This is a genomic window from Pseudomonas sp. AM4(2022) (assembly GCF_036346515.1).
Lineage (GTDB): Bacteria > Pseudomonadota > Gammaproteobacteria > Pseudomonadales > Pseudomonadaceae > Aquipseudomonas > Aquipseudomonas paracarnis.
In genome coordinates, this window is the sequence record NZ_JAOTNW010000003.1 from 1 (window position 1) to 57,168 (window position 57,168).

At 60.0% G+C, this 57,168-nt stretch carries 49 protein-coding genes (1 of these 49 only partly in view); 32 read left to right on the forward strand and 17 right to left on the reverse strand.

What is annotated here, in order from left to right; translation table 11 throughout:
• Positions 1-306: 306 nt before the first annotated feature.
• Entirely contained in the window at positions 307-963 is a 657-nt protein-coding gene (locus ODQ19_RS04700) for a TetR/AcrR family transcriptional regulator (RefSeq protein WP_330209441.1), read from the reverse strand.
• 93 nt (positions 964-1,056) lie between these two features.
• Between ODQ19_RS04700 and ODQ19_RS04705 the strand changes: the two genes are divergently transcribed.
• From ODQ19_RS04705 to ODQ19_RS04715, 3 genes are all read left to right on the forward strand, one after another.
• Entirely contained in the window at positions 1,057-2,157 is a 1,101-nt protein-coding gene (locus ODQ19_RS04705) for an efflux RND transporter periplasmic adaptor subunit (protein WP_330209442.1), read from the forward strand.
• Positions 2,158-2,162: 5 nt separating this feature from the next.
• A complete protein-coding gene (locus ODQ19_RS04710; protein WP_330209443.1) occupies positions 2,163-5,228 on the forward strand; it encodes an efflux RND transporter permease subunit in 3,066 nt (1,021 codons plus the stop codon).
• A 142-nt stretch (positions 5,229-5,370) separates the two neighbouring features.
• Positions 5,371-5,610, forward strand: coding sequence for a type III secretion protein (locus ODQ19_RS04715; protein WP_116666261.1), 240 nt, complete (start codon positions 5,371-5,373; stop codon positions 5,608-5,610).
• Positions 5,611-5,702: 92 nt separating this feature from the next.
• Here the strand turns inward: ODQ19_RS04715 and ODQ19_RS04720 are convergent, their stop codons facing one another.
• From ODQ19_RS04720 to plsB, 3 genes are read right to left on the reverse strand one after another with little or no spacing between them, the layout of a single operon-like run.
• The gene (locus ODQ19_RS04720; RefSeq protein ID WP_003189124.1) at positions 5,703-6,392 is read right to left on the reverse strand and encodes a DUF4197 domain-containing protein; all 690 of its coding nucleotides are present in this window, start codon (positions 6,390-6,392) and stop codon (positions 5,703-5,705) included.
• Positions 6,393-6,419: 27 nt separating this feature from the next.
• Complete coding sequence (locus ODQ19_RS04725) at positions 6,420-6,821, reverse strand: YbaY family lipoprotein (protein ID WP_014717218.1); 402 nt, start codon at positions 6,819-6,821, stop codon at positions 6,420-6,422.
• Between the two features lie 51 nt (positions 6,822-6,872).
• The gene (plsB, locus tag ODQ19_RS04730) at positions 6,873-9,392 is read right to left on the reverse strand and encodes a glycerol-3-phosphate 1-O-acyltransferase PlsB (RefSeq protein WP_116666262.1); all 2,520 of its coding nucleotides are present in this window, start codon (positions 9,390-9,392) and stop codon (positions 6,873-6,875) included.
• A gap of 181 nt (positions 9,393-9,573) precedes the next feature.
• On the opposite strand from plsB, the gene ODQ19_RS04735 reads away from it, so the two are divergent.
• Complete coding sequence (locus tag ODQ19_RS04735; protein WP_003189131.1) at positions 9,574-9,783, forward strand: cold-shock protein; 210 nt, start codon at positions 9,574-9,576, stop codon at positions 9,781-9,783.
• Between the two features lie 144 nt (positions 9,784-9,927).
• Here ODQ19_RS04735 and ODQ19_RS04740 read toward each other — a convergent pair whose 3' ends face one another.
• The 4 genes from ODQ19_RS04740 to ODQ19_RS04760 all read right to left on the reverse strand — a co-directional run bounded on the left by ODQ19_RS04740 (position 9,928) and on the right by ODQ19_RS04760 (position 15,135).
• Complete coding sequence (locus ODQ19_RS04740; protein ID WP_330209444.1) at positions 9,928-10,305, reverse strand: hypothetical protein; 378 nt, start codon at positions 10,303-10,305, stop codon at positions 9,928-9,930.
• 54 nt (positions 10,306-10,359) lie between these two features.
• Positions 10,360-11,169: a putative RNA methyltransferase gene (locus ODQ19_RS04745; RefSeq protein ID WP_330209445.1), complete on the reverse strand. Its 810-nt coding sequence runs from the start codon at positions 11,167-11,169 to the stop codon at positions 10,360-10,362.
• Entirely contained in the window at positions 11,169-12,320 is a 1,152-nt protein-coding gene (dapE, locus tag ODQ19_RS04750) for a succinyl-diaminopimelate desuccinylase (protein WP_330209446.1), read from the reverse strand. The genes ODQ19_RS04745 and dapE overlap by 1 nt, the downstream gene beginning before the upstream one ends.
• Positions 12,321-12,543: 223 nt before the next feature.
• Entirely contained in the window at positions 12,544-15,135 is a 2,592-nt protein-coding gene (locus ODQ19_RS04760) for a glycosyltransferase (protein ID WP_330209447.1), read from the reverse strand.
• A 217-nt stretch (positions 15,136-15,352) separates the two neighbouring features.
• Here ODQ19_RS04760 and tcdA point away from each other — a divergent pair, with 217 nt between their 5' ends.
• On the forward strand, positions 15,353-16,162 hold the full coding sequence (gene tcdA / locus ODQ19_RS04765; protein WP_442962723.1) for a tRNA cyclic N6-threonylcarbamoyladenosine(37) synthase TcdA: 810 nt from the start codon (positions 15,353-15,355) through the stop codon (positions 16,160-16,162).
• A 116-nt stretch (positions 16,163-16,278) separates the two neighbouring features.
• Here tcdA and ODQ19_RS04770 read toward each other — a convergent pair whose 3' ends face one another.
• The 4 genes from ODQ19_RS04770 to ODQ19_RS04785 all read right to left on the reverse strand — a co-directional run bounded on the left by ODQ19_RS04770 (position 16,279) and on the right by ODQ19_RS04785 (position 19,336).
• Entirely contained in the window at positions 16,279-16,692 is a 414-nt protein-coding gene (locus ODQ19_RS04770) for a SufE family protein (RefSeq protein WP_330209449.1), read from the reverse strand.
• The gene (locus ODQ19_RS04775; RefSeq protein WP_330209450.1) at positions 16,689-17,894 is read right to left on the reverse strand and encodes an aminotransferase class V-fold PLP-dependent enzyme; all 1,206 of its coding nucleotides are present in this window, start codon (positions 17,892-17,894) and stop codon (positions 16,689-16,691) included. The genes ODQ19_RS04770 and ODQ19_RS04775 overlap by 4 nt, the downstream gene beginning before the upstream one ends.
• Positions 17,895-17,961: 67 nt before the next feature.
• Positions 17,962-18,996 (reverse strand): 2,3,4,5-tetrahydropyridine-2,6-dicarboxylate N-succinyltransferase, encoded by a 1,035-nt coding sequence (dapD, locus tag ODQ19_RS04780; protein ID WP_330209451.1) that lies wholly within the window; start codon positions 18,994-18,996, stop codon positions 17,962-17,964.
• Between the two features lie 31 nt (positions 18,997-19,027).
• A complete protein-coding gene (locus tag ODQ19_RS04785) occupies positions 19,028-19,336 on the reverse strand; it encodes an arsenate reductase (RefSeq protein ID WP_229999207.1) in 309 nt (102 codons plus the stop codon).
• A 278-nt stretch (positions 19,337-19,614) separates the two neighbouring features.
• Between ODQ19_RS04785 and ODQ19_RS04790 the strand changes: the two genes are divergently transcribed.
• Complete coding sequence (locus ODQ19_RS04790; protein ID WP_330209452.1) at positions 19,615-21,264, forward strand: Na+/H+ antiporter; 1,650 nt, start codon at positions 19,615-19,617, stop codon at positions 21,262-21,264.
• Between the two features lie 37 nt (positions 21,265-21,301).
• On the opposite strand, the gene ODQ19_RS04795 is transcribed toward ODQ19_RS04790, so the two are convergent.
• The 4 genes from ODQ19_RS04795 to map all read right to left on the reverse strand — a co-directional run bounded on the left by ODQ19_RS04795 (position 21,302) and on the right by map (position 27,018).
• Positions 21,302-21,871, reverse strand: a complete 570-nt coding sequence (locus tag ODQ19_RS04795) for a M12 family metallopeptidase (protein ID WP_442962724.1) — start codon at positions 21,869-21,871, stop codon at positions 21,302-21,304.
• 254 nt (positions 21,872-22,125) lie between these two features.
• Entirely contained in the window at positions 22,126-23,325 is a 1,200-nt protein-coding gene (gene dapC / locus ODQ19_RS04800; protein ID WP_330209454.1) for a succinyldiaminopimelate transaminase, read from the reverse strand.
• Between the two features lie 143 nt (positions 23,326-23,468).
• A complete protein-coding gene (locus ODQ19_RS04805; RefSeq protein WP_330209455.1) occupies positions 23,469-26,171 on the reverse strand; it encodes a [protein-PII] uridylyltransferase in 2,703 nt (900 codons plus the stop codon).
• A gap of 64 nt (positions 26,172-26,235) precedes the next feature.
• A complete protein-coding gene (map, locus tag ODQ19_RS04810) occupies positions 26,236-27,018 on the reverse strand; it encodes a type I methionyl aminopeptidase (protein WP_003189156.1) in 783 nt (260 codons plus the stop codon).
• A gap of 387 nt (positions 27,019-27,405) precedes the next feature.
• On the opposite strand from map, the gene rpsB reads away from it, so the two are divergent.
• The 23 genes from rpsB (at position 27,406) to ispD (ending at position 53,559) form a co-directional block, all read left to right on the forward strand.
• Positions 27,406-28,143 (forward strand): 30S ribosomal protein S2, encoded by a 738-nt coding sequence (gene rpsB, locus ODQ19_RS04815; RefSeq protein WP_003189158.1) that lies wholly within the window; start codon positions 27,406-27,408, stop codon positions 28,141-28,143.
• 191 nt (positions 28,144-28,334) lie between these two features.
• Entirely contained in the window at positions 28,335-29,198 is an 864-nt protein-coding gene (tsf, locus tag ODQ19_RS04820; protein WP_003189160.1) for a translation elongation factor Ts, read from the forward strand.
• Between the two features lie 211 nt (positions 29,199-29,409).
• Entirely contained in the window at positions 29,410-30,153 is a 744-nt protein-coding gene (gene pyrH, locus ODQ19_RS04825) for a UMP kinase (protein WP_003189161.1), read from the forward strand.
• Entirely contained in the window at positions 30,150-30,707 is a 558-nt protein-coding gene (gene frr / locus ODQ19_RS04830; protein ID WP_116628371.1) for a ribosome recycling factor, read from the forward strand. Before pyrH ends, frr begins: the two co-directional genes overlap by 4 nt.
• Before the next feature lie 17 nt (positions 30,708-30,724).
• The gene (gene uppS / locus ODQ19_RS04835) at positions 30,725-31,480 is read left to right on the forward strand and encodes a polyprenyl diphosphate synthase (RefSeq protein ID WP_003189167.1); all 756 of its coding nucleotides are present in this window, start codon (positions 30,725-30,727) and stop codon (positions 31,478-31,480) included.
• Positions 31,481-32,287, forward strand: coding sequence for a phosphatidate cytidylyltransferase (locus tag ODQ19_RS04840; RefSeq protein ID WP_003189168.1), 807 nt, complete (start codon positions 31,481-31,483; stop codon positions 32,285-32,287).
• Positions 32,284-33,474: a 1-deoxy-D-xylulose-5-phosphate reductoisomerase gene (gene ispC / locus ODQ19_RS04845; RefSeq protein ID WP_330209456.1), complete on the forward strand. Its 1,191-nt coding sequence runs from the start codon at positions 32,284-32,286 to the stop codon at positions 33,472-33,474. Before ODQ19_RS04840 ends, ispC begins: the two co-directional genes overlap by 4 nt.
• Positions 33,475-33,527: 53 nt before the next feature.
• Entirely contained in the window at positions 33,528-34,880 is a 1,353-nt protein-coding gene (rseP, locus tag ODQ19_RS04850) for a sigma E protease regulator RseP (RefSeq protein ID WP_014717233.1), read from the forward strand.
• Between the two features lie 74 nt (positions 34,881-34,954).
• Positions 34,955-37,342, forward strand: a complete 2,388-nt coding sequence (gene bamA / locus ODQ19_RS04855; RefSeq protein ID WP_014717234.1) for an outer membrane protein assembly factor BamA — start codon at positions 34,955-34,957, stop codon at positions 37,340-37,342.
• A gap of 45 nt (positions 37,343-37,387) precedes the next feature.
• Positions 37,388-37,891 carry an OmpH family outer membrane protein gene (locus tag ODQ19_RS04860; RefSeq protein WP_003189173.1) on the forward strand — a complete coding sequence of 168 codons (504 nt, stop codon included), beginning with the start codon at positions 37,388-37,390 and terminating at the stop codon, positions 37,889-37,891.
• 3 nt (positions 37,892-37,894) lie between these two features.
• A complete protein-coding gene (gene lpxD, locus ODQ19_RS04865) occupies positions 37,895-38,950 on the forward strand; it encodes a UDP-3-O-(3-hydroxymyristoyl)glucosamine N-acyltransferase (protein ID WP_073522652.1) in 1,056 nt (351 codons plus the stop codon).
• A gap of 111 nt (positions 38,951-39,061) precedes the next feature.
• A complete protein-coding gene (gene fabZ, locus ODQ19_RS04870; RefSeq protein ID WP_003172281.1) occupies positions 39,062-39,502 on the forward strand; it encodes a 3-hydroxyacyl-ACP dehydratase FabZ in 441 nt (146 codons plus the stop codon).
• A complete protein-coding gene (gene lpxA / locus ODQ19_RS04875) occupies positions 39,499-40,275 on the forward strand; it encodes an acyl-ACP--UDP-N-acetylglucosamine O-acyltransferase (RefSeq protein ID WP_032893181.1) in 777 nt (258 codons plus the stop codon). Before fabZ ends, lpxA begins: the two co-directional genes overlap by 4 nt.
• A gap of 2 nt (positions 40,276-40,277) precedes the next feature.
• Positions 40,278-41,417, forward strand: coding sequence for a lipid-A-disaccharide synthase (gene lpxB / locus ODQ19_RS04880; protein ID WP_330209457.1), 1,140 nt, complete (start codon positions 40,278-40,280; stop codon positions 41,415-41,417).
• A gap of 2 nt (positions 41,418-41,419) precedes the next feature.
• Complete coding sequence (gene rnhB, locus ODQ19_RS04885) at positions 41,420-42,046, forward strand: ribonuclease HII (protein ID WP_330209630.1); 627 nt, start codon at positions 41,420-41,422, stop codon at positions 42,044-42,046.
• 76 nt (positions 42,047-42,122) lie between these two features.
• Positions 42,123-45,644 (forward strand): DNA polymerase III subunit alpha, encoded by a 3,522-nt coding sequence (gene dnaE, locus ODQ19_RS04890; RefSeq protein WP_330209458.1) that lies wholly within the window; start codon positions 42,123-42,125, stop codon positions 45,642-45,644.
• 129 nt (positions 45,645-45,773) lie between these two features.
• Positions 45,774-46,721: an acetyl-CoA carboxylase carboxyltransferase subunit alpha gene (locus ODQ19_RS04895; RefSeq protein ID WP_330209459.1), complete on the forward strand. Its 948-nt coding sequence runs from the start codon at positions 45,774-45,776 to the stop codon at positions 46,719-46,721.
• A gap of 161 nt (positions 46,722-46,882) precedes the next feature.
• On the forward strand, positions 46,883-48,202 hold the full coding sequence (gene tilS, locus ODQ19_RS04900) for a tRNA lysidine(34) synthetase TilS (protein WP_330209460.1): 1,320 nt from the start codon (positions 46,883-46,885) through the stop codon (positions 48,200-48,202).
• Positions 48,203-48,475: 273 nt separating this feature from the next.
• Positions 48,476-50,107, forward strand: a complete 1,632-nt coding sequence (locus ODQ19_RS04905; RefSeq protein ID WP_003189189.1) for a CTP synthase — start codon at positions 48,476-48,478, stop codon at positions 50,105-50,107.
• Between the two features lie 5 nt (positions 50,108-50,112).
• Complete coding sequence (gene kdsA / locus ODQ19_RS04910) at positions 50,113-50,958, forward strand: 3-deoxy-8-phosphooctulonate synthase (RefSeq protein ID WP_003189190.1); 846 nt, start codon at positions 50,113-50,115, stop codon at positions 50,956-50,958.
• A 157-nt stretch (positions 50,959-51,115) separates the two neighbouring features.
• Entirely contained in the window at positions 51,116-52,405 is a 1,290-nt protein-coding gene (gene eno / locus ODQ19_RS04915) for a phosphopyruvate hydratase (protein WP_003189193.1), read from the forward strand.
• Between the two features lie 171 nt (positions 52,406-52,576).
• Positions 52,577-52,855 carry a cell division protein FtsB gene (gene ftsB, locus ODQ19_RS04920; RefSeq protein ID WP_003189195.1) on the forward strand — a complete coding sequence of 93 codons (279 nt, stop codon included), beginning with the start codon at positions 52,577-52,579 and terminating at the stop codon, positions 52,853-52,855.
• Complete coding sequence (ispD, locus tag ODQ19_RS04925; RefSeq protein ID WP_330209461.1) at positions 52,852-53,559, forward strand: 2-C-methyl-D-erythritol 4-phosphate cytidylyltransferase; 708 nt, start codon at positions 52,852-52,854, stop codon at positions 53,557-53,559. Before ftsB ends, ispD begins: the two co-directional genes overlap by 4 nt.
• A gap of 110 nt (positions 53,560-53,669) precedes the next feature.
• Here the strand turns inward: ispD and ODQ19_RS04930 are convergent, their stop codons facing one another.
• On the reverse strand, positions 53,670-54,569 hold the full coding sequence (locus ODQ19_RS04930) for a LysR substrate-binding domain-containing protein (protein ID WP_330209462.1): 900 nt from the start codon (positions 54,567-54,569) through the stop codon (positions 53,670-53,672).
• Positions 54,570-54,678: 109 nt separating this feature from the next.
• On the opposite strand from ODQ19_RS04930, the gene ODQ19_RS04935 reads away from it, so the two are divergent.
• The 3 genes in view from ODQ19_RS04935 to ispF are tightly spaced (at most 54 nt apart) and all read left to right on the forward strand, a layout consistent with a single transcriptional unit that may run on beyond the window.
• Positions 54,679-55,791, forward strand: coding sequence for an S-(hydroxymethyl)glutathione dehydrogenase/class III alcohol dehydrogenase (locus ODQ19_RS04935; protein ID WP_014717243.1), 1,113 nt, complete (start codon positions 54,679-54,681; stop codon positions 55,789-55,791).
• A gap of 8 nt (positions 55,792-55,799) precedes the next feature.
• On the forward strand, positions 55,800-56,645 hold the full coding sequence (gene fghA, locus ODQ19_RS04940; protein ID WP_116666284.1) for an S-formylglutathione hydrolase: 846 nt from the start codon (positions 55,800-55,802) through the stop codon (positions 56,643-56,645).
• 54 nt (positions 56,646-56,699) lie between these two features.
• Positions 56,700-57,168: the 5' portion of a 2-C-methyl-D-erythritol 2,4-cyclodiphosphate synthase gene (ispF, locus tag ODQ19_RS04945; RefSeq protein ID WP_003189207.1), read on the forward strand. It continues 5 nt past the right edge of the window; the window shows 469 of its 474 coding nt (coding positions 1-469); its start codon is at positions 56,700-56,702; its stop codon lies off the right edge, out of view.

The window sequence follows — 57,168 nt, forward strand, 5'->3', positions numbered from 1 at the left end:
GTCACTTTTGGAAAAGAGCCCCAAAAGTAACCAAAAAGGCTCTTGCCCCACCACTCGGCACCTCGCCTAGGCTCGGTGTGCCCGTAATCCGCCAGTGATTTGGGGGGGCCGCCGCCACGCGCCATCCATGGCGCGGGGCGGCTAAACCGGCATCCCTGCCGGTTTACCCCCCAAATCCCTGTCGAATTCCGGCCAGCGTGGTTTGACGGGGCGCTTAAGAACAAAATCAAAAGCAGATCAAAAGCAGATCAAGAGCAGATCAAGAGCGACTCGCTTCGCATCGTGGTTACCGTCGGTTGCTACCGCCTACGCAGTGGTGTCGAGCCCCGTGCTGCGATAGGCCCGCATAAACAACTTCACCACGTCCTGCACATGCTCTTCGGCCTCTTGCGCGCTCAATTGTCCGCCGCAGCCATACAACAAGCGGAAGTTCGCCGTGCCCTTGAGCAAGCAAAAGAAGTGCTCCGCGGCCTTGAACGGTGTGTCGATGCTCAAGGCACCGCTCTGGTGAATCTTGCCGAGCAGGCGCTCCATGCCTTGCAGCATGCGCATGGGGCCGGCGTTGAAGAAGATCTGGGAGAGTTTCACGTCCTGATTGCCGGTGGTCATCATCAGGCGATGCAAATTTACCGACTCCTCGCTGTTGATCAACCGATGAAAGCCTCGAGCGATGTTAAGCAGCACCGTCTCGACGGGCATGCCTTCGGGAAGCTCGAAGTACATCACCGGTAATTGCTCTTCGCATTTGGCCACCACCGCTGCGGTGAACAGCGTCTCCTTGTCGGTGAAGTGGCTGTAGACCGTGAGTTTCGATACGCCGGCCGCCAGGGCGACGGCGTCCATGCTGGTGTTCGCATAACCGTTGCTCAAGAACAGCGATTTCGCCGATTCGAGGATTGCCTGGCGTTTTGCCATGTCCTTGGGGCGCCCGGGGCTTGCGGTGTTCAGAGGATTGTCGGACATTTTCACCTTTAATACTGGACTGGTGAGTTTGGTATTAATAACATACCGGCCAGTATAATTATTCCAAGCTCTATTTGCGAAAGGTCCTTCAGCATGCGCAGCGCTTTCCTGCCCCTTGCTTTGCCTGTCAGCCTGGTCTTCCTGTTGGCCGCTTGCGGCCATGAAGAAGCGGCCCAGACCACCGTACGCCCGGCCATGGTGGTGCAACCCCAGCCTTCGGCACAGGCAATGGACAGCTACCCCGGTGAGGTGCGTGCCCGTTATGAGCCCGACCTGGCCTTTCGCATCGGCGGTAAAGTCAGCAAGCGCCTGCTGGAGGAGGGCGAGCGGGTCAAGGCCAACCAGCCGCTGGCCGAACTCGACCCCCAGGACGTGCGCCTGCAACTGGAAGCGACCCGTGCCCAAGTAGCCGCCGCAGAGGCCAATCTGAGCCTGGTGCGTGCGGAGCGAGATCGCTACAAGACCTTGATGGACCGTCAGATGGTCAGTCGGTCGCAGTACGACAATTCCGAAAATCTCTACCGAGCCGGTGAAGCGCGCCTTAAGCAGATCAAGGCCGAGTTCGATGTATCGAGCAACCAGGCCAGCTATGCCGTGCTGCGTGCGCCTCAGGACGGTGTGGTCGCCAAGCGGGCCGTAGAGGTGGGGCAAGTGGTTTCTGCTGGCCAGACCGTGTTCACCCTGGCCACCGATGGCGAGCGTGAAGTATTGATCAGCCTGCCTGAACAGGGCTTTGGCCGCTTCAAGATCGGCCAGCCAGTGTCGGTGGAGTTATGGAGCCAGCCAGAGCAACGTTTCGCCGGGCGCATTCGTGAACTGTCTCCTGCCGCCGACCCCAAATCCCGCACCTTCGCCGCGCGCGTCGCCTTCACGGGCGGCAAGGTTCCCGCCGAACTGGGTCAGAGTGCACGGGTTTTCATCCAGGCCGACGGTGTCATTCCCCTGTCAGTACCTTTGTCTGCCCTGAGTGCCGAAAACGGTGCGTCCTATGTTTGGCGCGTACAACCGGACAACACCCTTAAACGCACTCCCGTGCGCATTGGTGCCTTTGGCGAAAACACCGTGCCGGTCCTCGAAGGCTTGGCCGCCACCGATTGGGTGGTTGCCGCAGGTGTGCATGTACTCCATGAGGGCCAACCAGTGCGCCCGGTGGATCGCTCCAACCGTGTGGTTAATCTGGCGGCCAAGGAGTAGTCCCCATGGGTTTCAATCTTTCCGAATGGGCGTTGCGTAATCGCCAGATCGTACTGTTCCTGATGATCCTGCTGGCCGTGGTTGGCACCTTGTCCTACACCAAGTTGGGGCAAAGCGAAGACCCGCCCTTTACCTTCAAGGCCATGGTGATCAAGACCAACTGGCCTGGAGCCACGGCCCAGGAGGTTTCGCGCCAGGTCACTGAGCGAATCGAGAAAAAACTCATGGAGACCGGTGAGTACGAACGCATCGTGTCGTTCTCCCGCCCCGGTGAATCCCAGGTCACCTTTATTGCCCGTGATTCGATGCGTTCGGCGCAGATTCCTGAGTTGTGGTACCAGGTGCGCAAGAAAATCAGCGACATCCGCCACACCTTGCCGCCGGATATCCAGGGGCCGTTTTTCAACGACGAGTTCGGCACGACCTTCGGCAATATCTACGCCCTGACCGGCGATGGCTTTGACTATGCCGTGCTCAAGGACTACGCCGACCGCATCCAGATCCAGCTGCAACGCGTCCCGGATGTGGGCAAGGTCGAGCTGCTCGGCCTGCAGGACGAGAAGATCTGGATCGAGCTGTCCAACCTCAAGCTCGCCACCCTCGGTTTGCCTCTGGCTGCGGTACAACAGGCGTTGCAGGAACAAAATGCGGTGTCCACCGCCGGCTTCTTTGAAACCCCCACTGAGCGCGTGCAACTGCGCGTTTCTGGCAACTTCAAGACGGTGGAAGAGATCCGCAGCTTTCCGATACGCGTGGGGGATCGCACCTTGCGCATCGGTGACGTGGCTGACATCCATCGAGGCTTCAACGACCCACCGGCACCGCGCATGCGCTACATGGGCGCAGATGCCATCGGCCTGGCCGTGGCCATGCGCGACGGTGGCGACATCCTCGTATTGGGCAAGGCCCTTGAAGCGCAATTCGCACGCCTGCAAAAGAACCTTCCGGCAGGGATGGAGCTGCGCAAAGTGTCGGACCAGCCGGCCGCCGTGAAGACCAGCGTCGGCGAATTCGTCCAGGTATTGGCTGAAGCGCTGGCGATTGTTTTGCTGGTGAGCTTTTTCTCCCTCGGCGTGCGTACCGGCATGGTCGTCGCCCTGGCGATTCCGCTGGTACTGGCGATGACCTTTGCCACCATGTATTACCTGGGCATCGGCCTGCACAAGATTTCCCTGGGCGCCTTGGTCCTGGCCCTCGGCTTGCTGGTGGATGACGCGATCATCGCCGTGGAAATGATGGCGATCAAAATGGAGCAGGGCTACGACCGCCTAAAAGCCGCGAGTTTCGCCTGGACCAGCACCGCATTCCCCATGCTCACCGGCACCCTGATCACGGCGGCGGGCTTTTTGCCGATTGCCACCGCGCAATCGAGCACCGGCGAATACACCCGGTCGATCTTCCAGGTGGTGACCATCGCACTGCTAGCCTCCTGGGTGGCGGCCGTGGTGTTTGTGCCCTACCTGGGGGAAAAACTCCTGCCCGACCTGGCGAAGATTCATGTGGCCAAACACGGCACCGATGGCCCGGACCCTTACGGCACACCCTTCTACCAGCGTGTAAGGCGCTTGGTGGAGTGGTGCGTGCAGCGGCGTAAAACCGTGATCGTGCTGACCTTGCTGCTGTTTATCGGCTCGGTTGCACTGTTCCGCTTCGTGCCGCAACAGTTCTTCCCGGCTTCCGGTCGCCTGGAGTTGATGGTCGACCTGAAACTGGCCGAAGGCGCTTCCCTGAGCAACACCGCCGAGCAGGTCAAGCGCCTGGAGGCATTGCTCAAGGAACATGCCGGCATCAACAACTATGTCGCCTACGCGGGCACCGGTTCGCCACGGTTTTACCTGCCACTGGACCAGCAATTGCCCGCTGCCAGCTTCGCCCAGTTTGTGGTGCTGGCTAACACCATCGAGGAGCGTGAAAGCCTGCGCACCTGGCTGATCGAAACCCTCAACGAGCAATTCCCCGACCTGCGTTCGCGTGTCACGCGGCTGGAGAACGGCCCGCCCGTAGGCTACCCCGTGCAGTTTCGTGTGACTGGCGAGCACATCGAAGAAGTCCGTGCGCTGGCGCGCAAAGTGGCGGCCAAGGTTCGCGAAAATACTCATGTGGTGAATGTGCATCTGGACTGGGAAGAACCGAGCAAAATCGTGTACCTGAATATCGACCAGGACCGTGCCCGCGCCCTGGGTGTGAGCACCGCCAACCTGTCGAAATTCCTTCAGAGCTCCCTGACCGGTTCCAGCGTCAGCCAGTACCGGGAGGACAACGAATTGATCGAGATCCTCCTGCGCGGCACCGTGCATGAGCGTAGTGAACTGTCGCGCCTGCCGAGCCTGGCCGTGCCTACCGACAATGGTAAAAGCGTGGCGCTGTCGCAGATCGCCACCCTCGAATATGGTTTTGAAGAGGGCATCATCTGGCATCGCAACCGCTTGCCGACGGTGACCGTACGGGCCGATATCTATGGCAAGGAACAGCCGGCGACCCTCGTGCAGCAGATCTTGCCGACGCTCGCCGATGTGCGTGCCGAGCTGCCGGACGGCTATCTGTTGGAAGTGGGCGGTACGGTTGAAGACTCTGCGCGGGGGCAAAACTCGGTGAAGGCCGGCGTGCCGCTGTTTATCGTGGTGGTGCTGACCTTGCTGATGCTGCAACTGCGCAGCTTTTCGCGCACGGCGATGGTCTTTCTCACCGCACCGTTGGGGCTGATCGGCGTGACCCTGTTCCTGTTGGTGTTCCGCCAACCCTTCGGTTTCGTCGCCATGCTCGGCACCATCGCGCTGTCGGGCATGATCATGCGTAATTCGGTGATTCTGGTGGACCAGATAGAACAAGACATCAAGGCCGGCCTGGCACCCTGGCAGGCAATTATCGAAGCCACCGTCCGACGCTTTCGCCCGATTGTGCTGACGGCGCTGGCAGCGGTGCTGGCGATGATCCCGTTGTCGCGCAGTGTGTTCTTCGGGCCCATGGCCGTGGCGATCATGGGGGGGTTGATCGTGGCGACGGCGTTGACACTATTGTTCTTGCCGGCGTTGTACGCGGCTTGGTTCAGGATCAGGAAGGACGTGGAGTAAATCTGTGACTGTTTTTGGGTGGACCCAATGGGAACCTTTTTTTCAGGCTTGCCACAGATAGTTACCTGTTCGCAGGTACTTTATTCAGTGGTTTTTATCACGTGGATAAAATTTCCAGAACGTTCATAGAGGCGAAATAGATATGCTCCTACAAGCATTGGGAAACTTTTACTCGGGGATCGGCATGATGCTGGGCGGCGGTCAGATGGGTGGCGCTTGCGCCAAACATTCACATAATGACTCCGTCAGTCGGCGTGAGCTTTCGGACGCGCTCAAATCGTTCAAATACGATCATTCCCAGCCCACCAGCAATATTACGATCAACAACAGTGTTTCCAACGCGAACAGCAATGCGAATACCAACGCTCAAATCGGCCGTTGAATGCGCTGAGTTCTGATATTCAGCCGTTGCAAACACTCTGCACCGCAGAGTGTTTGCCGCGTTACGTCCAAGTGCAAATCGCTGGCGAGGGCTTAAAGTGCCCCAAACACCTTCTTGGCCAAGCTGGTGGCTGCTGCCGCCGGGTTCTTGCGAATGGTTTCTTCCTGCTGCGCGATCATTTTGAACAAGCCATCCAGCGCTTGCTCGGTCACGTAGTTTTCGACGTTGGCGCTCTTGGCATCCACGGCGCCAAAGGCCGCGGCCTTGCCGGCCAGGGCGTTGTACTGCTGGGCCACGCCGACTTTGTCGGTGGCGGCCTTGACGATGGGCAGGAACTTGGCGCGAATTTCTTCACGGCTGCTTTTGTTCAGGTACTGGGTGGCGGAGTCCTGGCCTCCACTGAGAATGCCCTTGGCGTCGGTCACGCTCATGTTCTTCACGGCGTTGACCAGGATCGGCTGGGCCTGGGTCACGGCGGTTTCTGCGGCCTTGTTCATGCTGGTTTCCAGCTGCGTGACCTGGTCACCCATACCAAACATTTTCAGCTTGTCGGCGACTTTGCCGAGTTTGCCCGGCAGGCCGATCTTCACGTCCGGGTTGTTGCTGAAACCACCGGGCGTCCCGAGTTGTTTCACAGCAATCTGTGCACCTTGGGTCAAGGCATCCTTGAGGCCGCCGCTGGCGTCACCCTGGGACAGGCTGCCGAGATCCAGAGCCATGGCATTGGCGCCGAACAGCAAGCCAGCACACAGGGCGGTGAGGCGAAGAGATTTGCGGAGCATGGGCGCTTCCTTATGAAGTGGGAATGATCAGTGTGCGGCCGCATCCACCCGCAGGCGCAGCGGTTGCGGGTCCTGGCCGTTGAGTTGCACGGTGTGCCGCTCGGTGGTGATAAACAGTAGCTTGCCGTCCAGCTCGATGCGAGCGCTGACCGAATAGGTGTGGCCCGGTTTGACTTGGGCCGGGTCATAGCTCAGGTGAAACGGCAGCGGCACCTGGCCTTTGACCGGGCCTTTCTGTTCGGCGAGGGTCACGGCCGGGGCGTCCATCAGGGACACGTCCTGCAGGCTGACACTCAAGGTGGCGGCCGGCGGCAGGGCGATGCGTTGCAGGTAGAACACTTCGCCGTCCAGACTGGCCTTCGGGGTTGGGGTCATCGAGTGGCAGGCTCCGAGCAGGGCAGTCAGGCCCAGGAGGATGAGTTTTTTCACGGTGCAACTCCTTTTCAACGGCGCCGGAATCCGCCCGGCGCCTCGTTCAATCTAGCGGTTTTCTTCAGGGTTGACGGCAACCGGTTCGGCCGCGGCCTCGGTTGCGCCGTCCACGCGGTGCAAGGCCACCTGGCGGATCGACAGGCGAATATCCGCGGGCAATACGCGTTTGGCCGCGCCTTCGGCCAGTTCGCCGAGCAGGTCGTGATAGCCCAGCTTGCCAGCTTCATCGCGACGCAGCACATCTTGCTCCAGCAACGTCTGGATGAAATGTCGGAAAAGGCTCTTGTCGAAGAATTCCGGAGCGTTGAGGCCGTGCAGGATTGACAGGCGCTGGGCCATGATCGTGCACAGGTCTTCCAGCTCTTCGGCGCTAATGCTGTTCTGGCCGCTGTTGAGCAGCAACGAGATCGCCATGTAGAAGCGTTGCAGGGTCTGGGCGATGCTCTTGGACAGCAGCGTCAGCAGCACAAAGTGCCGAGAACTCGGCGCCGGGCGCAGGTACACGGCGTTTTCGAAACGCAGCAGGCCTTGTTCGACAAACGCGTCCAGCCATTGGTCGACCACGTTGTCCAAGTCGTCCAACGACCAACGAATAAACAGTTCCGATTGCAGGTACGGGTAAAGCGCGTGGGTGTAGCGCAGGATCTGTTCGCGGCTCATCCGCGAGCTGCTCTGGAAGAAGCTCGCCAGCAACGCCGGCAGGGCGAAGATGTGCAGTACGTTGTTGCGGTAGTAGGTCATCAGGACGGCATTCTGCTCATCCAGATAAACGATTTTGCCCAGGGCGTCACTCTGCTCGGACAACAGGTTCATGTCCTTGACGTGCTTGATCAGCGCCAGGCCATCGCCTTCCGGCAGGGTGGTGTGGGGCGAGTAGGGCACACGACGCAACAGCGCGAGGTACAGGTCCAGCTGGCGGGCCATGGCTTGTTCATCCAGGGCCAGGCGGGTGGTGGACAGCAGTGCCAGCGCCACCAGGTTCACCGGGTTCACCGCAGCGGCTTCGTTCAAATGACGCGCCACCTGTTCGCCGAGGCGATTGGTGGTTTCGTTGAGCCAGGCCGGTTTGTAGTTCGGCCCCAGTTCCTGGGCGCGCCAGTCCGGTTGCTCGGCGTCGAGGAACTCTGCCAGCTTGATCGGTTCGCCAAAGTTGACCGCCACTTGGCCGAAGCGCTGCTTGAGCGCGCCGACCACTTTGAAGATATCGAAGATCGACTCTTTCTTCTTGCTGGCGCCACGCAGTTCGCCCAGGTAAGTGCGGCCTTCGAGAACACGCTCATAGCCGATATACACCGGCACGAACACGATAGGCATGCGCGAGGAGCGCAAGAAGCTGCGCAGGGTGATCGCCAACATCCCTGTTTTCGGTTGCAGCATGCGCCCGGTGCGCGAGCGGCCGCCTTCGACGAAGTACTCCACCGGGAAGCCCTTGGTGAACAGGGTGTGCAGGTATTCGTTGAACACTGAGGTGTACAACGGGTTGCCCTTGAAGGTGCGACGCATGAAAAACGCACCGCCACGGCGCAGCAGGCTGCCGATCACCGGCATGTTGAGGTTGATGCCGGCGGCGATGTGCGGTGGGGTCAGGCCGTTCTTGAACAGCAGGTAGGACAGCAGCAGGTAGTCGATATGGCTGCGGTGGCAAGGCACGTAGATCACCTCGTAGCCCTGGGCCACCTTTTGCACGCCTTCGATGTTATTGACCTTGATGCCGTCGTAGATCTTGTTCCAGAACCAGCTCAATACCACTTCCAGGAAGCGGATCGCGGTGTAGGTGTAGTCCGAGGCAATCTCGTTGCCATAGCGCAGGGCCAGGGCCTTGGCTTTTTCCGGCGAGATTTTTTCGCGTTCAGCCTCATCAGAAATGGCTTGGCGCACGAGCGGCATATTCACCAGGCCCTTCACCAGATTACGGCGGTGGGACAGGTCGGGGCCGATCACCGCCGTCTTCAGGTTACGAAAGTGCACACGCAAGATGCGCTGGGCCATGCGCACGGTACGTTCGTGGCCTTTATTGTGCTCGATCAATTCACGCAGGTTGATAGGCGCGGAGAATTGCACGCGGGTCTTGCGCCCCAGGATCAGGATGCTCAATAACCGGCGTAGACGCCCGGTGACCGCCCAGCTGTCGGCGAATAACAGCTTCCACGGGCTGGACTCGCTTTCAGGGGATTGGCCCCAGAACACGCTGACCGGAATGATTTGTGCATTCTCTTCGGCGTGTTCGGTGAGGGTATTGACCAGTCGCGTCAGGGTGGGCGGTGCGCCACGCTTGTCCTGGCGCCCGAGCCAATCCGGATCCGGCGTAAGGTAGAAGAACGCCGCAGGCTCCATCAACGGCCCCACTGACACCGGCAGCACCGGGCGTGGCAGGCCGGCCTTGGTGCACTCGGCGTCGACCACCGCCAACTCGGTGAGGGAGGGTGATTGCAGGACGTAGAAAACCGGCCGGCTGCGGTCCAGGTTAAGGGTGAGGGACGACTGGTTGATCGTCTCTGAGCGAACCCAGAGGTACAACAGTCGGCGCAAGGTGCCAAACACCAGACGGCGGAACGGGGAGCGGGTCATAGGCGAACTGCTTCAAGTGGAAAAAACCGAGCAGGCGCTCGAGCGGGTAGTGTGCCGTATTCGCCGAAAATCGGCAAAAAAGCAGCGATGTAAAGTTGGGTTGATGGTTTTTGAGCCTGTCTTATACTCGGCAGTTCAATGCGAGCGACTCAACAATAAAAAAACCAGTGGGAGTGAACAGATGACAACGCGCGAAACCGGCAATGTGAAGTGGTTCAACGATGCAAAGGGCTATGGTTTTATCCAGCGTGAAGATGGCAAGGATGTGTTTGTGCACTACCGCGCCATTCGCGGTGAAGGCCACCGCTCGTTGGCCGAGGGCCAGCAGGTGGAATACGCCGTGGTGACCGGCGAGAAGGGCTTGCAGGCGGAGGATGTGGTCGGCCTTTGAGCCAGCCCTAGCAACGACGCTGAACCCATGTGGGAGCGGGCTTGCTCGCGAAAGCGGTGGATCAGTCGACATCTCTAGTGACTGACAAAGCGCTTTCGCGAGCAAGCCCGCTCCCACATTTTGATTGTGTTCACACTTTGGAGGTTATGCAGTTTTCCAAGTGATCTCTTCTTCACCATCTGCGCTGATGCGGATCCAGCGATCAGCGCTTTCTTCACCCTCTTCTTCAACCCAGGTGCCCGGTGCGCAACGCACTTCGACGTTCAGCGCGGCAAACGCGGCGCGGGCGCAGGCGATGTCGTCGTCCCACGGGGTCTGGTCGCTTTCCAGGTACAGGCTGTTCCATTTGCCCACCGCCTTGGGCAGCCAGGTAACCGGCACGCTGCCGGCCTTGCACTTGTAGGTCTGGCCTTTCTGGACCCAGTCGGTGCACGGGCCCAGGGCGGCGCCCAGCCAGGCGGCGATGGCCTTGTGATCGACGCCGGCGTCCTTCAGGTAAATCTCAATATCGGGTTGGCGCATGGATGTTCCTCGTTGCGGGATTCGAAAATCCATTCGCGGATGGGTGAAAGTCGGTCATTGAAGCACGAAATAATCGTAGCGCATCGACACCGTGACCTGCAGCGGCGCAGCCGCCTCGATCACCTCGTGTCGGCGCTCGGCACTGGCACGCCAACCGTGGGGCGTCATCGCCAGCAGGTTGGCGCGGTCCTGGGCTTCGGCCAGGCTCAGGGTGAATTCCAGGATTTCACTGTGAGCAAGGCTCATGCCGTCCGGCACCAGGGCCAGGTGTTTGTCGTCGGTGTATTCGCGCACTTCGTCGTACAGGCGCTCGCGCAGTTCCATCAAGTGGCCGCGGGTGGGGCCTACTTTCATCAAGCCGCCGCCGAGGCTGAGCAGGCGCTTGGCCTCTTCCCAGTCCAACGGGCTGAACACGCTGGCGAGGAACTGGCAGCTGGCATCGGCCAGTGGTACGCGGGCCATGCTGGCGATCAACCAGGTCAGCGCTGGGTTGCGTTTGCACGCGCGCTTGACCGCTTCCTTGGAGATATCCAGCGCGTAGCCATCGGCATCCGGCAGGGCCTGGGCGATTTGCGCAGTGTAGTAACCCTCGCCACAGCCAATGTCCACCCAGCGCTGTGGTGCGCGCTCGGCGGCCAGTTCGGCCAGGCGCTTGGCCACTGGCGCATAGTGGCCAGCGTTGAGGAAGTCGCGGCGCGCTTCGACCATGGCCAGGTTGTCGCCCGGGTCACGGCTGTTCTTGTGCTGCACCGGCAACAGGTTCAGGTAACCCTGGCGTGCGCGGTCGAAGCGGTGCCCGGCCGGGCACGCCACGCCATTGTCCACCGCATTGAGCGGTGCGCTGCAAATGGGGCAGGCAAGCATCAGGCGAGCAACTTGATCAGGGTCTGGTAGTAGATTTCGGTGAGCACGTCGAGGTCGCTGGCCAGGATGCGTTCGTTGACCTGGTGGATCGTCGCGTTGACCGGCCCCAGTTCGACCACCTGGGTGCCCAATGTCGCGATGAAGCGCCCATCGGAGGTACCGCCGCTGGTGGACGCCCGGGTCTCACGCCCGGTGATCGCCAGGATGCTGGCCGACACCGCATCCAGCAGAGCGCCCGGCTCGGTGAGGAACGGCAGGCCCGACAGCGCCCACTCCACGTGCCAGTCCAGGCCATGCTTGTCGAGGATGGCCGCAACGCGTTGTTGCAGGCCCTCGACGGTGGACTCGGTGGAAAAACGGAAGTTGAACACCGCCGTCAGGTCACCCGGGATCACGTTGGTGGCGCCGGTGCCGGAATTGAGGTTGGAGATCTGGAAGCTGGTCGGCGGGAAGAACGTGTTGCCGTCATCCCAATGTTCGGCGGCGAGTTCGGCCAGGGCCGGTGCGGCCAGGTGGATCGGGTTCTTCGCCAGGTGCGGGTAAGCCACATGGCCCTGTACACCACGTACGGTCAAGGTGGCGCCGAGGGAGCCGCGACGGCCGTTCTTGACCACATCGCCCACCAGGGTCGTGCTCGACGGTTCGCCGACGATGCACCAGTCCAGGCGTTCCTTACGCGCGGCCAGGCGTTCAATCACCGCCTTGGTGCCGTGATGCGCCGGGCCTTCTTCGTCGCTGGTGATCAGGAAGGCGACCGAACCCTTGTGGTCCGGGTAGTCGGTGACGAAACGTTCCGCTGCCACCAGCATCGCCGCCAGGCTGCCTTTCATGTCCGCCGCGCCACGACCACAGAGCATGCCGTTTTCATCGATCAACGCGTCGAACGGGTCGTTCTGCCAGGCCTGTACCGGACCGGTCGGCACCACGTCGGTGTGACCGGCAAAGCACAGCACCGGACCTTCATGCTTGCCATGGATGGCCCAGAAATTGTCCACATCTTCGATGCGCATCGGTTCAAGCGCAAAACCGGCGTCGCCCAGGCGCTGCATCATCAGCTTCTGGCAATCGGCGTCGATCGGCGTGACCGACGGGCGACGGATCAGGTCGATGGCAAGTTGAAGGGTCGGCGAAAGGTCGGCATGGGCCGTCATGGGGGAACTCCGGAAATCGAGGCGGCGACGTTCTAACTGTAGGAGCGAGCTTGCTCGCGAAAAACTCAAAGGCACCGCGTGCATTCAGGATGCCCGCGTCATCGTTAACGATTTTCGCGAGCAAGCTCGCTCCTACAGTGATGGGTGTAAGGCACGCAAAAGGGCCGTTATCTTATAGCAAAACGGCGGCCAAGGGCCGCCGTTTAGTGCATTGCGTGACTTTTTACGCCGCCGGTGCGGCCTCGGGCACCGCCGAAGGTTTGGGCAGCGACGACAAGAACGCCATGATCAGCGCCGCCACATAGGGCAGCGACTGCACCAGCAACATCACCACCCAGAAGCGAATGTCGTTGCTCGGCAGGCCTTGCACCAGGTAGATCCCCAGCGCCGCGCCCCACAGCAGCAGCATGATGAACATTTCTTCGCGGGCTTCGGAAATCGCCACCCAGAAGCCGTGGTTATCCGCGTTTTTTGGTGTACGAAAGAACGGAATACTGCTGGTGAAGAAGCCGTACAACACCGCTTTGGCGATGGTGTGGGACAACGCCAACCCAGCCAAAGCCGCGCAGAACGCGTCTTTCAAGTTCACACCTACCGCACGACGGTAGAGGAAGATGATCTTGCCGACTTTGAACACAAACAACGCCAACGGCGGGATCGCGAAAATCAGCAGCGGCGGGTCGACCCGGGTCGGCACGATGATCATCGCCGCGGACCACAACAGGGCGCCGACGGTAAAGAAGATGTTCATGCCATCGGCCACCCACGGCAACCAGCCCGCGAGGAAGTGGTAGCGCTGGCCGCGGGTCAGCTCGGTGTCCTTGCCGCGCAACAGGCTGGCGGTGTGGCGCTTGATGATCTGGATCGCGCCATAGGCCCAGCGGAAACGCTGTTTCTTGAAGTCGATGAAGGTATCCGGCATCAAACCCTTGCCGTAGCTGTCGTGGTAGTACGCCGCCGACAAGCCTTTTTCGAACACGCGCAGGCCCAGCTCGGCGTCTTCACAGATGCACCAGTCGGCCCAGCCCAGCTCTTCGAGCACCGAGCGGCGGGTCATGGTCATGGTGCCGTGCTGGATGATCGCGTCGCGGTCGTTACGGGTGACCATGCCGATATGGAAGAAGCCTTTGTACTCGGCGTAGCAGAGCTTCTTGAAGGTGCTTTCGTTCTGGTCGCGGTAATCCTGGGGCGACTGCACCACGGCGATTTTCGGGTCGGCGAAGTGCGGCACCATGTGCTTGAGCCAGTTCGGCGATACACAGTAGTCCGAGTCGATCACCGCGATCACTTCGGCATCCTTGGCGGTGTGTGGGATCAGGTAATTCAGTGCGCCGCCCTTGAAGCCGGCCAGGGGCGCAACGTGGAAGAACTTGAAGCGCGGGCCGAGGGTTTCGCAGTAGTCGCGTACCGGCTCCCACACCGCCGGGTCCTTGGTGTTGTTGTCGATGATCAGGACTTCGTAGTCCGGATAGTCGAGGGCGGCCAGGGCGTCGAGGGTCTGTTTGACCATTTCCGGCGGCTCGTTGTAGCACGGCACATGGATCGACACTTTCGGGCGGTAGTCCGAGTCGCCTTCTACGGGCAGGAATTCACGCCGGCGCTTGTGGGTCCACACTGCTTCTGCCAGCTCATGGGCTTCGGTCAGCAACACAATGAACACGCCCAGCGCGCCGAGTGCCAGCAACACACCGACCGTCACGCTGAACCAGGTGCTGTATTGCTGGCTGTAGTCGTAGCCGATCCAGACCAGCACCGACCCGCACAGGAACGCGATAAAGGTCAGGAAGGTACGGCCCCGCTGGCGCAGGGCCGAGCCGTCGATCATCAGCAGGGTCAGGGACAGCAGCGCAAGCACCACCGAACCGATGGCCAGTACCCGCCATTGCGGAATCGCCACCACCGGGCCGTCAAAATTGAATTTCTGCTGGCGCGCGGCGTTGAATACACCCCAATACGCACCCGCCGACCCTTCGTCGCTGACCTTCCACGGCTGGTCGAAGGCCTCGATCACGAAGTAGTTGTAACCCTGGCGGTTGAGCTTGTTTACCAGCGTACGCAGGTAAATCGCCTGGTCTGCCGGCGACGATTCGTTGCCGCCGCGCATACGGCCGTTGCTCGGCCAGCCCACTTCCGACAGCAGCAGTGGCTTTTTCGGGAAGGCTTTCTTTAGGTCCTTGGCGCGGTCGAGGACGTACTGGCCGGCCTTGTCCATCGGGATGTATTCCCAGAACGGCAGGATGTGCGCGGCGATCAGGTCGACGTGCTTGGCCAGTTGCGGGTTCTTTTCCCAGATGTGCCATTGCTCGGAGGTGGTCACCGGCACTTTCACGGCGGCGCGCACCCGGTCGAGCAGCACGATCAGGGCTTCGGGGGTAATTTCTTCACGGAACAACGCTTCGTTGCCCACCACTACGCGCACGACACTGCGCGAGGTGTTGGCGATCTCGATAGCGCGCTGGATCTCCCGCTCGTTACGTTCAAGGTCCGGGCTGATCCAGATCCCCAGGGTCACGCGCAGGCCGAACTCTTCGGCCAGCTTGGGAATATCCCCCAGGGGGCCGTCCACCGAGTAGGTACGGATGTTGTCCGTCAGCTTGCTCATGATCGCAAGGTCCTGACGCATCTGTTCGTCGGTAGGGTACTGGCCTTTCTGCGGGTACTGGCCTTGCTGGAACGGCGAGTAGGAAAAACCGGAGATCTGATCTGGCCAGTTGGGAGCGGTGACCGGGCGGTTGATCAGCGCCCAGAAACCAGTGAACAGCGCGGCAATTGCCAGCACCACCACCAGGTTGAGTCCAAATTTACGCGATGCCATGGTTATGTCGGGTTCCAAAGGGTGCGGAACGAAAGAGGTGTCGGCCTACGCCGAACGGCGCGCATCCTACACCGGCCCTTCCCTGAGCGTACAGCAGACAGAGAAAAGCCGGACGTTAGTCTGCGAAAGTCAGCCTAAGTTCTTTACTTGTAGCTGCAAGCGTCGAACTTGTCGCGGCGTAGCCCTATAATGCGCGCCGGTTTTTGGGGTAATGATGATGAGTACAGAAGATCCGCGGTTTGCAGGCGTCGCCCGCTTGTACGGCCTTGAGGGCCTGGAACGCTTGAAAGCGGCCCATGTGGCGATTGTCGGCGTCGGCGGCGTAGGTTCCTGGGCGGCGGAAGCGATTGCCCGCTGCGGGGTGGGCGAGATTTCGCTGTTTGACCTGGACGATGTCTGCGTCAGCAACAGCAACCGCCAGTTGCATGCCCTGGACAGCACCGTGGGCAAGCCCAAGGTCGAAGTGATGGCCGAACGCCTGCGCGGTATCAATCCCGATTGCACCGTGCACGCGGTGGCAGACTTCGTCACCCGCGACACCATGGCCGAGTACATCACCCCGACTATCGACTGCGTGATCGACTGCATCGACGCGGTCAACGCCAAGGCGGCGCTGATTGCCTGGTGCAAGCGCCGCAAGATCCAGATCATCACCACCGGCGGCGCCGGTGGGCAGATTGACCCCACGCTGATCCAGGTGTGCGACCTGAACCGCACGTTCAATGACCCGCTGGCCTCGAAAGTGCGCTCTACCTTGCGCCGCGATTATGGCTTTTCGCGCACGGTGACCCGTCATTACAGCGTGCCGTGCGTGTTTTCCACCGAGCAACTGCGCTACCCCAAGCCCGATGGCAGCATCTGCCTGCAGAAGAGTTTTGTCGGTGATGGCGTGAAGCTGGACTGCGCAGGAGGTTTTGGCGCGGTGATGATGGTCACGGCCACGTTCGGCATGGTGGCGGCCACCAAGGCGGTGGATAAGATTGTGGCGGGAGTGCGCAGGCCGTCGGAGCGGGTCAAGCCTGCCTAGATCTTACTACCCTACAGAGATCCAAACTGTGGGAGCGGGCTTGCTCGCGAATGCTGACTGTCAGTCAACGTTGTTGTGACAGATACACTGCATTCGCGAGCAAGCCCGCTCCCACATTAGTTTTGTGTATGCGTCAGGTCTTGCATGCGTTGCAGTACGGCATTCAAACCATTACTGCGCGACGGCGATAACTGGCGCGACAAGCCCAGCTGATTGAACCAGTCAGGCAGGTCGACCGCTTTCAGTTCATCAGCCGACAACCCATTGACCCGCGCCAGCAGCAACGCCACCAACCCACGAATCATCCGCGCCTCGCTGCTCGCCGCAAACTGCCAATGGCCGTCCTGAAAACGACCCACCAGCCACACCAGGCTTTCGCAACCTTGCACCAGGTTGGCGTCGACCTTTTCGTCATCAGCCAGGGCGGGCAAGCGTTCACCCCATTGCATCAGCATCCGGGCGCGCTGCTCCCAACTGCCAATGGCCTGGAAGGCTTGCAGTGCGGCGCGTGCCTCCAGCGGCAAGCTCATCGCAGCATGTCCAGCGCCTGGTCCAGCGCTTCAAAAAAGCGCTCCAGGTCGTCGGAATCGTTGTAGAGCGCCAGCGAAACGCGGATGGCGCCTGACAGGTTCATCGCCTTCAACAGCGGCATTGCGCAGTGGTGACCGGCACGCACAGCAATGCCTTGCTCGGTCAGCAGGTGGGCGAGGTCGGCGTTGTGCACGCCCTCCACCACAAAACTCACCAGCGCCACCTGCGGCGAGCCCAGCACGCGTACACCATTGCGTGCCTTAAGCCCACGCAGCAGGTAGTCATGCAGGGCGGCTTCTTGGGCGATCACCGCCGAGGGATCCAGTGAACTCAGGTAATCCAGGCTCGCGCCCAGGCCGATCACGCTGGCAATCGGTGGAGTGCCGGCCTCGAAACCTAATGGCGCGGGGCGAAAGCTGGCGCTGTGGTAGTCGGCCTGTTGCACCATCTCGCCGCCGAACTGCCAGTGGCGCAGGTGGTGCAGGGCCTCATTACGGCCATACAGCACACCCACGCCGTCCGGGCCGTAGAGTTTGTGGCTGGAAAACACGTAGAAGTCGCAGCCCAGGGCCTGCACGTCATGGCGGCCATGGACGATGCCTTGGGCGCCGTCTACCACCGTGAGTGCGCCATGTGCCTGGGCCATCGTCAGCAAGGCTGGCAGCGGCTGCCAGGCACCGAGCACGTTGGACAACTGGCTCACCGCCAGCAAGCGTGTGCGTGGGCCAATCAAGCTGGCTGCAGCGTCCAGGTCGATGACGCCGTCATCGTCCAGAGGCAAGACCACCAGCGTGAGTGCGCGACGTTTGGCCAATTGCTGCCAGGGCAACAGGTTGGCGTGGTGTTCCAGGGCGCTGATGGCAATCTCATCGCCCGCATTGAATAAGTGCTCCAGGCCATAGGCCAGGAGATTCAGCGCAGAGGTTGCGCCGTGGGTAAACACGACCTGCCCGCTGTCACCTGCGTTCAACCACTGCGCGACCTTGCTGCGGCTGTCTTCGAACGCCTGGGTCGCATGGGCTCCGGGCAAATGCTGAGCACGGTGCACATTGGCTGCGCCATTGGCGTAGTAATGACTGATGGCATCCAGCAGGGCTTGGGGTTTTTGCGTGGTGGCGGCGCTGTCCAGATAGGTCTGGTCTTGCCGTTGCAGGGTGGCGATGGCCGGGAAGTCGGCGCGCCAGGGGGAGGGCACAAGCATGGTGATCAAGACTCGTATAAGCGAGCCGCCCCCGAAGGTGCGGCCGCTAGTGGCATCGAGTGGCTGCTTAGTTGTGAGCGTGCAGCGCTTCGTTCAGTTCGATGGCCGATTTGTGGGTTTTGCACTCCACGGCACCGGTCTCGGAGTTGCGACGGAACAGCAGGTCTGGCTGGCCAGCCAACTCACGCGCCTTGACCACCTTGACCAGTTGGTTCTGCTCATCCAGCAGGGCAACCTTGGTGCCGGCGGTGATGTACAGGCCCGACTCCACGGTGTTGCGGTCGCCCAATGGGATACCGGTACCGGCGTTGGCGCCGATCAGGCAGCCTTCGCCCACCTTGATTACGATATTGCAGCCGCCCGACAGGGTGCCCATGGTGGAGCAACCGCCGCCTAGGTCCGAACCCTTGCCGACGAATACGCCCGCCGATACGCGGCCTTCGATCATGCCTGGGCCTTCGGTGCCCGCGTTGAAGTTGACGAAACCTTCGTGCATCACGGTGGTGCCTTCGCCCACGTAAGCGCCCAGGCGAATACGTGCAGCGTCAGCGATACGCACGCCGGCTGGCACCACGTAGTCGGTCATTTTCGGGAACTTGTCCACCGAGAACACTTCCAGCAGCTCGCCACGCAGGCGCGCTTCCAGTTGGCGCTCGGCCAGTTCATTGATGTCGATAGCGCCCTGGCTGGTCCAGGCCACGTTCGGCAACTGCGGGAACACCCCGGCCAGGCTCAGGCCATGGGGCTTGACCAGGCGATGGGACAGCAGGTGCAGCTTGAGGTAGGCCTCGGGCGTGGAGGTCAGCGCTGCGTCTTCGGCCAGCAGGGTCGCGACCAGCGGCGTGTGGCTTTCAGCCAGGCGGCTGAGCAGGGCGGCCTGGGTAGCATCGACGCCTTTGAGCGCGTCGGCCAGTTGCAAGGCCTGGCTCACGGTGAAGGTGATCGCCTGGTTGCCTTCGGTGTAACCGAGGATCGGTGCGATGGCGGCAACGATTTCAGCCGACGGGTTGAGCAAGGGTTGGGCGTAAAACACTTCCAGCCAAGCACCTTGGCGGTTCTGAGTGCCGACGCCGAAGCCCAGGCTGAACAGGGAATTGGACATGCTGTTACCTCTACAAAAATGGAAGGCTGGCCTACTTGAGGGCCGCCGAATAACTATCTGGCTTGAAGCCAATCAGGGTTCTGTCACCGAGATCGAGCACTGGGCGCTTGATCATCGAGGGTTGTGCGAGCATCAATTCAATGGCTTTCGACTGATCGAGATCGGCTTTGCGTTCGTCTTCGAGTTTGCGAAAGGTGGTGCCCGCACGGTTCAAAACCACTTGCCAACCGTGCTCGTTGCACCATTGGGTCAAGTGTTCGCGGTCGATACCGGCCGTTTTGTAGTCATGGAACTCATAGCTCACCCCGTGCTCATCGAGCCAGGTGCGCGCCTTTTTCATGGTGTCGCAGGCTTTGATGCCGAAAAGGTGCAAGGTTTTGCTTGAAGCACTCAAGGAATTGCCCCCCTTTGGACGTATGAAAATGAAAGATCGCCGATTATGCCACGACCAGCGGGTTTCGGCGCCGCTCGTCAACAGCGTGCGACTTTTGTGCAAAAGCCAGTGCGCAGCATAGGCGAGTAACATAGCCAGGTAACATAACCGGGTAATATGGCACTTCAACGGCCAGTTGTTGCCTGATGTGTCGTTGCAAGTCGATTGTCCGGGAAACCCGCGTTATGCAAACCGCCTACACCGTTCTTATCCTGCTGATGCTGGTCAGCCTTTCGCGCCTGGTCGGGCGCATTATCCCACTGCCGTTGCCTCTCGTGCAGATCGCTGCCGGCGCCTTGCTGGCTTGGCCCACGTTGGGGCTGCATGTGGCGCTGGACCCGGAGCTGTTCCTGTTTCTGTTCCTGCCGCCGCTGCTGTTTTCCGATGGTTGGCGCATGCCCAAGCGCGAGTTGTGGCGCCTGCGTGGTCCGATTCTGACGTTGGCGGTGGGGCTGGTGCTGTTCACCGTGGTGGGCGCCGGCTATTTCATTCATTGGCTATTGCCAACCATCCCATTACCGGTGGCCTTTGCCCTGGCAGCGGTGCTCTCGCCGACGGACGCCGTGGCGGTGTCGGCCATTTCCCAGAACCGTTTGCCCAAGCCGCTGATGCACATGCTCCAGGGCGAGGCCTTGATGAATGACGCGTCGGGCCTGGTGACTTTCAAGTTCGCCCTGGCCGCGGCGCTGACCGGGGTCTTTTCGCTGGCGGATGCCAGTCTGACGTTTGTACTGGTGGCGGTGGGCGGGTTGGCGATCGGCGTGGCGCTGAGCTGGCTGGTCGGCCGCCTGCGCGCCTGGATGATTGCGCGCGGTTGGGATGACCCGGCGACCCATGTGGTGTTCATGTTGCTGCTGCCCTTTGCTGCGTACGTACTGGCTGAACGACTGGGCGCGTCCGGCATTCTCTCGGCGGTGGCAGCGGGCATGATGCAAAGCTGGCTCGACCTGCTGCCGCGCCAGACCAGCACGCGCCTGCTCAACCGCAGCGTATGGTCGTTGCTGGAGTTTGCCTTTAACGGCCTGATCTTCCTGCTGCTCGGCCTGCAGCTGCCAGACATCATCAAGGCCGTGGTCAGCCATGAAGCCACGCTGTGGCCCACCTTGATGTATCGCTGCCTGGATGTGGTAGCGATCTTCCTGGTGCTGGTGGTATTGCGCTTTATCTGGGTGCAGAGCATCTGGCGGCTGTCGGGGTTACTACGCCGGTTGCGTGGCAAAAGCGCGCTGACCCTGGTGCCGACGGCCCGTTCCTGCTGGTTACTGACCGTCGGCGGTGTTCGTGGAGCGGTGACCCTGGCGGGCGTCATGTCGGTGCCCTTGCTGATGGCGCCAGGCCAGGATTTCCCTGAGCGGGACCTGCTGATCTTTATCGCTGCCGGGGTGATCCTGCTGTCGCTGGTCGCTGCCTGCATCGCGCTACCGTTGCTACTGCGAGGCGTCGAAAAAGGCCCGGATGAAAAGCGTCACAACGAAGTGCGCGAGGCCTGGAAAAAGACCGCCGTGGCCGCGATCCACGCACTGGAGGCCCAGGAACCCGCCGAAGCCGAAACCCCGGACGCCGCTCAAGCGGCACTGGCCACCGAGCTCAAGGCGCGGCTGATGGCGGAGTATCGTCATCAGTTGGACGTGTTTAATGATTCGGCTGAAGCCCAGGCGCTGGCGCTGCAGATGGACCAATTGGAGCGCAAGTTGCGGCTCAAGGCCCTGCGTGCGCAGCGGTTGGAGTTGTATAGCTTGAGCCGTCATCACCAGATTGGTGATGACGTGTTGAGGGAGGTGTTGGCGGAGTTGGATATGAGCGAGGCGAATTTAGGCGCGATGAAACCTGGATAATGGATGGTTCTGCGTTTATCACGCTGAACCCGGAGCATTAGCCTTGGAATCTTTTGGGGGTATAAAGCTTGCGAATGATTTCTTTGTCCCCCTCTGAGAGTGAATCATTGGCCGGAACGCCTCTGCTATCCTTAGTTGCGCTTGGATGTATAGGGTAGTGCATGATGGATCGTCTGTCGTAGCTCGTGATCAGCAGGTCGTTTCCGGTAGGCAGTTTGAACAGGTTGTTATAAACATCCTCTTCATCCCAGTTGTCGTCTTGCTCAAAGGCTTTATATACAGAGCTTTCTTTCCAGTTGATATCATGTTCCGGATGCTGGTGTTCATGCTCAAGACCCAAGGCATGCCCGATTTCATGCAAGGCTGTTCGACGAAATCCTTTTGAGTCGTCGCTCCTGTTCAAGTGCATCGTTGGTTCGTGCAGCGGTATTTTCTTAGCGTCGGTACCAATCGCTGACCAGTTTCCATTGAAACCTTCGTCGTCGCTGATTCGAATATCGCCTTCTTTACCGTCCACGACTCTGAATTGCAGTCCGGGAGTGTGATGCGCCCACTCCCTGAGCGCATCGACTACCAGTGCTTTGCTTTTTTGGTCTTTCAGATCCAATGCGACGGTAACAATGCCGTCAGGCCATCGCTTACGTGTGTCCGCTACACCCCTTTTGGTTCTGCTTGTACGTTCGCAAGCCGAAGTATCGCTATGAATGTGAGGCGGATAGGAAGAGTGATTGGTCGACCCCGGGGCAGTTATGCTCATACGCTCTACTCATGGGATTGTGCCAAGTAGTGGAAAGCGAGAGGGGATTGGTTCCATAGGCAAAGGAAACCGCACTGCCTTGCACAGTGCGGAATTTAAAATGTTTACGGCTTGCGCTGGATAAAATTGCGAATCCGCTCAGCCGCTTCCACGCATTCCGCCAACGGCGCCACCAACGCCAGGCGCACACGCCCCGCGCCAGGGTTGAAACCGCCCACTTCCCGCGATAGGTAAGAGCCCGGCACCACCGTCACATGCTCTTGCACGAACAGATCCCGGCAGAAAGCAGCGTCGTCACCTTGCACATTCGGCCACAAGTAAAAGCCGCCGTCCGGGCTTTGCACGTCCAGCACCGGCTTGAGGATCGCCAACACCGCGTCGAACTTCTCGCGGTACAGGTCACGGTTGGCCAGTACGTGGGCTTCGTCCTGCCAGGCCGCAATGCTTGCAAGCTGGGTTTGCACTGGCATCGCGCAGCCGTGGTAGGTGCGGTACAGCAAAAAGGCCTTGAGGATCTCGGCATCGCCGGCCACGAAGCCTGAACGCAGGCCTGGCAGGTTGGAGCGCTTGGACAGGCTGTGGAACACCACGCAACGCTTGAAGTCTTCGCGGCCCAGCTCGACGCAGGCGCTGAGCAGGCCCGGGGGTGGGGTTTGCTCGTCGAAGTACAGCTCGCTGTAGCACTCGTCGGCGGCGATGACGAAGTCGTATTCGTCGGCCAGGGCGATGAGTTTTTTCAGGGTGTCGACCGGGATCAGCGCGCCGGTCGGGTTGCCTGGGGAGCACAGGAACAGGATCTGGCAGCGTTTCCAGATGTCGGGGGAGACAGCATCGAAGTCCGGATTGAAGCCATTGCTGTCCAGGCACGGCAGGTAATGCGGCTTGGCCCCGGCCAGGAACGCGGCGCCTTCGTAGATCTGGTAGAACGGGTTGGGGCTCACCACCAGCGCGTCGTCGCCACGGTTGACCACGGTCTGGGTGAAGGCAAACAGCGCCTCGCGCGTACCGTTGACCGGCAGGATGTTGCGCGCTGGGTCCAGCCAGCCCTTGGGCACGTTGAAGCGGCGTTCGCACCAGGCGCCGATGGCTTCGCGCAGGGCCGGGATACCCAAAGTGGTGGGGTACACCGCCATTTGATCGAGGTTACTGCTCAAGGCCTCGGCAACGAAGGCCGGTGATTTGTGCTTGGGTTCGCCGATGGATAGCGCAATCGGGCGTTTGTCCGGGTTCGGCGTCACGCTGCCGAGCAGGGCGCGCAGTTTCTCGAAGGGGTAGGGCTGCAACTGGTTAAGGGCGTTGTTCATATAAGCCTCTGTCACGGTGAGCGCGGCCCCTGTGGGAGCTGGCTTGCCTGCGATGGCATCACTGCGGTCGACCTGACGGACCGAGGTGTCTGCATCGCAGGCAAGCCAGCTCCTACATGACTCGTGTTCACAAAGTTAAGAATTCAAATTGTCAGTCTGGTCAGCTCGACACCGGGTTCCTGGCTCACGCTCAATTGCTCCACGATCGCCGCCTGCAAACGCAGGCAAAGCTGCGGGTCGGACAGCGGCTGGTTGTCGGCATCGGTGATAAAGAACACGTCTTCCACACGCTCGCCCAGGGTCGCAATCTTGGCGTTCTGCAGCGACAGGTCGAACTCCAGGAAAATCCCGCCGATGCGTGCCAGCAGGCCCGGGCGGTCCGGTGCGCTGAGCTCCAGCACCGTCACCGGTCGCTGTGCGTCGTTGGAAATGGTCACCTGGGGCGCAAAGGCAAAGTGCTTGAGCTGGCGCGGCACCCGGCGCTGGATGATGGTGGGGTATTCGTCGGGGTTGCGCAGGGCTTCGGTAAGACCTTCGCGGATCTTTTTCACCCGCGCCGGGTTATCGCCAATCGAGTCGCCGTCGGTGTCGAGCACGATGTAGGTGTCGAGGGTGAACTGGCTGCTGGAGGTGATGACCCGGGCGTCATGGATGTTCAGGTTGAGCTGGTCCATGGCCGCCACGGTCACGGCAAAGAAGTCGTGCTGGTCGGGGGCGTAGATGAAGATCTGCGTGCCGCCTTCGAATTCGCGCTGGGTGGTTTCTTTGATCAAGACCAACGGGCCGCCATCGGCGGGTTGCTGCAGGATCGCATCGCTGTGCCAGGCCACGTCGCCGGCGGTGTGGCGCAGGAAATAATCGTCACCCAGTTGCGACCAGAGTTGCTCGACGTCGTCCGGGTCGTTACCGCCGCGCACCAGGATATCCAGGGCTGCGCTTTGAGTGCGGCGGATCTGTTCTTCGCGGTCCACCGGGTTCTCCAGGCCACGGCGCAGGGCGCGCTTGGTCTCGGTGTACAGCTGGCGCAACAGGCTGGCGCGCCAGGAGTTCCACAGGGTGGGGTTGGTGGCGTTAATATCGGAGACGGTCAGCACATACAGGTAATCCAGGCGGGTCTCATCGCCGACGATGCCGGCAAAGTCGTGGATCACCTGCGGGTCGGACAAGTCCTTGCGCTGGGCCGTGGTCGACATCACCAGGTGGTTCTGCACCAGCCAGACAATCAGGCGGCTGTCCCACACCGGCAACTGGTGGCGCTGGCAGAAGGCTTCGGCATCGACCGCGCCGATCTCCGAGTGGTCGCCATGCCGGCCCTTGCCGATGTCGTGGTACAGCCCGGCCAGGTAAATCAGCTCGGGCTTGGGCAGCTTGGCCATCAGCTTACTGGCCAGCGGGAATTTCTCTGACACCTGGGTGTACTGCAACTTACGCAGGTGCTTGATCAGGTTCAGGGTGTGGGCATCGACGGTGTAGATGTGGAACAGGTCGTGCTGCATTTGCCCGACAATAAACCCGAACTCCGGCAGGTAGCGCCCGAGAATGCCGTAGCGGTTCATGCGCCGCAGGTTGCGGTGGATGCCGATGCGACACTTGAACAGCTCGATAAACAGGCTGGTATTGCGGATATCGTTGCGAAAGTCGTCGTCGATCAGGTGACGGTTTTCCCGCAGCAAGCGGATGGTGTCGGCGCGCACGCCTTTGATCTCCGGCTGCTGGGCCATCAACACGAAGATTTCCAGCATGGCGAACGGCGTGCGGCGGAACACGTTGTCGTTGCGCGCTTCGATATAGCCGTCATGCAGTTGGAACCGCGCATTGATCGGCTGCGGCGGCGCTTCGTCTTCGGGGGCCAGGATCACTTCTTCGAAATGCTGGATGATCAAGTCGCTGAGCTGGGCAATGCTCATGACCACCCGGTAGTACTGCTGCATGAAGCTTTCGATGCTGGTCTTCGCGTCTTCGCCCTCAAAACCGAGCAAGGTGGCGATAGAGCGCTGGTGATCGAACAGCAGGCGGTCTTCGGAGCGCCCGGCCAGCATGTGCAGGGCGTAGCGCACCTTCCACAGGAACTCCTGGGACGAAGCCAGCAGAGTGTTTTCGCTCTCCACCAGGAAGCCTTCGCCGGCCAGGGCGCGCAGGTTCAGCGTGCCGTATTGGCGGCGGGCCACCCACAAAATCGTCTGGATATCCCGCAGCCCGCCCGGTGAGCCTTTGACGTTGGGTTCCAGGTTGTATTCGGTGTCGTTGTACTTGTGGTGCCGGGCTTTTTGTTCGGCGCGCTTGGCCAGGAAAAAGTCTTTGCTTGGCCACATGTGCGCGGTGCTGGTGACTTCGAGCATGCGCTGGCGCAGGCGCTCGGGGCCACAGATGGTGCGGCTTTCCATCAGGTTGGTGACCACCGTCAGGTCGGCACGGGCCTCTTCGGCGCATTCGTCCACCGAGCGTACGCTCTGGCCGACTTCCAGGCCGATGTCCCACAGCAACGTCAGAAAGCGCTCGATGGAATCGCGAAAGGTCTCGTGATCGGCTTTGTCCAGCAGGATCAGCAGGTCAATGTCGGAGTAGGGGTGCAGTTCGCCGCGACCGTAGCCGCCGACCGCCACCAGGGCGATATCGGCGTCGAAACTCCAATTGAACTGCTCCCAGGCCTTTTGCAGGATGTTATCGACGAACCAGGCGCGGTCTTCGATCAGGCGGCGAATATCCCGGCCGCTGCGAAAGCGCGCATCGAGCACCTCGCGGGCTTGGCGGATGGCCTTCTTGAAAGCAGCGATGGGGCTTGCCTTCAATGCCAGCTCGGCCTGGAACTGGCCACGGTCGAAGAGTTCGGGATCCACCTGGGGCATCGATCGGCTTTCCTATCTATCTATCAGTCAGTCACAACACGCTGTGGGAAAACCTGGCTAAGCTTCAGGCCGAAACGCGTGGGATGGTGTCGTCGGCGCGCAGGGTGAAGATCTCGTAGCCAGTGTCGGTGACCAGCAGCGTGTGTTCCCACTGGGCCGAGAGTTTGCGGTCCTTGGTGATAGCAGTCCAGCCGTCGCCCAACACCTTGGTGTCGGCCTTGCCCTGGTTGATCATCGGTTCGATGGTGAAGGTCATGCCGGCCTTGAGTTCCATGCCGGTGCCGGCGCGGCCGTAGTGCAGAATCTGCGGCTCTTCGTGGAACACTTTGCCGATACCGTGGCCGCAGAATTCGCGCACCACCGAGAAGCCGTTCTTTTCCGCGTGCTTCTGGATCACTTCACCGATGTCACCCAGGCGGCAGCCGGGCTTGACGATCTCGATGGCCTTGTACATGCATTCCTGGGTGACCTGGGACAGGCGCTCGGCCCACACCGGGACATTGCCGACGTGGAACATGCGGCTGGTGTCGCCGTGGTAACCATCCTTGATCACGGTGACGTCGATGTTCAGGGTGTCGCCGTCTTTCAGGGGTTTGTCACCGGGAATGCCGTGGCACACCACGTGGTTGATCGAGGTGCAGATCGACTTGGGGAAGCCTTTGTAATTCAGTGGGGCAGGGATGGCTTTTTGCACGTCGACTATATAGTCGTGGCAGATACGGTCCAGCGCTTCGGTGGTGACACCGGGCTTGACGTGTTCGGCGATCATTTCCAGCACGTCGGCAGCCAGTTTGCCGGCAACGCGCATGCCTGCGATGTCTTCGGCGGTTTTCAAGGTAACGGTCATACAGGCTCTCTCTAGCGCGACGCGCTGAAATCAATACGGTTCACGGGGGCGCGACAAAGGGTTACAGCATTCGCGCAAGTCCCAAAAAACGCGATTCTAACAGACGATGCTGGCAAATCATGCGCGTCTGGTGATCGCTTCTCTCTATGAGGTAAAGGCATGTTGGCTGTATTCAAGGGCTTACGCAAAGACGACGACCGGCAAGTGTGATTGCGGGTTTCGTTTTTGCCGATGCTGTGGTATAAAATGCGCCGCTTTCCGGGGATACCCCGCAAAGCTTAAATCCACACACGTGTCGACACGATGACCTGGGTGCCGGAGGCCTTGATGCCGCTGGTTGGTCATTGGGATACGTGGAGGCCAAACCCGACTTATTAAGGAACTATCATGTCCCAAGTCAACATGCGCGATATGCTGAAGGCCGGTGTGCACTTCGGTCACCAGACCCGTTACTGGAACCCGAAAATGGGTAAGTACATTTTCGGCGCGCGTAACAAGATTCACATTATCAACCTTGAAAAAACCCTGCCAATGTTCAACGAAGCGCTGACTTTCGTAGAGCGTCTGGCCCAGGGCAAAAACAAGATCCTGTTCGTCGGCACCAAGCGTTCCGCTGGCAAGATCGTTGCTGAAGAAGCAGCACGTTGCGGTTCGCCGTACGTCGATCACCGCTGGTTGGGCGGCATGCTGACCAACTTCAAAACCATCCGTGCTTCCATCAAGCGTCTGCGTGACCTTGAAGTGCAAGCCGAAGACGGTACTTTCGCCAAGCTGACCAAGAAAGAAGCGCTGATGCGCTCCCGTGACCTGGAAAAGCTCGATCGTTCCCTGGGTGGTATCAAGGACATGGGCGGTCTGCCTGACGCACTGTTCGTTATCGACGTTGATCACGAGCGCATCGCGATCACCGAAGCCAACAAGCTGGGCATCCCGGTTATCGGCGTAGTCGATACCAACAGCAGCCCGGAAGGCGTTGACTACATCATCCCAGGCAACGATGACGCAATCCGCGCTATCCAGCTGTACATGGGTTCGATGGCTGACGCTGTAATCCGTGGTCGCAACCACGTTGCTGGTGGTACCGAGCAGTTCGTTGAAGAAGCTCCGGTAGCTGCCGCTGAGTAATTGACGCCCTGGCGTTGACTCAGTAAGCAAAAAGGGGGCTTGGCCCCCTTTTTGCCACCTCGAAAACCATTTGTCGGCAGCGCAGCTACATCGTTTGTAACGTGCAGCGGCCTACAACGGAGATTCGGGAAGAATTGATCGCCCGTTTGATCGGGTGGAATGGTTGAAAACCTATCCAAGAGGATTTTGAAATGGCAGAGATTACTGCAGCGTTGGTTAAAGAACTGCGTGAGCGTACCGGCGAAGGCATGATGGATTGCAAAAAGGCCTTGACCAAGGCCGGCGGCGACATCGAAAAAGCCATTGATGACATGCGTGCTTCCGGCGCCATCAAGGCTGCCAAGAAAGCAGGCAACGTGGCTGCTGAAGGCGCTATCGCTCTGAAAGAAGACGGCAAATCCGCCGTTCTGCTGGAAGTGAACTCCCAGACCGACTTCCTGGCTCTGCAGGACGACTTCAAGGCATTCGTTGCTGCCAGCGTTGAAAAAGCGTTCGCCGAGAAAATGACTGACGCCGCTCCGCTGATCGAAGCTCAAGAAGCTGATCGCCTGGTACTGGTCGGCAAGGTTGGCGAAAACGTCAACATCCGTCGCCTGGTTCGCGTTGAAGGTGATGTGGTTGGTGGTTACCTGCACGGCAACAAGATCGGTGTTGCAGTTGTTCTGAAAGGCGGCGACGTTGAGCTGGCTAAAGACATCGCAATGCACGTTGCTGCAAGCAACCCTGAGTTCCTGCTGCCTTCGGAAGTGTCTGCCGACGCAATCGAACGTGAAAAAGCTGTGTTCCTGAGCCTCAACGCCGACAAGATCGCCGGTAAGCCAGAGAACATCGTTGAAAACATGATCAAAGGGCGCATCAGCAAGTTCCTGGCTGAAGCAAGCCTGGTTGAGCAGGCGTTCGTCAAGAACCCTGAAATCAAGGTTGGCGAACTGGCTAAGAAAGCCGGTGCTGAAATCGTTTCCTTCACTTACTTCAAAGTAGGCGAAGGCATCGAGAAGCCGGTCGACAACTTCGCTGAAGAAGTTGCTGCCCAGCTGGCTGCCGCCAAGCAATAAGACAGTTCCAAACTGTCGCCGAAAGAGGCTGCCCGCTCACGCGCGCAGCCTCTTTTCAAATGGGAAAGCCAATTTTATTTGGTTTCCTCTCGGAACTGGCTTACAAAGCCGTGTTCCGATGGCGCTGTGACAGCGTCCAGCTAGAGTGAACGCAAGCCGTAAAACGGCTCGCCAAGAATTTTTAAAAAATACGCCGCAGGAGAGATTCGCAATGGCTCAGCAGGGCAGTGGTTATCAGGCTCGCTATAAACGCATTCTACTCAAGCTCAGCGGCGAGGCCCTGATGGGCTCGGAAGAGTTCGGGATCGACCCCAAGGTGCTTGACCGCATGGCGCTGGAAGTCGGCCAGTTGGTCGGTATCGGTGTGCAGGTCGGCCTGGTGATTGGTGGTGGCAACCTGTTCCGCGGTGCGGCACTGAGTGCTGCCGGTATGGACCGGGTTACCGGCGACCACATGGGCATGCTGGCCACTGTGATGAACGCCCTGGCCATGCGCGACGCCCTGGAGCGCGCCAATATCTCGGCCATCGTGATGTCGGCTATTTCCATGGTTGGCGTGACCGATCATTATGATCGCCGCAAAGCCATGCGCCACCTGAACTCCAAGGAAGTGGTGATCTTTGCCGCTGGCACAGGTAACCCGTTCTTCACCACCGACTCGGCCGCATGCCTGCGTGCTATCGAAATCGATGCCGACGTGGTGTTGAAGGCGACCAAGGTGGATGGCGTATACACTGCAGACCCATTCAAAGACCCGCATGCCGAGAAGTTCGATCATCTGACCTACGATGAAGTACTGGATCGCAAGCTGGGTGTCATGGACCTGACCGCTATCTGCCTGTGCCGCGACCACAAGATGCCGCTGCGCGTATTTAACATGAACAAGCCCGGCGCCCTGCTGAATATCGTACACGGCGGCGCAGAAGGGACTCTGATCGAGGAAGGCCAACAATGATCAACGAAATCAAGAAAGACGCCCAGGCGCGTATGCACAAATCCCTGGAATCCTTGAGCCACGCCTTTGGCCAGATCCGTACTGGCAAGGCGCACCCAAGTATTCTGGGCAGCGTAATGGTGCCTTACTACGGTTCCGACACCCCGCTGAGCGGTGTGGCCAACGTGACCGTGAAAGACTCGCGCACCCTGCAAGTTGTTGCCTTCGAGCGCAACATGCTTGCCGCCGTCGACAAAGCTATCCAGAGCGCTGGCCTGAACCTCAACCCGACCAACCTGGGCGAGTTGCTGCTGATCTCCATGCCTGCCCTGACCGAAGAAACCCGCAAGGGCTTCACCAAGCAGGCGCGCAGCGCCGCTGAAGATGCCCGTGTTGCCGTGCGTAATATCCGCCGCGATGCGCTGGGTGACCTGAAGAAGCTGGTCAAGGACAAGGAAATCAGCGAAGACGAAGAGCGCCGTGCCGTCGCTGATATCGACAAGCTGACCAAGGACGCCGAAGCCCAGATCACCAAGGCGACCGAGGAAAAAGAAAAGGACCTGATGGCCGTATAAGGGGTCAGGACGCCTTCATGGAAAAGACCAAGCAGACTGTGCCCTCCGTGGTGCCGCGCCATGTCGCGATCATCATGGATGGGAATAATCGCTGGGCGAAAAAACGCTTTATGCCGGGTGTTGCCGGGCATAAAGCGGGTGTTGACGCGGTAAGGGCGGTGATTGAAGTGTGCGCCGAGGCCAAGGTCGAAGTGCTGACCTTGTTCGCGTTCTCCAGTGAGAACTGGCAGCGGCCCGCCGATGAAGTCAGTGCCTTGATGGACCTGTTCTTCAAGGCTCTGCGTCGTGAGGCCAAGCGCCTCAATGACAACAACATCAGTCTGCGCATCATCGGTGATCGTTCGCGGTTCCACCCGGAGCTGCAAACGGCCATGCGCGAAGCCGAGGCCATCACTGCCGGCAGTAACCGTTTTGTACTGCAGATCGCAGCCAACTACGGTGGTCAGTGGGATATCGCCCAGGCTGCACAGCGGCTGGCCCGCGAAGTGCAAGCCGGCCATCTGCGCCCGGACGACATCACGCCCGAACTGTTGCAAACCTGCCTGGTGACCGGCGACTTGCCGTTGCCGGACTTGTGCATTCGTACCGGTGGCGAGCATCGCATCAGCAATTTCCTGCTGTGGCAGCTGGCCTACACCGAGCTGTACTTCTCCGACCTGTTCTGGCCGGACTTCAAACACGATGCCATGCGTAATGCACTGGCCGATTTCGCTTCCCGTCAGCGTCGCTTCGGTAAAACGAGCGAGCAGATCGAAGCTGGAGCCCGGGTTTAAATGCTTAAACAACGAATCATCACGGCGCTGATCCTGCTGCCGATTGCCTTGTGCGGTTTTTTCCTGCTCGACGGTTCTGGCTTTGCGCTGTTCATCGGCCTGGTCGTGACCCTTGGGGCATGGGAATGGGCGCGCCTGGCAGGTTTCGTCAACCAATTGCCGCGTGTGGTCTACGCCGCTGTGGTCGCGCTGTTGTTGTTCTTTATGTATATCCTGCCGGACATCGCCCCCTGGGTGCTGGGTGCTGCAGTGTTGTGGTGGGCGTTGGCGACTTTCCTGGTGCTCACCTATCCGCGCACCAGTGGCCAATGGTCCAGCGTGGCCTGCAAGCTGGTGATTGGCCTGGCAATCCTGTTGCCGGCCTGGCAAGGGCTGGTGGAGATCAAACGTTACCCGCTGGGCAACGAATTGATCCTGGCTGTGATGGTGTTGGTGTGGGGCGCTGACATTGGTGCCTACTTCTCGGGTCGAGCCTTTGGCAAGCGCAAGCTGGCCCCGGCCGTCAGCCCAGGCAAGAGCTGGGAAGGCGTATACGGCGGCCTGGCTTTGACGCTGCTGATCACCCTGGTGGTCGGTGTGGTGCGTGACTGGTCGGTAAAGGAAGTACTCCTGGCCTTGCTGGGGGCGGCTATCGTCGTCTTCATCTCGGTGGTGGGCGACCTTACCGAGAGCATGTTCAAGCGCCAGGCTGGCATCAAGGACAGCAGTAACCTGCTGCCAGGTCATGGCGGTGTGCTTGACCGTATCGACAGCCTCACCGCCGCGCTGCCGATTTTTGCCGTGCTGTTGTGGATGATCGCTTCGTGAGCCGCCTGCAGCAGGTTACGGTGCTGGGCGCGACCGGCTCGGTCGGGCTCAGTACCCTGGACGTCATTGCGCGTCACCCCGATCGCTATCAGGTTTTCGCCCTGACCGGCTTCACGCGTTTGCGCGAGTTGCTGGCCTTGTGCGTGCGACACTCGCCGCGCTTTGCCGTGGTGCCAGAGGTGGCTGCCGCTCGCCGTCTGCAGGATGATCTGCGGGCTGCCGGGCTGGCCACTCAGGTATTGGTCGGCGAGGCAGGGTTGTGCCAGGTCTCGGCCGATGCGGACGTGGATACCGTAGTGGCGGCGATTGTCGGTGCAGCAGGTTTGCGCCCGACCTTGGCGGCAGTCGATGCTGGCAAGAAAATCCTGCTGGCCAATAAAGAAGCCTTGGTCATGTCCGGCGCGCTCTTTATGCAAGCGGTGCGCAAGAGCGGCGCGGTGCTGCTGCCTCTGGACAGCGAGCACAACGCCATCTTCCAGTGCATGCCCGGTGATTTTGCCCGCGGCTTGAGCCAAGTCGGCGTGCGCCGGATTCTGCTGACGGCATCTGGCGGGCCATTCCGCCAGACTCCGTCGGCCGAGTTGGAACATGTGTCTCCCGATCAGGCATGCGCCCACCCGAACTGGTCCATGGGGCGCAAAATCTCCGTGGATTCGGCGAGCATGATGAACAAAGGCCTTGAGTTGATCGAGGCATGCTGGCTATTCGATGCACGGCCTGACCAGGTCGAGGTGGTCATTCACCCACAAAGTGTGATCCATTCCCTGGTCGATTACGTGGATGGTTCGGTGTTGGCGCAATTGGGTAACCCGGACATGCGCACACCGATCGCCAACGCCTTGGCGTGGCCTGAGCGGATTGATTCCGGCGTAGCACCGCTGGACCTGTTTGCAATCGCGCGCCTGGACTTCGAAGCTCCGGACGAGCAGCGTTTCCCTTGTTTGCGCCTGGCGCGGCAAGCAGCCGAGGCGGGTAACAGTGCCCCGGCGATGCTTAACGCGGCCAACGAAGTGGCCGTGGCGGCGTTTCTTGAGCGGCGCATCCGCTTTCCGCAGATCGCGAGTATCATCGAGGACGTCCTGGCGCTTGAGCCAGTGGTGGCGGTGAATGACCTGGAGGCGGTGTTCGAGGCCGACACCAAGGCTCGAACCTTGGCCGGGCAATGGTTGGATCGCAATGCGGGTTAGGCCGCGGGCAGGTTTGAGTCTTCGGGCATTGAATTGAAATGCGGAGAAATTAGATGAGTGCGCTCTACATGATTGTCGGCACCCTGGTTGCTCTGGGTGTGTTGGTTACCTTCCACGAATTCGGCCACTTCTGGGTGGCGCGTCGTTGCGGCGTCAAGGTATTGCGCTTTTCCGTCGGTTTCGGCATGCCGTTGTTGCGCTGGCATGATCGCCGCGGCACTGAGTTTGTCATTGCTGCTATCCCGTTGGGCGGCTACGTCAAGATGCTCGATGAGCGCGAAGGCGAAGTGCCTGCAGACCAACTGGACCAATCCTTCAATCGCAAGACCGTTCGTCAGCGTATCGCGATTGTCGCGGCGGGACCGATCGCCAACTTCCTGTTGGCGATGGTGTTCTTCTGGGTCTTGGCCATGCTGGGCAGTCAGCAGGTGCGCCCGGTCATTGGCGCGGTCGAAGCCGACAGCATCGCGGCCAAGGCGGGCCTGACGGCAGGGCAGGAAATTGTATCCATTGATGGCGAACCCACCACGGGGTGGGGCGCGGTCAATTTGCAGTTGGTGCGTCGCCTGGGTGAAAGCGGCACCGTCAATGTGGTGGTGCGTGACCAGGATTCCAGTGCCGAAACCCCGCGGGCATTGGCGCTGGACCATTGGCTCAAGGGCGCAGATGAGCCCGATCCGATCAAATCCCTGGGGATTCGCCCTTGGCGTCCGGCCTTGCCGCCGGTGCTGGCTGAACTCGATCCGAAAGGCCCGGCCCAGGCTGCCGGCCTGAAAACCGGTGATCGCCTGTTGGCCCTTGATGGCCAGGCGCTGGGTGACTGGCAGCAGGTGGTCGACCTGGTGCGTGTGCGCCCTGATACCAAAATTGTGCTGAAAGTTGAGCGCGAGGGTGCTCAAATCGACGTCCCCGTGACCTTGTCGGTGAGAGGGGAGGCCAAGGCGGCCGGGGGATACCTGGGGGCCGGGGTCAAAGGTGTCGAATGGCCGCCATCGATGGTGCGAGAGGTCAGTTTCGGGCCTTTGGCCGCGATTGGCGAGGGCGCGAAACGCACCTGGACCATGAGCGTGCTGACCCTCGAATCCCTCAAGAAAATGTTGTTCGGTGAGCTCTCGGTAAAAAACTTGAGTGGACCGATAACCATTGCTAAAGTGGCGGGCGCTTCTGCCCAGTCGGGTGTCGCGGATTTCCTGAATTTCCTGGCTTATCTGAGTATTAGCCTTGGGGTTCTGAATTTGCTGCCCATTCCTGTATTGGATGGGGGGCATCTGCTGTTTTATCTGGTCGAGTGGGTGCGTGGTCGCCCCTTGTCGGATCGGGTGCAGGGTTGGGGGATACAGATTGGTATCAGTTTGGTGGTCGGGGTGATGTTGTTAGCCCTGGTCAACGATCTGGGACGTCTGTAACGCTTCGCTGAATTGCGAATCTGCCGCATTTTGCGGCAGTTTGTTTATTGCCAGTTGGAATAAGAAAGGACTTCATGAAACGTCTGCTGCTAACTGCGGTTCTCACCGTATTGATGATCGCCGAAGTTCACGCCGAGTCCTTCACCATCTCCGATATTCGCGTCAACGGCCTCCAGCGGGTTTCCGCGGGTAGCGTCTTTGGTGCCTTGCCGTTGAACGTCGGGGAACAGGCGGATGATCGTCGCCTGGTGGAATCCACTCGTGCGCTGTTCAAAACCGGGTTCTTTCAAGATATCCAACTGGGTCGCGAAGGCAACGTCCTGGTCATCACGGTCGTCGAGCGACCTTCCGTCGCCAGTATCGCGATCGAAGGTAACAAGGCCATCTCCACTGAAGACCTGATGAAGGGCCTGAAGCAATCGGGCCTGGCCGAGGGCGAGATCTTCCAGCGCGCTACCCTTGAGGGTGTGCGTAACGAGCTGCAACGCCAGTACGTTGCCCAGGGCCGCTACTCCGCGACCGTGGAAACCGAAGTGATCCCCCAGCCTCGTAACCGTGTGGGCCTGAAGGTCAACATCAACGAAGGCACCGTGGCCGCCATCCAGCACATCAACGTCGTGGGCAACACCAAGTTCCCTGATGAAGACCTGGTCGACCTGTTCGAACTCAAGACCACCAACTGGTTGTCGTTCTTCAAGAACGATGACAAGTACGCCCGTGAAAAACTCTCCGGTGACCTGGAACGCCTGCGCTCCTACTACCTGGACCGTGGCTATATCAACATGGACATCGCTTCGACCCAGGTGTCCATCACCCCGGACAAGAAGCACGTCTACATTACCGTCAACGTCAACGAGGGCGAGAAGTACAAGGTTCGTGACGTCAAGCTCAGCGGTGACCTGAAAGTGCCTGAAGACCAGGTCAAGTCCCTGTTGCTGGTGCAGAAGGACCAGGTGTTCTCGCGCAAGCTGATGACCACCACTTCCGAACTGATCACCCGTCGCCTGGGTAACGAAGGCTATACCTTCGCCAACGTCAACGGCGTGCCGACCCCGAATGATGAAGACCACACCGTGGACATCACCTTCGTCGTCGATCCGGGCAAGCGTGCCTACGTCAACCGCATCAACTTCCGTGGCAACACCAAGTCTGCGGACGAAGTGCTGCGTCGTGAAATGCGTCAGATGGAAGGTGGCTGGGCTTCGACCTACCTGATCGACCAATCCAAGACCCGTCTTGAGCGCCTGGGCTTCTTCAAGGAAGTCAACGTCGAAACCCCGGCCGTACCGGGTGTGGATGACCAGGTTGACGTGAACTACGCCGTTGAAGAACAAGCCTCGGGTTCGATCACCGCCAGCGTCGGGTTCGCCCAGAGCGCCGGTTTGATCCTGGGTGGTTCGATCACGCAGAACAACTTCCTGGGTACCGGTAACCGTGTGTCCATCGGCCTGACCCGCAGCGAATACCAGAGCCGATACAACTTCGGCTACACCGACCCCTACTGGACTGCAGACGGTGTGAGCCTGGGCTACAACGCCTTCTACCGCACCACCGACTACAAAGACCTCGATGTTGACGTTGCAAGCTATGCGATCGACAGCCTGGGGGCCGGTGTCAACGTGGGTTACCCGATCAGCGAGACGTCGCGCCTGACCTTCGGCCTCACCGCGCAGCAGGATGAGATCAAGACCGGTGTGTACACCGTGGATGAAATCTTCGACTTCACCCGTCGTGAAGGCGACAAGTTCCTGAACTTCAAGGCGTCTGCCGGCTGGTCCGAGTCGACCCTGAACAAAGGCGTACTGGCAACCCGCGGCCACTCCCAGAGCCTGACTGCGGAAGTCACCACGCCGGGCAGCGACCTGTCGTTCTTCAAACTCGACTACCGCGGCCAGTTGTTCCAGCCGTTGAGCGATAACTACACCATGCGCCTGCACACAGAGCTGGGCTATGGCGACGGTTATGGTTCGACCGATGGCTTGCCGTTCTACGAGAACTACTATGCAGGTGGTTTCAACTCGGTACGTGGCTTCAAGGACAGCACCTTGGGTCCGCGTGGTACGCCGAGCCGCGGTGTTGACCGGACCGGTAACCAAGGCACTGTCGCTGACTCGGACAACGACCCGCTGCCATTCGGTGGTAACGTGCTGATCCAGGGTGGTGCCGAGATCCTGTTCCCGCTGCCGTTCGTCAAGGACCAGCGCTCCCTGCGGACGTCGGTCTTCTGGGACGTGGGTAACGTGTTCGACTCCAAGTGCGAGCAGATCAAGAACCCAAGCGGGCTGAAGTCCAACACCCAGTGCAACGACGTAAGCCTCAGCAACCTGGCGAGCTCCGTGGGCGTGGGTGTGACCTGGGTGACTGCGCTGGGCCCGTTGAGTTTTGCTCTGGCCATGCCGATCAAGAAACCGGATAACGCTGAAACCCAGATTTTCCAATTCTCCCTCGGCCAGACGTTCTAAGCGTCTGACCTAAGATAACGACAACGGATTCTGTAGGAGTACATCGTGCGTAAGTTGACTCAATTGGTCTTGCTGGCCACTGTGCTGGTCACCACCCCGGCCTTCGCCGAAATGAAAATCGCGGTCCTGAATTATCAGATGGCCCTGCTGGAATCCGATGCGGCCAAGCGATACGCCGTGGATGCCGAGAAGAAATTCGGTCCGCAACTGACCAAGCTCAAAACCCTGGAAAGCAGCGCCAAGGGCATCCAGGATCGTCTGGTAGCCGGTGGCGACAAGATGCAGCAAGGCGAGCGCGAGCGTCTGGAGCTTGAATTCAAGCAAAAGGCCCGTGACTACCAGTTCCAATCCAAGGAACTGAACGAAGCCAAGGCAGTGGCCGACCGCGAAATGCTCAAGCAGCTCAAGCCGAAATTGGACAGCGCTGTGGAAGAAGTCATCAAGAAGGGTGCCTTTGACTTGGTGTTCGAGCGTGGCGCCGTGATCGACGTCAAGCCTCAATACGACATCACCCGCCAGGTGATCGAGCGCATGAATCAGCTGAAGTAAACCATGACAGCGACTATCAAACTCGGCGAGTTGGCCGAGTTCCTCGGGGCCACCTTGCGTGGCTCCAAGGAGAAAGAAATCACTGGGCTAGCCACCTTGCAGGAGGCTGGCCCAGCTCAGTTGAGCTTCCTCGCAAATCCTCAATACCGTAAATACCTGGTCGACTGCCAGGCCGCAGCCGTGTTGCTGAAGGCCGCTGACGCCGAAGGGTTTACCGGGGATGCGCTGGTGGTGGCCGACCCGTACCTGTCGTACGCCAAGGCGTCGCACTTGTTCGATCCCAAGCCGAAGGCGGCCGGCGGTATTCACCCGTCTGCCGTGATCGCCGATGATGCCCAGGTTGACCCTGCCGCCAGCATCGGTGCGTTTGCCGTGATCGAGAGTGGGGCGCGTATTGGTGCGGGCGTCACTGTGGGTGCCCATTGTTTCATTGGCGCGCGCTGCGAAATTGGTGCCGATGGCTGGCTGGCTCCTCGTGTGACCCTTTACCACGATGTGCGTATCGGTCAGCGTGTGGTCATCCAGTCGGGCGCCGTGATCGGTGGTGAGGGCTTCGGCTTTGCCAATGCCAAGGGCATCTGGCACAAGATCGCCCAGGTCGGTGGCGTACTGATCGGCGACGATGTGGAGATCGGTGTGAACACTGCTGTGGATCGCGGGGCCCTGGCCGATACCGTGATCGGTAACGGGGTGAAGCTCGATAACCAGATCCAGATCGCCCACAACGTACAGATTGGCGATCACACCGCCATGGCCGCCTGCGTGGGTATTTCCGGCAGCACCAAGATCGGCAAGCATTGCATGCTCGCCGGTGGCGTAGGGCTGGTGGGGCATATCGATATTTGCGACAACGTCTTCATCACCGGCATGACCATGGTGACCCACTCGATCACAGAGCCAGGGGCCTACTCGTCCGGTACCGCGATGCAACCTGCGGCCGAATGGCGCAAGAGTGCCGCGCGTTTGAGGAAGATCGACGACATGGCACGACGTATCAAACAGCTTGAAAAGCGTGTCGGGGACGTGACCCCCGGCGGTAATGCTTCATCAGAAGGCTGATACCATTTCCATATCAAGTGTGCGCGGCCGCTAGACAGCCTCCTTGATTTGCTAGCGGGGCGTGCGCCTGGTGCGCCCGCCCCCAATCTTTATTACAGGCTTCCCCCCGAAATGATGGACATCAACGAGATTCGCGAATACCTGCCTCACCGTTACCCGTTCCTGCTGGTGGACCGCGTAGTGGACCTCAACGTCGAGGAAAAGCGCATTCGTGCCTACAAGAATGTCAGCATCAACGAACCATTCTTCAATGGTCACTTTCCTGCGCATCCAATCATGCCAGGTGTGTTGATCATCGAAGCCATGGCCCAGGCTGCCGGTATCCTTGGTTTCAAAATGCTCGACCTCAAGCCTGCCGACGGCACGCTTTACTATTTCGTGGGTTCGGACAAGCTGCGTTTTCGCAACCCGGTCACCCCGGGTGACCAGTTGATCCTGGAAGCCAAGTTCATCAGTTGCAAACGCCAGATCTGGAAGTTCGAATGCCAGGCCTCGGTAGATGGCAAGCCGGTGTGCTCTGCCGAGATCATCTGTGCGGAACGCAAACTATGAGTTTGATTGACCCTCGCGCAATCATCGATCCGTCGGCCGTACTGGCCGCCGACGTTGAGGTCGGCCCTTGGTCGATCGTCGGCGCAGGTGTTGAAATCGGCGAGGGGACTGTCATCGGGCCGCACGTGATCCTCAAGGGTCCGACCCGCATTGGCAAACACAATCGTATCTACCAGTTTTCCTCGGTAGGCGAAGACACCCCGGACATGAAGTACAAGGGTGAAGAAACACGCCTGGTAATCGGTGACCACAACATCATTCGTGAAGGCGTCACCATTCACCGCGGCACCGTGCAGGATCGCGCCGAAACCACCTTGGGTGATCACAACCTGGTCATGGCCTATGCGCACATCGGCCATGACAGCGTGATCGGCAACCATTGCATCCTGGTCAACAACACTGCGTTGGCAGGCCATGTGCACGTTGATGACTGGGCGATCCTCTCCGGGTTTACCCTGGTGCATCAGTACTGCCACATCGGTGCCCACAGCTTTTCCGGCATGGGCACCGCCATCGGCAAGGATGTCCCGGCGTTCGTGACGGTGTTCGGCAACCCTGCCGAAGCCCGTAGCATGAACTTCGAAGGCATGCGTCGTCGCGGTTTCAGCGAAGAAGCCATTCACGCCCTGCGCCGTGCCTACAAGACGGTTTACCGCCAAGGGTTGACCGTGGAACAGGCCTTGGCCGAGTTGGCCGAGCCTGCCACGCAGTTCCCGGAAGTCGCGGTGTTCCGTGACTCTATCCAGACCTCGACTCGCGGCATCACCCGCTGATCATGGCCACTTTGCGTATTGCGCTCGTGGCCGGTGAAGCTTCCGGCGATATCCTGGGTGCTGGCTTGATGCGGGCGCTCAAGGCCCAGCATCCAGCGGTAGAATTTATCGGGGTCGGTGGCCCGTTGATGCAGGCCGAAGGCCTGACCTCCTACTTCCCCATGGAGCGCCTGTCAGTCATGGGGCTGGTGGAAGTCTTGGGGCGCCTGCGTGAGCTGCTGGCTCGCCGCAAGCTGCTGATCAAGACGCTGATCGAAGAAAAGCCTGACGTCTTTATCGGCATCGATGCGCCGGATTTCACGCTCAATATCGAACTCAAGTTGCGCCAGGCCGGGATCAAGACCGTGCACTACGTCAGCCCATCCGTGTGGGCGTGGCGCCAGAAGCGGGTGTTGAAAATCCGCGAAGGCTGCGACCTGATGTTGACCTTGCTGCCATTCGAAGCCCGGTTCTACGAAGAGAAGGGCGTGCCGGTGCGGTTTGTCGGCCACACCCTGGCTGACGCCATTCCCTTGCAAGCTGATCGTACGGCTGCACGTGCCGAGCTGGGCTTGCCGGATGGCCCCTTGGTTGCGTTGATGCCAGGGAGCCGTGGCGGCGAGGTAGGACGTTTGGGAGCGCTGTTTTTTGATGCCGCCGAACGTCTCCAGGCGCAAAAGCCGGGAATCCGCTTTGTGCTGCCTTGCGCCAGCCCACAACGCCGTGCGCAGATCGAAACGCTGCTGGAAGGTCGCAACCTGCCGTTGACCCTGCTCGATGGCCAGTCCCACCTGGCCCTGGCAGCCTGCGATGCGGTGTTGATCGCCTCGGGCACCGCCACGCTTGAGGCCTTGCTGTACAAGCGCCCGATGGTCGTGGCCTATCGCCTGGCGCCACTGACCTTTTGGATCCTCAAGCGCATGGTCAAGAGCCCTTACATTTCCTTGCCCAACCTGCTGGCCCAGCGCCTGCTGGTGCCGGAGTTGTTGCAGGACGATGCAACGCCCGAAGCGCTTGCGCAAACCCTATTACCCTTGATTGACGGCGGCGAAGAGCAGACCCGTGGTTTCGACGATATTCACCGCACGTTACGCCGTGATGCCTCGAACCAGGCGGCCGACGCCGTGTTGACCTTGATCGGCCATAAACAGGAAGCCTTATGACCATGCAAATGGGCCTGGATTTCAGCCTCGTTGCCCAAGCCCATGAACTGGTGGCGGGTGTTGACGAAGTCGGGCGCGGCCCGCTGTGTGGCGCAGTGGTTACGGCGGCGGTGATCCTTGATCCGAACCGCCCGATCCTGGGGCTCAACGATTCGAAGAAGCTCACCGAAGCCCGTCGCGAAAAGCTCTATGACGAGATCTGTGAAAAAGCCCTGAGCTGGCATATCGCCCGGGCTGAAGTCGAAGAAATCGATGAACTGAATATCCTGCACGCCACCATGCTGGCGATGCAGCGTGCTGTGGAAGGGCTGCACATCACCCCGAAAATGGCGATGATCGACGGTAACCGCTGCCCCAAGCTGCCAATGCCATCCGAAGCGGTGGTCAAGGGTGATAGTAAGGTTCCCGCCATTGCCGCCGCCTCGATCCTGGCCAAGGTCAGCCGCGACCGTGAAATGGCCGCGTTCGAATTGATCTATCCCGGCTACGGCATTGGTGGCCATAAAGGCTACCCGACGCCCGTTCATCTGGAAGCTCTGGCTCGGCTCGGCCCCACCCCGATCCATCGCCGCTCGTTTGCCCCGGTACGCCAGGCTTATGAGGCCCGTGAAAGTCTGATCGAGGTTTAGCGGCAAGGCTGATGTTTTTACCCAGGCCCGGTACAATCCGGGCCTTGTTGTTTTCATGTATCAAGACAGGATCACTATGCCGGCTTCATTCGTTCATCTACGCCTGCACACTGAGTACTCCCTGGTCGACGGCCTGGTACGGATCAAACCGCTGGTCAAAACCCTGGTGGGCATGAACATGCCTGCGGTCGCGGTTACCGACCAGAACAACATGTGTTCCCTGGTCAAGTTCTACAAGAACGCCATGGGCGCCGGCATCAAGCCGATCTGTGGCGCCGATCTGTGGCTGTCCAACAAAGACCCGGATAACCCCCTGAGCCGCATCAGCCTGCTGGCGATGAACGGCGTGGGTTATCGCAACCTCACCGAACTGATCTCCCGTGGCTTTATCGACGGCCAGCGTAACGGCTCGATCATCATCGAGCGCGAGTGGGTGGCCGAAGCCAGCGAAGGCCTGATCATGCTCTCGGCGGCCAAAGAGGGCGAAATTGGTATCGCGCTGCTGGGCGGCAACCCTCAGGAAGCCGAAGTACTGGCGCGTGAGTGGATGCAGGTGTTCCCAGGCCGTTTCTACCTGGAAGTCCAGCGCACCAACCGCCCCAACGATGAGGAGCATCTGCACGCTGCCGTAGCCCTGGCCGATAAGCTGGGTGCACCGCTGGTGGCGACCAACGATGTGCGTTTTATCAAGAAAGAAGATTTCGAAGCCCACGAGACCCGCGTGTGCATCGGCGAAGGCCGGGCCCTGGATGACCCGCGCCGCTCCAAGAACTACAGCGAAGAGCAGTACCTCAAAAGCGCCGATGAAATGGCGCAGCTGTTCAGCGATTTGCCCGAGGCCCTGGAGAACTCCGTCGAGATCGCCAAGCGCTGCAACATCGAAGTGAAACTGGGTAAACACTTCCTGCCCAACTTCCCGATTCCCGATGGCATGACCATCGACGAGTACTTTCGCAAAGTGTCGTTCGATGGCCTGGAGGAACGCCTCAGCGTCCTGCTGCCCAAGGACACCACCGAGGACTACGACGCCAAGCGCCAGGTGTATGTCGATCGGTTGAATTTCGAGCTGGATATCATTATCCAGATGGGGTTCCCCGGCTACTTCCTGATCGTAATGGACTTTATCCAGTGGGCCAAAAACAACGGTGTACCGGTAGGCCCCGGCCGGGGGTCAGGTGCTGGTTCTCTGGTGGCTTACGTACAGAAGATCACCGACCTTGACCCGCTGGAATATGACCTGCTGTTCGAACGATTCCTGAACCCGGAACGGGTTTCCATGCCCGACTTCGACGTCGACTTCTGCATGGATGGCCGTGACCGCGTGATTGAGTACGTGGCCGAAAAATATGGCCGCAACGCGGTAAGTCAGATCATCACCTTCGGTTCCATGGCCGCCAAAGCGGTAATCCGCGACGTGGCGCGGGTGCAGGGCAAGTCCTACGGTTTGGCGGACCGCCTGTCGAAGATGATCCCGTTCGAAGTCGGCATGACCCTGGAAAAAGCCTACGAGCAGGAAGAAATCCTGCGCGACTTCATCAAGGTCGATGAAGAAGCCGCCGAAATCTGGGACATGGCGCGCAAGCTCGAAGGCGTGGTGCGTAACGTCGGTAAACACGCCGGTGGCGTGGTTATCGCCCCGACCAAGCTCACCGACTTTTCGCCGATCTATTGCGATGAAGAAGGCGACGGCCTGGTCACCCAGTTCGACAAGGACGATGTGGAGGCCGCCGGCCTGGTGAAGTTCGACTTCCTCGGCCTGCGGACCCTGACGATCATCGACTGGGCGCTCAAGACCATCAACCGCGACCGTGCCAAGGTCGGCGAAGAACCGCTGGATATCGCGTTTATCCCGCTGGATGACAAACCGACCTACAGCCTGCTGCAAAAAGCCGAAACCACCGCAGTGTTCCAGCTTGAATCCCGGGGCATGAAAGAGCTGATCAAAAAGCTCAAGCCCGACTGCCTGGAAGACTTGATCGCACTGGTGGCCCTGTTCCGTCCGGGCCCGCTGCAATCGGGCATGGTGGATGACTTCATCAACCGTAAACACGGGCGGGCCGAGCTGGCTTACCCGCACTCCGACTACCAGTACGAGGGCCTCAAGCCCGTACTGGCGCCGACCTACGGCATCATCCTGTACCAGGAACAGGTGATGCAGATCGCCCAGGTGATGGCTGGCTACACCCTCGGTGGTGCGGACATGTTGCGTCGTGCCATGGGTAAGAAAAAGCCCGAGGAAATGGCCAAGCAGCGTGGCGGTTTCATTGAAGGCTGCGCGACTAACAACATCGATGCCGACCTGGCCGGTAACATCTTCGACCTGGTAGAAAAATTCGCCGGTTATGGCTTCAACAAATCCCACTCCGCCGCCTACGGCCTGGTGTCGTACCAGACCGCCTGGCTGAAAGCCCACTACCCGGCGCCGTTCATGGCGGCGGTACTCTCGGCGGATATGCACAACACCGACAAGGTCGTGACCTTGATCGAGGAAGTGCGCACCATGAAGCTGCGCCTCGACGCGCCGGACGTGAACGCTTCGGAGTTCAAGTTCACGGTGAACGACGAAGGCCGCATCATCTATGGCCTCGGCGCGATCAAAGGCGTGGGCGAAGGTCCGGTCGAGGCCATTACCGAAGCGCGTCAGGACGGGCCGTTCAAGGACCTGTTCGACTTTTGCGCACGCGTTGACCTCAAGCGCATCAACAAGCGTACCCTCGATGGCCTGATCCGCAGTGGTGCACTCGACCGTCTTGGTCCGTATTTCCATGATGAGCCGAAGGCTTACCAGGCCAATATCGACCGCAACCGCGCGGTGCTGCTGACCGCCATGGAAGAGGCGATCAAGGCCGCCGAACAGACCGCCCGTACCCATGACAGCGGCCACGCCGACCTGTTTGGCGGGCTGTTCGTCGAAGAAGATGCGGATGTCTACGCCAACCATCGCAAGGCCAAGGAACTGACCCTCAAGGAGCGCCTCAAGGGTGAGAAAGACACCTTGGGCCTGTACCTTACCGGTCACCCGATTGACGAGTACGAAGGCGAAATCCGCCGTTTTGCCCGTCAGCGCATCATCGACCTGAAACCGGCGCGGGATACCCAGACCGTCGCCGGTATGATCATCGCCCTGCGGGTGATGAAAAATAAGAAGGGCGACAAGATGGGCTTCATCACCCTCGATGACCGCTCGGGCCGCATCGAAGCGTCATTGTTTGCCGATGCGTTTCACTCCGCCCAGTCGTTGCTGCAGACCGACGCCATGGTGGTGGTGGAAGGGGAGGTCAGCAATGATGACTTCTCCGGTGGCCTGCGCTTGCGCATCAAGCGGGTGATGAGCATGGAAGATGCCCGCACCAACCTGGCCGAGAGCCTGCGCCTGAAGGTCAAGACCGAAGCGCTCAAAGGCGATCAGCTACGCTGGTTGGGTGACCTGCTCAAACGCCACCGGGGCGCGTGCCCGGTGACCATGGAGTACACCGGCAGCGATGCCAAGGCCATGTTGCAGTTTGGTGAGACGTGGCGAATTGATCCCGCTGATGGCTTGATTCAAGCATTGCGTGACCAGTTCGGGCGAGACAACGTCTTCCTCCAATACCGTTGACGGCCAGATAGATCTGATCTCGACTAAACATTTAATCTCGACCTAAACGCGCCTCTCCCTTAAGGTAGGGCGCGAATAGACAACCGGCTGGCCAGGCACCCCTTGGCCGTCGACCCAAGACGGACGCTTATGAACCCGAATTTTCTTGATTTCGAACAGCCGATCGCTGACCTGCAAGCCAAGATCGAAGAGCTGCGCCTGGTCGGCAATGACAATTCGCTGAACATCGGCGATGAAATCGCTCGCCTGCAAGACAAGAGCAGCACGCTCACCGAAGACATCTTCGGCAAGCTGACCAGCTGGCAGATCGCGCGCCTGGCTCGCCACCCGCGCCGTCCCTACACCCTGGACTACATCGAACATATCTTCACCGAGTTCGACGAGTTGCACGGCGACCGTCACTTCTCCGACGACGCGGCCATCGTGGGCGGCATCGCTCGCCTGGACGACCAGCCGGTGATGGTGATCGGTCACCAGAAAGGCCGTGAAGTGCGCGAGAAAGTACGCCGCAACTTCGGCATGCCGCGCCCGGAAGGCTATCGCAAGGCGTGCCGCCTGATGGAAATGGCCGAGCGCTTCAAGATGCCGATCCTGACCTTCATCGACACGCCGGGTGCCTACCCGGGTATCGACGCCGAAGAGCGCAACCAGAGCGAAGCGATTGCCTGGAACCTGCGCGTCATGGCCCGCCTGAAAACCCCGATCATCGCCACCGTGATCGGTGAAGGTGGTTCCGGCGGTGCACTGGCCATTGGCGTGTGCGACCAACTGAACATGTTGCAGTACTCGACCTACGCGGTGATCTCGCCGGAAGGTTGTGCCTCGATCCTGTGGAAAACCGCCGAAAAGGCGCCGGACGCTGCCGAAGCCATGGGCATCACCGCCGATCGCCTCAAAGGCCTGGGTATCGTGGACAAGGTCATCGCCGAGCCACTGGGCGGCGCTCACCGTGATCCGGCTGCCGCTGCTGCGACCATCCGTGCCGAGTTGGGGGCGCAACTGGCGATGCTCAAGAAGCTGGATAACGAAGCGCTGCTGGCTCGTCGTTATGAGCGCCTGATGAGCTACGGCCTCTAAGAGCAACGTAGTACTAAAATGTGGGAGCGGGCTTGCTCGCGAATGCGGATTGTCAGTCACTGAATATGTGTCTGATACACCGCATTCGCGAGCAAGCCCGCTCCCACATTGTTTTGTGCAGGCTGGTTTATCTCATTCCAGATTGATGGCGGTACTTTGTCATGACGCCCAGCTTATCCGCCAAATTCCTGCAAGCCCTGTCCCCCTGGCGCAACGCGCCGGCGTGGCATATCGCGTTCTCCGGTGGGCTCGATTCCACCGTGCTGCTGCATCTTCTGGCCACCCTGGCAAAATCCGAAACATTACCGCCCCTCAGCGCCGTCCATGTCCACCATGGCCTGCAAGCTGCTGCCGATGCGTGGCCTGCTCATTGCCAATCGGTCTGCGACACCCTGGGCGTACCTTTGCGCGTCATGCGCGTGCAGGTCAGTCCGGGGGCAAGCCTTGAGCGTGCGGCCCGCGATGCGCGCTACCAAGCGTTCATGCAGGTCATGGGGGCAGGGGAGGTGCTTTTCACCGGCCAGCATTGCGACGATCAAGCCGAAACCCTGCTGTTTCGCCTGCTGCGTGGCGCCGGTGTGCGAGGGTTGGCGGCTATGCCTGAGCATCGCCCGTTGGCCCAAGGCTGCTTGGTGCGGCCGTTGCTGGCGTTCTCCCGTAGCGAACTGGACGCCTACGCGCAGCAGCATCAGTTGCAGTGGATCGAAGACCCCTCCAACGTTGATCCCCGGTTTTCCCGCAATTACCTGCGTCACCGTGTACTCCCCACCCTGACGGAGCGCTGGCCCAAGGCGATCACCCACCTGGCTCGCACGGCTGAGCACATGGCTGAGGCTCAAGGGCTGCTCGACGACTTGGCGCTGATCGACCTGCAGCGTGCCGATCAGCCTTCTGCGTTTCCCTGGTTGCCTCTGCAGTCCCTGGCGCTTGAACCATTGCGTGAATTGTCCGATGCCCGACAGCGTAACGCCCTGCGGCATTGGCTCACGCCACTGACCCGTTTACCCGACAGCGATCACTGGGCTGGTTGGGATGCCCTGCGCGATGCCAAGCGTGACGCACAGCCTCTATGGCGCCTGGCCGACGGCCAAATACAGCGTAGTGGTGAACGCATCTGGTGGCTGCCCTCAACATGGTCGGAGTTTTCCGACGCGTCGGTGAGCTGGCCCGATCCGCAAAATCCACTAGAGTTAACGGGCAATGGTCAACTGAGATTTATCGGCAAGGCCCCTGAAGGCCCGCTGCAGGTTCGTTATCGCCAGGGTGGCGAAATCATCGACGTACCGGGCCGAGGCCGGCGGGATCTCAAGCGTCTGCTGAATGAAAGCGGCATGCCGGGCTTTGCCCGTGGCAGATTGCCGCTGGTCTATCGGGGCGAGCAATTGCTGGTTGTGCCAAGCGTTGCGGGGGCATGGACCAGGTCGGTGGGTGAGGTGCAATTGGATTGGTTGCCACAGACCTGCGATCAAGGTTTGAGCTGATAGCGCCTTTCCGGTAGACTACGCTCCCTTCTTGATACAACTTCTGTGGATTCGCCTGAATCGCAGTCGTTGCCGATTACCAAGCAGTCTTTGCTGGGCGATTCCAAAAAATGTGTAGCGATCAACGTACCGGTGTTTCATTGCTGGTCTGTCACAACGCGGCGGTTTTTTTGAAAGGTGCACTGTGATTAATGCAGGTGATCGGGGGCTTCGGCCTTCCTTCGCTTTCCCCGGCGGCTCGGACCGCTTTAACGCAGACTTCTAGGGTTTTTCATGACGCGCTACATATTCGTCACGGGCGGTGTTGTTTCTTCATTGGGGAAAGGCATTGCCTCCGCTTCATTGGCGGCCATCCTGGAGGCGCGGGGACTTAAGGTCACCATGCTCAAGCTGGACCCATACATCAACGTTGACCCGGGCACCATGAGCCCGTTCCAGCACGGTGAAGTGTTCGTCACCCACGACGGCGCCGAGACCGACCTGGACCTGGGCCACTACGAGCGGTTTATCCGCACGACCATGACCCAGAACAACAACTTCACCACCGGCCGTGTCTACGAGCACGTGCTGCGCAAAGAGCGCCGTGGTGACTACCTGGGTGCAACCATCCAGGTGATCCCGCACATCACCGACGAAATCAAGCGCCGCATCATCAAGGGTGCAGGCGATGCCGACGTGGCAATGGTCGAGATCGGTGGCACCGTGGGTGACATCGAGTCCCAACCGTTCCTCGAGGCCATCCGCCAGTTGCGTTTCGAAGTCGGCGCCAAGCGCGCGATGCTGATGCACCTGACACTGGTGCCCTACATCGCCACTGCCGGCGAAACCAAAACCAAGCCTACCCAGCACTCGGTCAAGGAACTGCGTTCCATCGGCCTGCAGCCGGACGTGTTGGTATGCCGCTCCGATCACCCGATCGACATTTCCTCGCGCCGCAAGATCGCGCAGTTCACCAACGTTGAAGAGCGTGCGGTGATTGCCCTGGAAGACGCCGACACCATCTACAAGATCCCGGGCATCCTGCATTCCCAGGGGCTGGATGATTTTGTGGTCGAGCGTTTCGGTTTGCAGTGCGGCGGTGCCGACCTGTCCGAGTGGGAAGCGGTTGTCGACGCCAAGCTCAACCCTGAGCATGAAGTCACCATCGCCATGGTCGGTAAGTACATGGAACTGCTGGACGCGTACAAGTCGCTGATCGAAGCCATGAGCCACGCCGGCATCAGCAACCGTACCAAGGTCAACCTGCGCTACATCGATTCCGAAGACATCGAGAACCAGGGCACCGCGCTGCTCGAAGGCGTTGACGCGATCCTCGTGCCGGGCGGTTTCGGCCTGCGTGGCGTGGAAGGCAAGATCACTGCCGTGCAGTACGCCCGTGAAAACAAGGTGCCGTACCTGGGTATCTGCCTGGGCATGCAAGTGGCCGTTATCGAGTTCGCCCGTAACGTGCTGGGCTGGAAAGACGCCAACTCCACCGAGTTCGATCACAGCAGCGGCCATCCGGTCGTGGGCCTGATCACCGAGTGGGAAGACGCCACCGGCGCCGTTGAAACCCGTACCGAAACGTCCGACCTGGGCGGCACCATGCGCCTGGGTGCACAGGACTGCCTGCTGGAAGCCGGCTCGCTGGTACACGACTGCTACGGCAAGGACGTGATCGTCGAGCGTCACCGCCACCGCTACGAAGTGAACAACAACCTGCTGCCGCAGATCAAAGAAGCTGGCCTGAAAATCTCCGGCCGCTCCGGTGATGGCAAGCTGGTTGAAGTGGTCGAGGCACCGGATCATCCATGGTTCGTGGCCTGCCAGTTCCACCCGGAGTTCACCTCGACACCGCGTGACGGTCACCCATTGTTCAGTGGTTTCGTCAAAGCAGCACTGACGCAACATCAGAAGAAGGCGTAAACCTGATGGCCCAGAAGATCATTCGCGTAGGCGACATCGAGATTGCCAACGACAAGCCCATGGTGCTGTTCGGCGGCATGAACGTGCTGGAAAGCCGCGACATGGCGATGCAGGTGTGTGAAGAGTACGTTCGGGTCACCCAGAAACTGGGTATCCCTTATGTCTTCAAGGCCAGCTTCGACAAGGCCAACCGTTCGTCCGTAACCTCCTATCGCGGCCCGGGCCTTGAAGAAGGCATGCGGATCTTCCAGGACATCAAGCAAGCCTTCGGCGTGCCGATCATCACCGACGTCCACGAGCCTGAGCAGGCTGCCGTGGTCGCCGAGGTGTGCGACATCATCCAGTTGCCAGCCTTCCTGTCGCGCCAGACCGACCTCGTGGTCGCCATGGCCAAGACCGGCGCTGTGATCAATATCAAGAAAGCCCAGTTCCTTGCGCCCCAGGAAATGAAACACATCCTGAGCAAGTGCGTGGAAGCGGGTAACGACCAGTTGATCCTCTGCGAGCGGGGTTCGAGCTTCGGCTATAACAACCTCGTGGTGGACATGCTCGGTTTCGGCATCATGAAACAGTTCGAGTACCCGGTGTTCTTCGACGTGACCCACGCGCTGCAAATGCCCGGTGGTCGTTCGGACTCCGCTGGCGGGCGTCGTGCCCAAGTGACGGACCTGGCCAAGGCGGGCATGAGCCAGTCGCTGGCGGGCCTGTTCCTTGAAGCTCACCCAGACCCGGACAACGCCAAGTGCGACGGCCCATGCGCCCTGCGCCTGGACAAGCTGGAGCCATTCCTGGCCCAACTCAAGCAGTTGGACGAGCTGGTCAAGAGTTTTCCGACGGTAGAGACCGCGTAACTGGCATTTCTCCGGTAGAATTTCCCACGCTTTACGCTCAGGCCCCCGGGCCTGAGCCTTGTCGTCTGCAAGCCTGCCCCGTTGTTCCACCCTTGCGGTCGGTCAAAAAATTTCCTTCAGCTGCGTCGTTTTCGTCAACTTTGGAGTGTTTACAACAATGGCAAAAATCGTCGACATCAAAGGTCGTGAAGTTCTCGACTCCCGTGGCAACCCCACCGTCGAAGCCGACGTGCTTCTCGATAACGGCATCATCGGCAGCGCCTGCGCGCCGTCCGGTGCTTCCACCGGTTCGCGCGAAGCGCTGGAACTGCGTGATGGCGACAAGAGCCGTTACCTGGGCAAGGGTGTACTCAAGGCTGTAGCCAACATCAACGGTCCGATTCGTGACCTGTTGCTGGGCAAGGACCCGCTGGATCAGAAAGCCCTGGACCACGCGATGATCAAGCTCGACGGCACTGAAAACAAAGGCAGCCTCGGCGCTAACGCCATCCTCGCGGTATCCCTGGCGGCTGCCAAGGCGGCTGCGCAGGACCAGGACCTGCCGTTGTACGCGCACATCGCCAACCTGAACGGCACCCCGGGCGTCTACTCGATGCCGGTACCGATGATGAACATCATCAACGGTGGCGAGCACGCGGATAACAACGTCGACATCCAGGAGTTCATGGTGCAGCCGGTGGGCGCCAAGTCCTTCTCCGAAGGCCTGCGCATGGGCACCGAGATTTTCCATCACCTCAAGGCTGTACTGAAGGCCCGTGGCCTGAGCACCGCTGTGGGTGACGAAGGTGGTTTCGCACCGAACCTGGCCTCCAACGAAGATGCACTGAAAGTCATCTCCGAAGCCGTGGCCAACGCTGGCTACAAGCTGGGTACCGACGTGACCCTGGCCCTGGACTGCGCCGCCAGCGAATTCTATGAAGACGGCAAGTACAACCTGTCCGGCGAAGGCCAGGTGTTCAACTCAGAAGGTTTTGCTGAATACCTGAAGGGCCTGACCCAGCGCTACCCGATCATCTCGATCGAAGATGGCCTGGACGAGTCCGATTGGGATGGCTGGAAAATCCTCACCGACAAGATCGGCGAGAAAATCCAGTTGGTGGGCGACGACTTGTTCGTGACCAACACCAAGATCCTGAAAGAAGGCATCGACAAGAAGATCGCCAACTCGATCCTGATCAAGTTCAACCAGATCGGCACCTTGACCGAAACCCTGGAAGCCATCCAGATGGCCAAGGCCGCGGGCTATACCGCTGTGATCTCCCATCGCTCCGGCGAAACCGAAGATTCCACCATTGCCGACCTGGCCGTGGGTACTTCGGCGGGCCAGATCAAGACCGGTTCCCTGTGCCGTTCCGATCGCGTCTCCAAGTACAACCAATTGCTGCGCATCGAAGAGCAATTGGCAGGTAAAGCCAAGTACAACGGTCGCGGCGAGTTTCGCGGCTAAGCAGTAAATGGTAAAAAGTCGGCGGGTTGCGTCAGAAATTTCACGAAAGTGTGAATTTCGGCGCTAATCTGCTGACTGACAAGCGCAAGCCTGGTTTTTCCAGGCTTTGTGCTATCAGTTGCTGCAAAAGGTTTGCATGACTGTCTTTTTTCACTGGATACCCGGATTTCGATGCGCAGTCCCAATTGGTTGTTCCTCGTCTTGCTCTTGTTGCTGGCTGGCCTGCAGTACCGCCTATGGGTCGGTAATGGCAGCTTTGCGCAGGTGGAAGAGTTGACCCAGCAAATTGCCGACCAGCGTGCCGAAAACGAACGCCTGCTGGAGCGCAACCGCGTCCTCGACGCTGAAGTGCTTGAGCTGAAAAAAGGCACGGAGACCGTTGAAGAGCGGGCTCGCCATGAGTTGGGCATGGTCAAGGAGGGCGAGACCCTCTACCAGTTGGCCCAATGAGCCACGATTTACCGGCCTTCTGGGCCGTGATTCCTGCCGCGGGCGTCGGTGCCCGTATGGCTGCGGACCGTCCCAAGCAGTACCTGCAATTGGGCGGGCGCACTATTCTCGAACACAGCCTCGGCTGTTTTCTCGACCACCCACGCCTCAAGGGCCTGGTGGTCAGTCTTGCAATTGACGATCCATATTGGCCCACCTTGGCATGCGCCACTGACCCGCGTATCCAGCGTGCCGACGGGGGCTCGGAACGTTCCGGCTCGGTACTCAATGCGCTGCTGCAACTCAACGCCCTGGGCGCCAGTGATGACGACTGGGTGTTGGTGCATGACGCTGCGCGGCCTAACCTGAGCCGTGATGACCTCGACAAATTGTTGGCGGAACTGGCTGATGATCCGGTAGGCGGCCTGCTGGCGGTGCCGGCGCGCGACACCCTCAAGCGTGTCGACAAGCATGGCCGTGTGGTGGATACCGTTGATCGCAGCCTGATCTGGCAGGCTTACACGCCGCAGATGTTTCGCCTTGGCGCTTTGCATCGCGCCTTGGCCGACAGCCTGGTGGCCGATGCGGTGATCACCGATGAAGCGTCGGCCATGGAATGGTCCGGGCAGGCGCCGCGCCTAGTCGAAGGGCGTTCGGACAATATCAAGGTGACTCGGCCGGAAGACTTGGAGTGGTTGAAGTTGCGCTGGGCTAACCGGCGGTAACCTGTCACACCGAGTCGCGCCTTTCGCGAGCAAGCCCGCTCCCACAGGGTAGGAGCACGGTCAAATGTGGGAGCGGGCTTGCTCGCGAAGAGGCCGGCCCAAATACCCCATTACAACCCGCTGTACTCCGGCCTCTGCGCCAAACCCACCTTCAAGAAATCCACCAACTTCCTCACCTTCGGCGACAAATGCCGCTGCTGCGGGTACAGCGCCCACACGGCGGTATTCGGCGGTTGATGAGCCTCCAGCAACGACACCAACGCCCCGCTGTGCAGATACTCCAGCACGTAGTAATCCGGCAACTGGCACAAGCCCATGCCTTGCAACGCCGCATCCAGCACCGCTTGCCCACTGTTGCAGCGCCAATTGCCCTGCACGCGCTGGGAAAATTCGCGCCCGTCCTGGGCCATTTGCCAGATATCCGAGCTGCCAATCAGGCAGTTATGCCGGCTCAATTCCGACAAGCTGTGTGGCCGACCGTATCGTTCGAGGTAGGAGGGCGACGCGCACAGGTACATGCGTCGAGGCGCCAGGCGGCTGGCAACCATGCGCGAGTCTTGCAGGCGTCCCAGGCGGATGGCCAGGTCGAGGCCTTCATGGACCAGGTCCAGCGAGCGGTTGGTCAACTCGATGTCCACGCGCAGTTGCGGATAGTGCGCCATGAACCGTGTCACCAGCGGCACGATAAAACGTTCGCCATAGGCCACGGCGCAGGTCATGCGCAACATGCCCTTGGGTTCGCTGGTCAGGTCGCCCACCGCTCGCAACGCTTCCTCGCGACCGTCCTGCAGGCGTTGGCAGTGCTGCAGGAAGGTCTGACCGGCTTCGGTCAAGGTCACCTTGCGCGTACTGCGGTACAGCAATCGGGTTTGCAGGCGTTCTTCCAGGCGCGCCACTTGCCGGCTGACATGGGAGGACGATACCCCCAACCGTTCGGCCGCCGCCGTGAACTGGCTGCACTCGGCCACCGCCACAAATTCGTCAATGCCTTCCCAGCGGTTCTCCAGCATTCTGATTGTCCCTGTACGGCAATAATGTTTTGCTTTGGTTCGGATTATTCATCAATGGGCGATGTTTTACACTCACAGCCTCAGTTTTTAACCCGATGGAGAAACCCGGATGATCAAGTCCCGCGCCGCCGTAGCCTTCGAAGCCAAGAAGCCCCTTGAGATTGTTGAAGTGGATGTCGCCATGCCCAAGGCTGGCGAGGTGCTGCTGCGGGTGGTCGCGTCCGGCGTGTGCCACACCGACGCCTACACCTTGTCGGGTGCAGACCCGGAAGGCATTTTTCCGTCGATCCTCGGCCATGAAGGCGGCGCAGTGGTGGAAGCCATCGGCGAGGGCGTGACTTCGGTCGCTGTGGGCGATCACGTGATCCCGCTGTACACCCCGGAATGCGGCAAGTGCAAGTTCTGCCTGAGTGGCAAGACCAACCTGTGCCAGGCCATTCGCGCCACGCAGGGCAAGGGCTTGATGCCGGATGGCACCACGCGTTTCTCCTACAAGGGCCAGCCGATTTTCCACTACATGGGCACCTCGACGTTCTCCGAGTACACCGTGCTGCCGGAAATCTCCGTGGCCAAGATTCCTAAAGAAGCGCCGCTGGAAAAAGTCTGCCTGCTCGGTTGCGGTGTCACCACCGGTATCGGTGCGGTGATCAACACCGCCAAGGTCAAGCCGGGCGACACCGTGGCGGTCTTCGGTCTGGGCGGCATTGGTCTGTCGGCGATTATCGGTGCGGTCAAAGCCAAGGCCGGGCGCATCATCGCCATTGATATCAACCCGGCCAAGTTCGAAATCGCCAAGCAACTGGGCGCTACCGATTGCATCAACCCGAAAGACTACGATCGCCCGATCCAGGACGTGATTGTCGACCTGACTGACGGCGGCGTGGACTTCTCCTTCGAGTGCATCGGCAATGTGCAGCTGATGCGTGCGGCCCTTGAGTGCTGCCACAAAGGCTGGGGCGAATCGGTGATCATCGGTGTGGCCGGTGCTGGCCAGGAAATTGCCACTCGCCCATTCCAGCTGGTCACCGGGCGCGTCTGGCGTGGTTCGGCGTTTGGTGGCGTGCGCGGACGTACCGAATTGCCAAGCTACGTGGAAATGGCTCAGTCCGGTGAAATCCCGCTGGATACCTTCATCACCCACACCATGGGCCTGGAAGATATCAACAAAGCGTTTGACCTGATGCATGAAGGCAAGAGCATTCGTACCGTCATTCACTTCTGAGGTCGGCCATGAGTCTGGAAAACCTGTCATGCCAGAAGAGCTTCGGCGGCTGGCATAAACGCTACAAGCATCATTCCGATGTGCTCGGTTGCGACATGACCTTTGCCGTCTACCTGCCGCCGCAAGCGGAGCAGGGCGGCAAGCTGCCGGTGTTGTATTGGCTGTCCGGTTTGACCTGTACCGACGAAAACTTCATGCAGAAGGCCGGCGCCCAGCGCATGGCCGCCGAGCTGGGCTTGATTATCGTCGCGCCGGACACCAGCCCCCGTGGCCCCGGCGTGCCGGGCGACCCGGACAATGCCTGGGACTTCGGCCTCGGCGCCGGCTTCTACTTGAATGCCACCCAGGAACCCTGGGCCAAGCACTATCGGATGCATGACTACGTGGTGCAGGAATTGCCGGCACTGGTGGAGGCGCATTTCCCTGCGTCGGATAAACGCGGCATCAGCGGCCACTCTATGGGCGGTCACGGTGCGTTGGTCTGTGCGCTGCGCAACCCTGGACGTTACCTTTCGGTGTCGGCATTTTCGCCGATCAACAATCCGATGGACTGTCCGTGGGGCCAGAAGGCCTTTTCCCGTTATTTGGGTGAAGAGCGCTCGAAGTGGCGTGAATGGGATACCTGCGTGCTGATCAGCGAGGCCTCGGAAAAGTTGCCGCTGTTGGTGGATCAAGGCGATCGCGACGATTTCCTCGCCGTTCAGCTAAAGCCTGAAGCCCTGCTGCAAGCGGCCAAGGCAGCCAACCATCCGCTGGAACTGCGCCTGCAGCCTGGCTACGACCACAGCTACTTCTTCATCGCCAGCTTCATCGAAGACCATTTGCGGCATCATGGTCGTGCTTTGCTCGGTTAATCTGAGGCAAAAGTAGGTAGAATCACGCCCTGAATTAAATCGGGGCGTTTTTTTATGCGTATTGGCCACGGCTACGATGTGCACCGTTTCGCTGAAGGCGATTTCATCACCCTGGGCGGCGTGCGCATTGCACACCACCATGGGTTGCTGGCTCATTCCGACGGCGACGTAGTCTTGCACGCCTTGAGCGATGCCTTGCTCGGCGCGGCAGCATTGGGCGATATCGGCAAGCACTTTCCGGACACCGACCCCACCTTCAAGGGCGCGGACAGCCGTGTGTTGCTGCGCCATGTGGTCGGCCTGATCCATGCCAAGGGCTGGAAGGTCGGCAACGTCGATAACACCATCGTCGCCCAGGCGCCAAAAATGGCCCCCCATATCGAAGCGATGCGCACAGCGATCGCCGCAGACCTGCAAATTGAATTGGATCAAGTCAACGTGAAAGCCACCACCACCGAAAAGCTCGGGTTTACTGGTCGTGAAGAGGGCATTGCGGTGCACTCCGTCGCCTTGTTGCTGCGCG

What these genes read in the sequence shown, in the direction of transcription:
- ODQ19_RS04700 (WP_330209441.1), bottom strand. Translation starts at nt 963, where the DNA reads ATGTCCGACAATCCTCTGAACACCGCAAGCCCCGGGCGCCCCAAGGAC.
- ODQ19_RS04705 (WP_330209442.1), top strand. Translation starts at nt 1,057, where the DNA reads ATGCGCAGCGCTTTCCTGCCCCTTGCTTTGCCTGTCAGCCTGGTCTTC.
- ODQ19_RS04710 (WP_330209443.1), top strand. Translation starts at nt 2,163, where the DNA reads ATGGGTTTCAATCTTTCCGAATGGGCGTTGCGTAATCGCCAGATCGTA.
- ODQ19_RS04715 (WP_116666261.1), top strand. Translation starts at nt 5,371, where the DNA reads ATGCTCCTACAAGCATTGGGAAACTTTTACTCGGGGATCGGCATGATG.
- ODQ19_RS04720 (WP_003189124.1), bottom strand. Translation starts at nt 6,392, where the DNA reads ATGCTCCGCAAATCTCTTCGCCTCACCGCCCTGTGTGCTGGCTTGCTG.
- plsB (WP_116666262.1), bottom strand. Translation starts at nt 9,392, where the DNA reads ATGACCCGCTCCCCGTTCCGCCGTCTGGTGTTTGGCACCTTGCGCCGA.
- ODQ19_RS04735 (WP_003189131.1), top strand. Translation starts at nt 9,574, where the DNA reads ATGACAACGCGCGAAACCGGCAATGTGAAGTGGTTCAACGATGCAAAG.
- ODQ19_RS04740 (WP_330209444.1), bottom strand. Translation starts at nt 10,305, where the DNA reads ATGCGCCAACCCGATATTGAGATTTACCTGAAGGACGCCGGCGTCGAT.
- ODQ19_RS04745 (WP_330209445.1), bottom strand. Translation starts at nt 11,169, where the DNA reads ATGCTTGCCTGCCCCATTTGCAGCGCACCGCTCAATGCGGTGGACAAT.
- dapE (WP_330209446.1), bottom strand. Translation starts at nt 12,320, where the DNA reads ATGACGGCCCATGCCGACCTTTCGCCGACCCTTCAACTTGCCATCGAC.
- ODQ19_RS04760 (WP_330209447.1), bottom strand. Translation starts at nt 15,135, where the DNA reads ATGGCATCGCGTAAATTTGGACTCAACCTGGTGGTGGTGCTGGCAATT.
- tcdA (WP_442962723.1), top strand. Translation starts at nt 15,353, where the DNA reads ATGAGTACAGAAGATCCGCGGTTTGCAGGCGTCGCCCGCTTGTACGGC.
- ODQ19_RS04770 (WP_330209449.1), bottom strand. Translation starts at nt 16,692, where the DNA reads ATGAGCTTGCCGCTGGAGGCACGCGCCGCACTGCAAGCCTTCCAGGCC.
- ODQ19_RS04775 (WP_330209450.1), bottom strand. Translation starts at nt 17,894, where the DNA reads ATGCTTGTGCCCTCCCCCTGGCGCGCCGACTTCCCGGCCATCGCCACC.
- dapD (WP_330209451.1), bottom strand. Translation starts at nt 18,996, where the DNA reads ATGTCCAATTCCCTGTTCAGCCTGGGCTTCGGCGTCGGCACTCAGAAC.
- ODQ19_RS04785 (WP_229999207.1), bottom strand. Translation starts at nt 19,336, where the DNA reads ATGAAAAAGGCGCGCACCTGGCTCGATGAGCACGGGGTGAGCTATGAG.
- ODQ19_RS04790 (WP_330209452.1), top strand. Translation starts at nt 19,615, where the DNA reads ATGCAAACCGCCTACACCGTTCTTATCCTGCTGATGCTGGTCAGCCTT.
- dapC (WP_330209454.1), bottom strand. Translation starts at nt 23,325, where the DNA reads ATGAACAACGCCCTTAACCAGTTGCAGCCCTACCCCTTCGAGAAACTG.
- ODQ19_RS04805 (WP_330209455.1), bottom strand. Translation starts at nt 26,171, where the DNA reads ATGCCCCAGGTGGATCCCGAACTCTTCGACCGTGGCCAGTTCCAGGCC.
- map (WP_003189156.1), bottom strand. Translation starts at nt 27,018, where the DNA reads ATGACCGTTACCTTGAAAACCGCCGAAGACATCGCAGGCATGCGCGTT.
- rpsB (WP_003189158.1), top strand. Translation starts at nt 27,406, where the DNA reads ATGTCCCAAGTCAACATGCGCGATATGCTGAAGGCCGGTGTGCACTTC.
- tsf (WP_003189160.1), top strand. Translation starts at nt 28,335, where the DNA reads ATGGCAGAGATTACTGCAGCGTTGGTTAAAGAACTGCGTGAGCGTACC.
- pyrH (WP_003189161.1), top strand. Translation starts at nt 29,410, where the DNA reads ATGGCTCAGCAGGGCAGTGGTTATCAGGCTCGCTATAAACGCATTCTA.
- frr (WP_116628371.1), top strand. Translation starts at nt 30,150, where the DNA reads ATGATCAACGAAATCAAGAAAGACGCCCAGGCGCGTATGCACAAATCC.
- uppS (WP_003189167.1), top strand. Translation starts at nt 30,725, where the DNA reads ATGGAAAAGACCAAGCAGACTGTGCCCTCCGTGGTGCCGCGCCATGTC.
- ODQ19_RS04840 (WP_003189168.1), top strand. Translation starts at nt 31,481, where the DNA reads ATGCTTAAACAACGAATCATCACGGCGCTGATCCTGCTGCCGATTGCC.
- rseP (WP_014717233.1), top strand. Translation starts at nt 33,528, where the DNA reads ATGAGTGCGCTCTACATGATTGTCGGCACCCTGGTTGCTCTGGGTGTG.
- bamA (WP_014717234.1), top strand. Translation starts at nt 34,955, where the DNA reads ATGAAACGTCTGCTGCTAACTGCGGTTCTCACCGTATTGATGATCGCC.
- lpxD (WP_073522652.1), top strand. Translation starts at nt 37,895, where the DNA reads ATGACAGCGACTATCAAACTCGGCGAGTTGGCCGAGTTCCTCGGGGCC.
- fabZ (WP_003172281.1), top strand. Translation starts at nt 39,062, where the DNA reads ATGATGGACATCAACGAGATTCGCGAATACCTGCCTCACCGTTACCCG.
- lpxA (WP_032893181.1), top strand. Translation starts at nt 39,499, where the DNA reads ATGAGTTTGATTGACCCTCGCGCAATCATCGATCCGTCGGCCGTACTG.
- lpxB (WP_330209457.1), top strand. Translation starts at nt 40,278, where the DNA reads ATGGCCACTTTGCGTATTGCGCTCGTGGCCGGTGAAGCTTCCGGCGAT.
- rnhB (WP_330209630.1), top strand. Translation starts at nt 41,420, where the DNA reads ATGCAAATGGGCCTGGATTTCAGCCTCGTTGCCCAAGCCCATGAACTG.
- dnaE (WP_330209458.1), top strand. Translation starts at nt 42,123, where the DNA reads ATGCCGGCTTCATTCGTTCATCTACGCCTGCACACTGAGTACTCCCTG.
- ODQ19_RS04895 (WP_330209459.1), top strand. Translation starts at nt 45,774, where the DNA reads ATGAACCCGAATTTTCTTGATTTCGAACAGCCGATCGCTGACCTGCAA.
- tilS (WP_330209460.1), top strand. Translation starts at nt 46,883, where the DNA reads ATGACGCCCAGCTTATCCGCCAAATTCCTGCAAGCCCTGTCCCCCTGG.
- ODQ19_RS04905 (WP_003189189.1), top strand. Translation starts at nt 48,476, where the DNA reads ATGACGCGCTACATATTCGTCACGGGCGGTGTTGTTTCTTCATTGGGG.
- kdsA (WP_003189190.1), top strand. Translation starts at nt 50,113, where the DNA reads ATGGCCCAGAAGATCATTCGCGTAGGCGACATCGAGATTGCCAACGAC.
- eno (WP_003189193.1), top strand. Translation starts at nt 51,116, where the DNA reads ATGGCAAAAATCGTCGACATCAAAGGTCGTGAAGTTCTCGACTCCCGT.
- ftsB (WP_003189195.1), top strand. Translation starts at nt 52,577, where the DNA reads ATGCGCAGTCCCAATTGGTTGTTCCTCGTCTTGCTCTTGTTGCTGGCT.
- ispD (WP_330209461.1), top strand. Translation starts at nt 52,852, where the DNA reads ATGAGCCACGATTTACCGGCCTTCTGGGCCGTGATTCCTGCCGCGGGC.
- ODQ19_RS04930 (WP_330209462.1), bottom strand. Translation starts at nt 54,569, where the DNA reads ATGCTGGAGAACCGCTGGGAAGGCATTGACGAATTTGTGGCGGTGGCC.
- ODQ19_RS04935 (WP_014717243.1), top strand. Translation starts at nt 54,679, where the DNA reads ATGATCAAGTCCCGCGCCGCCGTAGCCTTCGAAGCCAAGAAGCCCCTT.
- fghA (WP_116666284.1), top strand. Translation starts at nt 55,800, where the DNA reads ATGAGTCTGGAAAACCTGTCATGCCAGAAGAGCTTCGGCGGCTGGCAT.